The sequence below is a fragment of the Kribbella sp. ALI-6-A genome, from assembly GCF_001984195.1.
In the GTDB taxonomy this organism is placed as follows: domain Bacteria; phylum Actinomycetota; class Actinomycetes; order Propionibacteriales; family Kribbellaceae; genus Kribbella.
In genome coordinates this window covers 2,365,827-2,422,355 of record NZ_MTQN01000012.1, presented here as the reverse complement: position 1 = coordinate 2,422,355, position 56,529 = coordinate 2,365,827, and the positions used below count along the sequence as shown (strand labels likewise).

At 70.3% G+C, this 56,529-nt stretch carries 53 protein-coding genes (1 of these 53 cut by a window edge); 13 read left to right on the top strand and 40 right to left on the bottom strand.

What is annotated here, in order from left to right:
* The 3 genes in view from alr to BWI15_RS38160 are tightly spaced (at most 39 nt apart) and all read right to left on the bottom strand, a layout consistent with a single transcriptional unit that may run on beyond the window.
* Positions 1-968: the 5' portion of an alanine racemase gene (gene alr / locus BWI15_RS38170; RefSeq protein ID WP_083751223.1), read on the bottom strand. Its footprint begins 160 nt before the window's first position; 968 of the gene's 1,128 nt are visible here — the first part of the coding sequence; it begins with the start codon at positions 966-968; the stop codon falls past the left edge of the window.
* A 39-nt stretch (positions 969-1,007) separates the two neighbouring features.
* Positions 1,008-1,649 carry an HAD family hydrolase gene (locus BWI15_RS38165; protein ID WP_077019314.1) on the bottom strand — a complete coding sequence of 214 codons (642 nt, stop codon included), beginning with the start codon at positions 1,647-1,649 and terminating at the stop codon, positions 1,008-1,010.
* Between the two features lie 9 nt (positions 1,650-1,658).
* The gene (locus BWI15_RS38160; RefSeq protein WP_077019313.1) at positions 1,659-2,522 is read right to left on the bottom strand and encodes a LysR family transcriptional regulator; all 864 of its coding nucleotides are present in this window, start codon (positions 2,520-2,522) and stop codon (positions 1,659-1,661) included.
* Positions 2,523-2,599: 77 nt separating this feature from the next.
* Between BWI15_RS38160 and BWI15_RS38155 the strand changes: the two genes are divergently transcribed.
* Together BWI15_RS38155 and BWI15_RS38150 are read left to right on the top strand one after the other, a co-directional pair.
* Positions 2,600-3,646 carry an aminotransferase class V-fold PLP-dependent enzyme gene (locus BWI15_RS38155; protein ID WP_077019312.1) on the top strand — a complete coding sequence of 349 codons (1,047 nt, stop codon included), beginning with the start codon at positions 2,600-2,602 and terminating at the stop codon, positions 3,644-3,646.
* A 52-nt stretch (positions 3,647-3,698) separates the two neighbouring features.
* On the top strand, positions 3,699-4,460 hold the full coding sequence (locus BWI15_RS38150; RefSeq protein ID WP_077019311.1) for an META domain-containing protein: 762 nt from the start codon (positions 3,699-3,701) through the stop codon (positions 4,458-4,460).
* Here the strand turns inward: BWI15_RS38150 and BWI15_RS38145 are convergent.
* The 3 genes from BWI15_RS38145 to BWI15_RS38135 all read right to left on the bottom strand — a co-directional run bounded on the left by BWI15_RS38145 (position 4,444) and on the right by BWI15_RS38135 (position 9,325).
* Positions 4,444-7,431: a sugar-binding protein gene (locus BWI15_RS38145; RefSeq protein ID WP_077019310.1), complete on the bottom strand. Its 2,988-nt coding sequence runs from the start codon at positions 7,429-7,431 to the stop codon at positions 4,444-4,446. The genes BWI15_RS38150 and BWI15_RS38145 overlap by 17 nt on opposite strands.
* Before the next feature lie 89 nt (positions 7,432-7,520).
* Positions 7,521-8,948: an NAD(P)H-hydrate dehydratase gene (locus BWI15_RS38140; RefSeq protein ID WP_077019309.1), complete on the bottom strand. Its 1,428-nt coding sequence runs from the start codon at positions 8,946-8,948 to the stop codon at positions 7,521-7,523.
* A 26-nt stretch (positions 8,949-8,974) separates the two neighbouring features.
* The gene (locus tag BWI15_RS38135; RefSeq protein ID WP_077019308.1) at positions 8,975-9,325 is read right to left on the bottom strand and encodes a holo-ACP synthase; all 351 of its coding nucleotides are present in this window, start codon (positions 9,323-9,325) and stop codon (positions 8,975-8,977) included.
* A 93-nt stretch (positions 9,326-9,418) separates the two neighbouring features.
* Between BWI15_RS38135 and coaA the strand changes: the two genes are divergently transcribed.
* Positions 9,419-10,384, top strand: a complete 966-nt coding sequence (gene coaA / locus BWI15_RS38130) for a type I pantothenate kinase (protein WP_077019307.1) — start codon at positions 9,419-9,421, stop codon at positions 10,382-10,384.
* Here coaA and BWI15_RS38125 read toward each other — a convergent pair.
* From BWI15_RS38125 to BWI15_RS38100, 6 genes are all read right to left on the bottom strand, one after another.
* Positions 10,348-11,523 carry an MFS transporter gene (locus tag BWI15_RS38125; RefSeq protein ID WP_077019306.1) on the bottom strand — a complete coding sequence of 392 codons (1,176 nt, stop codon included), beginning with the start codon at positions 11,521-11,523 and terminating at the stop codon, positions 10,348-10,350. The genes coaA and BWI15_RS38125 overlap by 37 nt on opposite strands.
* 84 nt (positions 11,524-11,607) lie before the next feature.
* Positions 11,608-12,891 (bottom strand): aminotransferase-like domain-containing protein, encoded by a 1,284-nt coding sequence (locus tag BWI15_RS38120; RefSeq protein WP_077019305.1) that lies wholly within the window; start codon positions 12,889-12,891, stop codon positions 11,608-11,610.
* Entirely contained in the window at positions 12,884-13,942 is a 1,059-nt protein-coding gene (locus tag BWI15_RS38115) for an alpha-hydroxy acid oxidase (RefSeq protein ID WP_077019304.1), read from the bottom strand. The genes BWI15_RS38120 and BWI15_RS38115 overlap by 8 nt, the downstream gene beginning before the upstream one ends.
* Complete coding sequence (locus BWI15_RS38110; protein WP_077019303.1) at positions 13,935-14,855, bottom strand: alpha/beta hydrolase; 921 nt, start codon at positions 14,853-14,855, stop codon at positions 13,935-13,937. Before BWI15_RS38110 ends, BWI15_RS38115 begins: the two co-directional genes overlap by 8 nt.
* Positions 14,845-16,155, bottom strand: coding sequence for a cytochrome P450 (locus tag BWI15_RS38105; protein ID WP_077019302.1), 1,311 nt, complete (start codon positions 16,153-16,155; stop codon positions 14,845-14,847). Before BWI15_RS38105 ends, BWI15_RS38110 begins: the two co-directional genes overlap by 11 nt.
* A 7-nt stretch (positions 16,156-16,162) precedes the next feature.
* Entirely contained in the window at positions 16,163-17,497 is a 1,335-nt protein-coding gene (locus tag BWI15_RS38100; RefSeq protein ID WP_077019301.1) for an SGNH/GDSL hydrolase family protein, read from the bottom strand.
* 194 nt (positions 17,498-17,691) lie between these two features.
* On the opposite strand from BWI15_RS38100, the gene BWI15_RS38095 reads away from it, so the two are divergent.
* The 4 genes from BWI15_RS38095 to BWI15_RS38080 are packed head-to-tail and all read left to right on the top strand — an operon-like array spanning position 17,692 to position 22,191.
* Positions 17,692-19,245: a class I adenylate-forming enzyme family protein gene (locus BWI15_RS38095; RefSeq protein WP_077019300.1), complete on the top strand. Its 1,554-nt coding sequence runs from the start codon at positions 17,692-17,694 to the stop codon at positions 19,243-19,245.
* Positions 19,242-20,519 (top strand): MFS transporter, encoded by a 1,278-nt coding sequence (locus BWI15_RS38090; RefSeq protein WP_077019299.1) that lies wholly within the window; start codon positions 19,242-19,244, stop codon positions 20,517-20,519. The genes BWI15_RS38095 and BWI15_RS38090 overlap by 4 nt, the downstream gene beginning before the upstream one ends.
* Positions 20,516-21,220: an SGNH/GDSL hydrolase family protein gene (locus tag BWI15_RS38085; RefSeq protein ID WP_077019298.1), complete on the top strand. Its 705-nt coding sequence runs from the start codon at positions 20,516-20,518 to the stop codon at positions 21,218-21,220. The genes BWI15_RS38090 and BWI15_RS38085 overlap by 4 nt, the downstream gene beginning before the upstream one ends.
* Positions 21,217-22,191, top strand: coding sequence for a methyltransferase (locus BWI15_RS38080; protein WP_237771627.1), 975 nt, complete (start codon positions 21,217-21,219; stop codon positions 22,189-22,191). Before BWI15_RS38085 ends, BWI15_RS38080 begins: the two co-directional genes overlap by 4 nt.
* Before the next feature lie 8 nt (positions 22,192-22,199).
* On the opposite strand, the gene BWI15_RS38075 is transcribed toward BWI15_RS38080, so the two are convergent.
* From BWI15_RS38075 to BWI15_RS38015, 13 genes are read right to left on the bottom strand one after another with little or no spacing between them, the layout of a single operon-like run.
* Positions 22,200-23,567, bottom strand: coding sequence for a hypothetical protein (locus tag BWI15_RS38075; RefSeq protein ID WP_077019297.1), 1,368 nt, complete (start codon positions 23,565-23,567; stop codon positions 22,200-22,202).
* Positions 23,558-24,916 (bottom strand): hypothetical protein, encoded by a 1,359-nt coding sequence (locus BWI15_RS38070; protein ID WP_077019296.1) that lies wholly within the window; start codon positions 24,914-24,916, stop codon positions 23,558-23,560. Before BWI15_RS38070 ends, BWI15_RS38075 begins: the two co-directional genes overlap by 10 nt.
* Complete coding sequence (locus BWI15_RS38065; RefSeq protein ID WP_077019295.1) at positions 24,913-25,890, bottom strand: alpha-ketoacid dehydrogenase subunit beta; 978 nt, start codon at positions 25,888-25,890, stop codon at positions 24,913-24,915. The genes BWI15_RS38070 and BWI15_RS38065 overlap by 4 nt, the downstream gene beginning before the upstream one ends.
* Positions 25,890-26,840 (bottom strand): thiamine pyrophosphate-dependent dehydrogenase E1 component subunit alpha, encoded by a 951-nt coding sequence (locus BWI15_RS38060; RefSeq protein ID WP_077019294.1) that lies wholly within the window; start codon positions 26,838-26,840, stop codon positions 25,890-25,892. The genes BWI15_RS38065 and BWI15_RS38060 overlap by 1 nt, the downstream gene beginning before the upstream one ends.
* A 1-nt stretch (position 26,841) precedes the next feature.
* Positions 26,842-27,627, bottom strand: coding sequence for a DUF3050 domain-containing protein (locus BWI15_RS38055; RefSeq protein ID WP_077019293.1), 786 nt, complete (start codon positions 27,625-27,627; stop codon positions 26,842-26,844).
* Between the two features lie 12 nt (positions 27,628-27,639).
* A complete protein-coding gene (locus tag BWI15_RS38050; RefSeq protein WP_077019292.1) occupies positions 27,640-28,545 on the bottom strand; it encodes a phytanoyl-CoA dioxygenase family protein in 906 nt (301 codons plus the stop codon).
* Positions 28,542-29,615 carry a 4-hydroxyphenylpyruvate dioxygenase gene (hppD, locus tag BWI15_RS38045; RefSeq protein WP_077019291.1) on the bottom strand — a complete coding sequence of 358 codons (1,074 nt, stop codon included), beginning with the start codon at positions 29,613-29,615 and terminating at the stop codon, positions 28,542-28,544. The genes BWI15_RS38050 and hppD overlap by 4 nt, the downstream gene beginning before the upstream one ends.
* A gap of 9 nt (positions 29,616-29,624) precedes the next feature.
* Positions 29,625-30,887, bottom strand: a complete 1,263-nt coding sequence (locus BWI15_RS38040) for a beta-ketoacyl-[acyl-carrier-protein] synthase family protein (protein WP_077019290.1) — start codon at positions 30,885-30,887, stop codon at positions 29,625-29,627.
* A complete protein-coding gene (locus BWI15_RS38035) occupies positions 30,884-32,503 on the bottom strand; it encodes a class I adenylate-forming enzyme family protein (RefSeq protein WP_077019289.1) in 1,620 nt (539 codons plus the stop codon). Before BWI15_RS38035 ends, BWI15_RS38040 begins: the two co-directional genes overlap by 4 nt.
* A complete protein-coding gene (locus tag BWI15_RS38030; RefSeq protein WP_077019288.1) occupies positions 32,500-33,006 on the bottom strand; it encodes a beta-ketoacyl synthase chain length factor in 507 nt (168 codons plus the stop codon). Before BWI15_RS38030 ends, BWI15_RS38035 begins: the two co-directional genes overlap by 4 nt.
* Positions 33,003-34,037: a beta-ketoacyl synthase N-terminal-like domain-containing protein gene (locus tag BWI15_RS38025; protein ID WP_077019287.1), complete on the bottom strand. Its 1,035-nt coding sequence runs from the start codon at positions 34,035-34,037 to the stop codon at positions 33,003-33,005. The genes BWI15_RS38030 and BWI15_RS38025 overlap by 4 nt, the downstream gene beginning before the upstream one ends.
* Positions 34,030-34,269, bottom strand: a complete 240-nt coding sequence (locus BWI15_RS38020; protein ID WP_077019286.1) for an acyl carrier protein — start codon at positions 34,267-34,269, stop codon at positions 34,030-34,032. Before BWI15_RS38020 ends, BWI15_RS38025 begins: the two co-directional genes overlap by 8 nt.
* Positions 34,269-34,523: an acyl carrier protein gene (locus BWI15_RS38015; protein ID WP_077019285.1), complete on the bottom strand. Its 255-nt coding sequence runs from the start codon at positions 34,521-34,523 to the stop codon at positions 34,269-34,271. The genes BWI15_RS38020 and BWI15_RS38015 overlap by 1 nt, the downstream gene beginning before the upstream one ends.
* Positions 34,524-34,540: 17 nt before the next feature.
* Here BWI15_RS38015 and BWI15_RS38010 point away from each other — a divergent pair, with 17 nt between their 5' ends.
* Complete coding sequence (locus BWI15_RS38010; protein WP_083751221.1) at positions 34,541-35,221, top strand: 4'-phosphopantetheinyl transferase family protein; 681 nt, start codon at positions 34,541-34,543, stop codon at positions 35,219-35,221.
* Here the strand turns inward: BWI15_RS38010 and BWI15_RS38005 are convergent.
* The 10 genes from BWI15_RS38005 to BWI15_RS37960 form a co-directional block, all read right to left on the bottom strand.
* Positions 35,152-36,552: a class I adenylate-forming enzyme family protein gene (locus BWI15_RS38005; RefSeq protein ID WP_202817803.1), complete on the bottom strand. Its 1,401-nt coding sequence runs from the start codon at positions 36,550-36,552 to the stop codon at positions 35,152-35,154. The two genes, BWI15_RS38010 and BWI15_RS38005, sit on opposite strands and share 70 nt — an antisense overlap.
* Before the next feature lie 315 nt (positions 36,553-36,867).
* Positions 36,868-38,031, bottom strand: coding sequence for a GNAT family N-acetyltransferase (locus BWI15_RS38000; protein WP_077019282.1), 1,164 nt, complete (start codon positions 38,029-38,031; stop codon positions 36,868-36,870).
* A gap of 41 nt (positions 38,032-38,072) precedes the next feature.
* On the bottom strand, positions 38,073-38,966 hold the full coding sequence (locus BWI15_RS37995) for an N-acetylmuramic acid 6-phosphate etherase (protein ID WP_083751220.1): 894 nt from the start codon (positions 38,964-38,966) through the stop codon (positions 38,073-38,075).
* A 32-nt stretch (positions 38,967-38,998) separates the two neighbouring features.
* Positions 38,999-39,901 carry a MurR/RpiR family transcriptional regulator gene (locus BWI15_RS37990; RefSeq protein ID WP_077019280.1) on the bottom strand — a complete coding sequence of 301 codons (903 nt, stop codon included), beginning with the start codon at positions 39,899-39,901 and terminating at the stop codon, positions 38,999-39,001.
* 35 nt (positions 39,902-39,936) lie between these two features.
* Entirely contained in the window at positions 39,937-41,616 is a 1,680-nt protein-coding gene (locus BWI15_RS37985) for a serine hydrolase domain-containing protein (protein WP_237771626.1), read from the bottom strand.
* Between the two features lie 44 nt (positions 41,617-41,660).
* Positions 41,661-42,953, bottom strand: a complete 1,293-nt coding sequence (locus BWI15_RS37980) for an exo-beta-N-acetylmuramidase NamZ family protein (protein WP_077019278.1) — start codon at positions 42,951-42,953, stop codon at positions 41,661-41,663.
* Complete coding sequence (locus BWI15_RS37975; protein WP_077019277.1) at positions 42,950-43,831, bottom strand: endonuclease/exonuclease/phosphatase family protein; 882 nt, start codon at positions 43,829-43,831, stop codon at positions 42,950-42,952. The genes BWI15_RS37980 and BWI15_RS37975 overlap by 4 nt, the downstream gene beginning before the upstream one ends.
* Positions 43,825-45,624, bottom strand: a complete 1,800-nt coding sequence (locus BWI15_RS37970) for a glycoside hydrolase family 3 protein (protein WP_077019276.1) — start codon at positions 45,622-45,624, stop codon at positions 43,825-43,827. Before BWI15_RS37970 ends, BWI15_RS37975 begins: the two co-directional genes overlap by 7 nt.
* Positions 45,621-47,402, bottom strand: coding sequence for a glycoside hydrolase family 3 protein (locus tag BWI15_RS37965; RefSeq protein ID WP_237771625.1), 1,782 nt, complete (start codon positions 47,400-47,402; stop codon positions 45,621-45,623). The genes BWI15_RS37970 and BWI15_RS37965 overlap by 4 nt, the downstream gene beginning before the upstream one ends.
* Before the next feature lie 233 nt (positions 47,403-47,635).
* Complete coding sequence (locus tag BWI15_RS37960) at positions 47,636-48,550, bottom strand: LysR family transcriptional regulator (RefSeq protein WP_077019274.1); 915 nt, start codon at positions 48,548-48,550, stop codon at positions 47,636-47,638.
* Between the two features lie 92 nt (positions 48,551-48,642).
* Between BWI15_RS37960 and BWI15_RS37955 the strand changes: the two genes are divergently transcribed.
* Genes BWI15_RS37955 through BWI15_RS37945 form a run of 3 tightly spaced genes read left to right on the top strand, consistent with a single transcriptional unit; the run spans position 48,643 to position 50,880 of the window.
* The gene (locus BWI15_RS37955; RefSeq protein ID WP_077019273.1) at positions 48,643-49,356 is read left to right on the top strand and encodes an SDR family NAD(P)-dependent oxidoreductase; all 714 of its coding nucleotides are present in this window, start codon (positions 48,643-48,645) and stop codon (positions 49,354-49,356) included.
* A gap of 26 nt (positions 49,357-49,382) precedes the next feature.
* Positions 49,383-50,507, top strand: coding sequence for a YbfB/YjiJ family MFS transporter (locus tag BWI15_RS37950; protein ID WP_077019272.1), 1,125 nt, complete (start codon positions 49,383-49,385; stop codon positions 50,505-50,507).
* A 10-nt stretch (positions 50,508-50,517) separates the two neighbouring features.
* The gene (locus BWI15_RS37945; RefSeq protein ID WP_077019271.1) at positions 50,518-50,880 is read left to right on the top strand and encodes an SgcJ/EcaC family oxidoreductase; all 363 of its coding nucleotides are present in this window, start codon (positions 50,518-50,520) and stop codon (positions 50,878-50,880) included.
* A 243-nt stretch (positions 50,881-51,123) separates the two neighbouring features.
* Here BWI15_RS37945 and BWI15_RS37940 read toward each other — a convergent pair whose 3' ends face one another.
* The 5 genes from BWI15_RS37940 to rplM all read right to left on the bottom strand — a co-directional run bounded on the left by BWI15_RS37940 (position 51,124) and on the right by rplM (position 54,280).
* Complete coding sequence (locus tag BWI15_RS37940; RefSeq protein ID WP_077019270.1) at positions 51,124-51,303, bottom strand: hypothetical protein; 180 nt, start codon at positions 51,301-51,303, stop codon at positions 51,124-51,126.
* Positions 51,304-51,475: 172 nt separating this feature from the next.
* Positions 51,476-51,817, bottom strand: coding sequence for a glutaredoxin domain-containing protein (locus BWI15_RS37935; RefSeq protein WP_083751219.1), 342 nt, complete (start codon positions 51,815-51,817; stop codon positions 51,476-51,478).
* 107 nt (positions 51,818-51,924) lie between these two features.
* A complete protein-coding gene (gene glmM / locus BWI15_RS37930) occupies positions 51,925-53,271 on the bottom strand; it encodes a phosphoglucosamine mutase (RefSeq protein ID WP_077019268.1) in 1,347 nt (448 codons plus the stop codon).
* A gap of 7 nt (positions 53,272-53,278) precedes the next feature.
* Complete coding sequence (rpsI, locus tag BWI15_RS37925; protein ID WP_077019267.1) at positions 53,279-53,800, bottom strand: 30S ribosomal protein S9; 522 nt, start codon at positions 53,798-53,800, stop codon at positions 53,279-53,281.
* Between the two features lie 36 nt (positions 53,801-53,836).
* Entirely contained in the window at positions 53,837-54,280 is a 444-nt protein-coding gene (rplM, locus tag BWI15_RS37920; RefSeq protein ID WP_077019266.1) for a 50S ribosomal protein L13, read from the bottom strand.
* 280 nt (positions 54,281-54,560) lie between these two features.
* On the opposite strand from rplM, the gene BWI15_RS37915 reads away from it, so the two are divergent.
* Together BWI15_RS37915 and BWI15_RS37910 are read left to right on the top strand one after the other, a co-directional pair.
* Entirely contained in the window at positions 54,561-55,847 is a 1,287-nt protein-coding gene (locus tag BWI15_RS37915; protein ID WP_077019265.1) for a citrate synthase, read from the top strand.
* A 195-nt stretch (positions 55,848-56,042) separates the two neighbouring features.
* Entirely contained in the window at positions 56,043-56,504 is a 462-nt protein-coding gene (locus tag BWI15_RS37910) for a DoxX family protein (protein WP_077019264.1), read from the top strand.
* Positions 56,505-56,529 lie beyond the last annotated feature (25 nt).

Genomic DNA, 56,529 nt, shown 5'->3' with positions numbered 1-56,529 from the left:
TCGTCGTCCTCGAGGTTCACCACGCACTGATCCATGCAGATCCGGCCGACGACCGTACGCCGCTCGCCGCGCGCCTGGACCGGCCCGCCGTTCGAGGCGTGCCGGGGCAGACCGTCGCCGTACCCGATCGGGATCAGGCCGAGCGTCGACGGCCGCGGCGCCGTCCAGGTCAGTCCGTACGAGACGCCGGCCCCGGTCGGCACCCGCTTCACCATCGCCAGCCGCGCCTTCAGCGTCATCGCCGGGCGAAGGCCGAGCTCCGCCGCCGGAAGCGCGTGGCCGAACGGGGACAACCCGTACGTCGCGATGCCGGGCCGGACCAGGTCGAAGTGCGTCTCGGGCAGCGCGAGCGTGGCGGCCGAGTTCGCCAGGTGCTTGAAGCCGGGGTCGATGCCGAACGACTCGGCGACGTCGATGGCGGCGTTGAACGTCTCGACCTGCGCCTCGTTCGCCGGGCTTTTCGGCTCGTCGGCGCTGGCCAGGTGCGACCAGATGCCGGTGATCACCACGCGGCCGGTCTTCTGCTCCTCGAGCGCCGCGCGGATCAGCGTCGGCCACTCCTCCGGGACCGCGCCGCCGCGGCTCATCCCGGTGTCGATCTTCAGGTGCACGCGGGCCGGCCGCTCGGTGACGCCCGCCGCGATCTCGTCGATCTCCCAGGGCGCGCCGGCGGACAGGTCGATGTCGTTGGCGATCGCGTCGGCCAGCGGCTCGCCCGGCGTGGTCAGCCAGCAGAAGATCGGGCCGTTGTCGCCCGCCGCGCGCAGCTCCAGCGCCTCCTCCAGCACGGCCGCACCGATCCAGTCGGCACCGGCCTGCCGGGCCGCCCGCGCCACCGGCACCATGCCGTGGCCGTAGGCATCGGCCTTCACCACGGTCATCAGCTCGGCCGAGCTCAGCCGGGCACGCAGCGTGGCGACGTTGTGCCGGATCGCGGCGAGATCGACCACCGCCTCGGCACGTGTCATCGAGGTCTCCACAGACTCAGCCATAGCCCTACCAGTGTCTCAGGCAGCCTCGATGAGGGCCGGGAGGGCGGTCATCTGGTGGAAGATCGCGTCCGCCGAGGCCAGTTTCGCCGGGTCGGTCATCGCCGCGTAGCCGAACACCGTCATCCCGGCGGCGTTGGCCGCGGCGACCCCGAGCGGGCTGTCCTCGACCACGACGCAGTCGGCCGGCTTCACGCCGAGCGTGCTCGCGGCGTACAGGAACAGGTCGGGCGCGGGCTTGCCGTGCGCGACGTCCTCGGCGCTGAAGATCCGGCCCGCGAACCGGTCCCAGAACCCGACCGCGGTCAGCGCGGTGTGGATCCGCCGGTGCGTCCCCGAGGAGGCCAGACAGTACGGCGTACCGGTGGCCTCGAGGTGGTCGAGCACGGCCGCGACGCCCTCGATCGCCTGGAGATTCGCGAACCCGTCGAACAGGCGCTGGTGGTAGCGGTCCTCCAGGTCGGCCGGCAGCGGGCGCCCGAGCCGCGCCTCGGCCTTCTGCCGCATCGACACCATGCTGCCGCCCATGAAGTCGCGCACGGCCTCGTCGAACGTGTACGGCAACCCGGCCTCGGTGAGCAGCTCGGCCAGGATCGTGTTGGCCAGCCGCTCGGAGTCCACCAGTACGCCGTCGTTGTCGAAGATCACGAGCCCTCTCACGTTGGCACCTTACAAAAGCCGGAACTGCTCGACCGCAGCCGCCACCGCCGGGTGGCCGACCAGCTCGGTCCGCAGGATCACGCTCACCCGCCGGGTGGGTGCCGTCCGGATCGGGAGCACCCGGACCCTGGGATTCGGCGCGGCCGTCAACGCGAGCTGCGGCAGCAGGCTCACCGCCAACCCTTCGCCGACCAGTCGCTGGACCACCACGTAGTCGTCGGTCCGGTGCCGGATGTCGGGCGCGAATCCGGCTTCTGCGGTCGCAACCAGCAGATGCTGCTCGCACCGAGGACATCCGGCGATCCATCGTTCCTCAGCCAACTCCTCCAGCCCAACCCGCTTCCGCCCCGCCAGCCGATAGCCCTCGGCAACCACCGCCTTCAACTCCTCCTCGAACAGCACGACCTCCACCAGATCCTTGTCCGGTTGTGGAGTGTGCTCGAAGACCAGCGCCAGGTCGGCTTCTCCCGCGAGGACCTGCTGGCGGGCTTCGGGCGGCTCGGCTTCGGTCAGGCGGAGGTCGAGGCTTTCCGGAAGCGCGGCGAGCACGGGCGGGACCAGGACCGCGGCGGCGGACGGGAAGGCGACGAGGGTGAGCGAGCCGGAGCGCAGGTCGGCGAGGTCCCGCAGGTCCGACTCCGCGGCGGCCAAGCGGGCGGCGAGAGCGTCCGCGTGGGTCAGGAGCTTGGTGCCGGCTTCGGTGAGCGTGATACCTCGGGGTGAGCGGAGGACGAGTGGAAGCCCGACGTCCCGTTCGAGGCGCTGGACGTGCTGGCTGACGGCGGGCTGGGTCCAGCCGAGCGCGGACGCCGCCTGGGAGAGCGACCCCAGGCGCGCGACCTCGCGGAAGATCAGCAGCCGCCGGGGATCCATGGTTCAAAGCCTAGCTTGGGGCCGCTCCGAGCAGATCGGACTTCTCTTGGAGCTCGCGCAGCCGACACGATGAAGACGTGCTCACCATCGACGAAGCCCGTACCCAGTTCGACCCGACCGTCGTCTACCTCAACACCGCCACGCTCGGCCTCCCGCCGAAGCGCAGCCGCGAGGCCCTGCAGTCGGCCCTGACCGACTGGCAGAACGGCACCGCCGACCCCCAGCAGTACGACGAACCGCTCAACCGCACCCGCTCGGCGTACGGCGAACTGGTGAACGTCGACCCGACGCTCATCGCCTGCGGCAGCCAGGTTTCCGGCTTCGTCGGGCTGATCGCGCAGTCGCTGCCCGCCCGGTCCGAGGTGCTGGTCGCGGCAGGCGAGTTCACCAGCCTGACCTTCCCGTTCTTCGCGCTCGGGCACCGCGTCCGCGAGGTCCCGCTCGACCAGTTGGCCGACGAGGTGCGCCCGACGACCGACCTGGTCGCGGTCTCGGCCGTGCAGTCCGCCGACGGCCGGGTCGCCGACCTCGACGCCCTGCGCGCGACCGGCGTACGGGTGCTGCTCGACACGACCCAGGCGGCCGGGTGGCTGCCGGTCGACGCGTCGCAGTACGCGTTCACCGTCGCGGGCGGCTACAAGTGGATGCTCACCCCGCGCGGCACCGCCTTCCTCACCGTCCAGCCCGACCTGCTCGACGAGCTGTCCCCGATCAATGCCAACTGGTACGCCAGCGCGAAGCCCTGGGACAGCATCTACGGCTCACCGCTTCGCCTCGCCGCGGACGCCCGACGCTTCGATCTCTCGCCCGCCTGGCACTCCTGGATCGCCGCCGCCCCGGCGCTCGAACTGCTCCGCGACGTCGGCATCGACGCCCTGAACCGCCACAACACCACGCTGGCCACCACCTTTCGCGACGCCGTCGGCCTCGACCACCCGGCCCGCGCGTCCGCGATCGTCTCCGCCGTCGCCGACGACAAGGTCCCCCAGCTGATGGCCGACGCCGGCATCGTCGCCGCGGTCCGGGCCGGCCGCCTCAGGCTGTCGTTCCACCTGTCCACCAGTACGGCGGACGTCGCGCGCGCCGCAGAGGTCCTCGCCGGCCATCTCGGAAACCCGGCCTGACGAACTGCAACGCCGTCGGGCTCCCCGGCGTCCGTAGGGTGTGAGGACATCGATGCTGGTAGTGGCCGCGGGCCTGGTCGCCCTGGCCGGTTGCGGTGGTGAGCCGGGGGCAGGCGGCTCGAGCGAGCTGGGCGGCAAGACCTACCTGTCGACCGCCGTGACCGAAAACGGTGCGCCGAAGAAGCTGGCGCCGAACACCCGGATCCGGCTGGAGTTCAGGGACGACGGCACGCTGGCCGCCAACGCGGGCTGCAACTCGATCAGCGGCAAGGCGGCGACCAGCGACGGCAAACTGCAGGTCGACGACCTGGCTGTGACCGAGATGGGCTGCGACGCACCTCGCCACGCGCAGGACACCTGGCTGGTGGAGCTGCTGCAGAGCACCCCGGACTGGAAGGCCGAGACGGACAGGCTCACCATCACGTCGGGCGGCACGGTTCTTCAGTTGCAGGACCGCGAGACCGCGCAGCCCGATGTCGCGCTCGACGGGACGCAGTGGATTCTGGAGAGCGTCGTCCGCGGAGAGACCGTCTCGACGCCGGGCAACGGCGGCGTCCACCTGACGTTCAACGGCGAGCGGGTCACTGGATCGACCAGCTGCAACGAGCTGCAGGGCGTCGTCGCGCGGACCAGCGACAAGCTGACCTTCGGCGAGCTCGGGACCACCCGCCGCGCCTGCTCCGGGCCGGCGGCCGAGCTGGAGAAGACCGTCCTGGCCACGCTGAACGGCGAGGTCACCTACACCCTCGACGCCGACAAGCTGCAGCTCCGGACGCCCGCCGGCGACGGCCTCGACTTCAAGGCCGCCGACTGAGCTTCAGGTCGAAGGCCTGCACCTCGTCCTGCGGAGTTTCGTAGGAGAGCAGCAAGCGCCCGTTGTCCCGCAGCCGCGTCTGCTCGGCCGCGGTCAACGGCACCGACCAGCGCTGAACGCCACGCACCAACTCACGCGACGACCGCTTGACCACGTGGCCGCTCATGTCCGGCGCCCACGGCGGGATGCCGCCGTCGGTCACGGCACAGGCGCTGAGGCCGTAGTCCGGCGGCGGGTTGTCCGTGCAGCTGGTCTTCCAGACCGGGATCGCCGCCAGCTGACCCCTCGTGAGGAACAGCCGCGCCGTACCCGGGCCCTCGGCCAGCGTGACGATGTCCAGCGCGCCCGGCCGCAGTCCGGCGTACAGGATCTTGAGGTCGTCGGTGGGGACGCGACCGGAGATCGGCACGTGGTTGCGGGCCGACTGGGCGATCGTCTGCGGCGAGAGCGCGCCGTTCAGGTTCGGGTTCGAGACGTCGGGCGGCGCCGGGGTCGTCGGGCGGTCCGCGGGCGGGGTGTAGCCCGGGAGGGTCGCCTTGCCCCAGCGGTACGGGTCGGACTGGACCGAGCCGAGCGCGGACCAGCCGAGCCGGGTGCTCTGGTCGATGTGCCGCAGCGTGGTGGTGCCCGGCGCCGAGGTGTCGTCGTTGTCGTACGGCGTGATGTTCAGCCCGAGGTTCGCCGGGTCGACGGCGGCCGGGAGCGTGGCGAGCGGGATCTTCACCTCGAGGTCGTAGCCGGTGTAGGCGTGCGGCACGGTCGTCTCGTTGCTGCCGACCCAACGCGCGGTCGACGCGACCTGGACGCCCGGCGCGTTGCCGGTGTCGAGCGCGCCGCTGGAGTAGCCCTGGTGGTTGTCGGCGTCGCGCGACCAGCACGGCCCGTTGCCGTTCGCGGCGTCGTTGCTGAACGGGAAGATGCCGAGCTTGAACGTGTTCGCGGTGTCCATCAGCACCTGCGACGCCGTACCGCGCGGGTCGAGCAGGATCTCGACCGAGTCGGCCTGCCAGTGGCCGACGCACTCGACCGGCGTGACGGCGTACGACTGGTAGTCGTCGCGGACGTGCACGAAGAAGTAGAGCGCGTCACCGGACCAGCTGACCTTCGCCGTACTGCCGTCGCCGGTCGGCGAGACGCCGCAGTCGTCGATGCCGGTGCAGGTGGACGCGCCCTGCCAGATCCGGCCGAGGTCGAGCGTCGCGCCCGGGTACTCGGCGGGGTCGGCCTTGCCGTCGACGGTCGGCGCGGTGGTGGTTCGCGCGATCGCGGTGGTCGGTACGACGGACATCGTCAGCGTCTCGCTGCCGGAGCCGCCGGCGAACGTGGTCGTGATCGGGATCTCGACGTTCTGCGTCGCGGGCAGGGTCGTGTCGGTGTTGGTGAGCTTGAACGTGACGGTGGTGTCCGCGCCGGGCGCCAGGCCGGCGTACGGCTGGGTGGTCGCGTCGGCGGTGAAGTTCGGCGGGAGGGTCAGCGACACCGCGCCGCTCTGCGGCTCGGCCGACCAGTTGTGCACGACGACCGGTACGTCGAGGGTGCGGCCGACGCCGATCGACTGGATCGCTGGCGACCGGCCGAGGCGAGTGGCCTGCGGGGCGGTCTCCGCCAGCCATTCGTCGTACTCCTGCCAGTTGCCCCAGCGCTGGAACCGGCCTTCGGTGGCGGACACGATACGGACCACGTTGTCGGTGTAGCCGCTGGCCTTCGCGGTGGTGTAGCGGGCGGAGATCTTGGCGAGCTGGTTGACCGGCGCGGTCGCCGACGGCGTGACGGTGAAGGTGATCGCGGCCTCGGCCCGGCGTGGCACCGGCTGTGGGCGGTCGACCGACCAGCCGGGCGGCACGGTCAGCTTGACGTTGCCAGAGGCAAGTTTTCCGTGGGGGGCCTTCAGATGCACGGTGGCCCGGAACGGTTCGCCGGCGACGTTGGCGAACCGCGAGAAGGTCAGGTACTGCAGGGTTCCCGCGGGCAGACCGCCCGGGTCGGGCTCGGCCGCGCCGAACAGGATCGCGTCGTCGCGACCGGCCGCCGGGTTGGGCGATCCGTCCTCGAGCACGTTCGGCTGGAACGGCACGAACGCCTGCGTCATCGCGAACCGCGGACAGGCCGGGGCCGACGTGCCCTTGAACATCACCCGGCTCTGCGTCGGGTACGCCGCGCGCCCCTCGTCCGCGACCTGCTGCCAGATCTTCGCCGACCCCGCCGGCTGCCCCTGGACGTTGCCGGCCGGCCATCGGTACGGCGACTCGTACCCGGTCCACACGCCGGCGACCGTGTCGGGCCCGTTCGGACGAAAGCCGGTCGTGCAGTTCGCCGCTGCCGTCGTACCGCCGATGCCCGCGGTGCTGCCCCCGGAGAACACCTTCTTGACCTGCCAGGTGCTCAACGCGTTCTTGCCGCGAAGCTGCTCGGGGAACCTGGTCGGATCGGCGGCGGCGAGCACGCCCTCCCAGATCAGCCGGCCGGCCTGCTGGTGGTTGCCGTGGCCCGCGGCGAGCGTGGGAGTGAAGCCGATGTAGATCTCCGGCTGGGTCGTGCGGATCACCCGCGTCACCCGGCGCAGCGTCTCCTCCTCGTCCCAGAAGTACTGCGTCAGCGGGGCGCTCTGGTTGTAGAAGAAGTCGATCCGGTCGAGGTTGAAGATGTCCACGGTGCCCGAGCGGTAGTGCGCGACCCGGTCCTCGTTCTCCCGCCGCAGCCCGAGCTCCGGGCCCAGCTCGGTGCCGACCGCGTTCCCGCCGCCCTCACCGCGCGTCACCATGATCACGCCGCACTTCACGCCGTACCGCTGATGCCACACGCCGCACGGCCCGATGATGCTGGTGTCGTCGTCGGGGTGGGCCCACTCCCCCATCACGTCGATCTTGGTCGCCCGGTCGGCGACGTACGGCGTGGTTCGGGCTTGAGCTGTCGCGGGCAATCCCGCGAGGAGCAACGCGACAACGGCGAACAGAACACCAAGACGCTTCACGGGGACTCCCAGGGCGGTGGGGCACCAACACAGTCCGTCCTATCCGCCCGGGCTCAGCCCCGCAACAGGTGGACGGCGCGGCGCCTGCTCTACCTCACGTCTTCCAGGATCTGCCGAGTCGCCGCGGGCACAGCCCCGGCAATCGACATCGCCGTGATCGGCCCCGCCGACGACGCAAGCCGCGCAGCCGCCGCATGCAAGTACGCACCGACACTTCCCGCATCCAACGGATCCAGCCCCGCCGCGAGCAACGCCCCGCACAGACCAGCCAGTACGTCGCCGGAGCCAGCAGTGGCCAACCACGGCGTGGCATTGGTGTTGACCCGGATCCGCCCGTCGGGCGCGGCGACAACGGTGGTGGAGCCCTTGAGCAGCACAGTGACGTCGAACTGTTCGGCCGCCAGTCGCGCGTGCTTCAGCCGCTCGGCCTCGACCGTCGCCCGGTCCACGTGCAGCAAACGGCTCAACTCCCCGGCGTGCGGCGTGATCAGCACGTTCGCGTGGTCACCGGAGTCGTCGAGCGCCTTGATCCCGTCCGCGTCCAGGAGGACGGGCTCCTCGGAGTCGATCAGTTCACGCACCTTCGCGACGTCCAGCTCGGAGCCGAGCCCCGACCCGACGGCCCACGCCTGCACCCGCCCCTCGCCCACGACGATCTCCGGATGCGCCGTGCGCACCGCCTCCGCGACCGGGTCCGGCCCGACGTACCGCAGCATCCCGATCGGACCGGCCAGCGCCCCCGCGGTCGCGATCACCGCCGCGCCCGGGAACTGAGCCGAGCCCGCCATCAGCCCGAGCACCCCGCGCGAGTACTTGTCCGACTCCCCACGCGGCACCGGGTAGAGCGCCCGGACGTCGGACGCCTGCAGCACCTCGACCGCCGCGGGCGGCAGGTCGAGACCGATGTCGACCAGGTGCACCGGTCCGCACGCCGCGGCAGCCGGATCCACGAAGTGGCAGATCTTGTGCGTACCGAACGTCACGGTCAACGCCGCCCGCACGAACTCGGTCGGCGTCGACGCGCCGGTCTGCGCCGGCGTCTCGCCCGAGTCCACCTCGACCCCCGACGGGACGTCGACGGCGACCACCGGCACGCCGTGCTGCTCGGCCAGCCGGACCGCCGCCAGCGCCTCGGGCTTCAGACCCGGCCGCCCACCGATCCCCACGATCCCGTCGACGACGACGTCGGCCCCGGCGATCTCGCCGGACGCACCGACCCGGCCGCCGGCCCGCCGCAGCGCCTCGAGTCCGCCGGAGTGGACCTTGTCCGACAGCAGCACCGCGACCACGTGCGCGCCGCGCCGGGCCAGCTTCTCCCCGGCGTACAGGGCGTCGCCGCCGTTGTCACCGGAACCGACCAGCAGCACCACGCGGGCGCCGTACGCGCCTCCGATGAAGTTGCTAATGGCAACAGCCAGGCCGGTCGCGGCCCGCTGCATCAGCGTTCCCTCCGGCAACCGGGCCATCAACTCGGCCTCGGCCGCCCGGACCTGCTCGACGGTGTGCGCGCGACGCATGGCAAACCTCCCAGAAACGAACCGGCTCAGCCTTCGAGTACGACGACCGCCGACGCGATGCCCGCGTCGTGGCTCAGCGACAGGTGCAGACTCTGGACTCCCAGCTCGGACGCCTTGGCCGCGACGGTGCCGGTGATCTCCAGCCACGGGCGGCCACTGTCGTCACTGCGAACCTCCGCGTCGTGCCAGTGCATCCCGGCCGGGGCACCGAGCGCCTTGGCCAGCGCCTCCTTGGCCGCGAACCGGGCCGCGAGCGACGCCGGCGGCCGGACCGCCTCGGCCGGGGTGAAGACCCGATCCCGCAGTCCGGGGGTCCGCTCCAGCGTCTTCATGAACCGTTCGACGTCCACCACGTCGATGCCCACCCCGACGATCATGGGGTTCCTGATGTGACAACTACCACACCCGCAGAGTCAGCGCCGCACATGCCGGTCAGCGTAGCCCGCCCCGATGGGGGAACAATGGGCCCCATGCTGCAGCCGCCACGGGAGGTGACTCCCTACACCGAGCTGGACCGGGCCGCCTGGGCGCAACTGGCCGAGACGACCGAGTCACCGCTCACCGCCGAGGAGATCGAGCGGCTGCGCGGTCTCGGCGACGAGATCGACATCGACGAAGTGCGTGAGGTCTACCTGCCGCTGTCGCGGATCCTGTCGCTGTACGTCCGGCACGCCCGCGCGCTGCACGCCGACACCGAGGCGTTCCTCGGCAACAGCGCGCTCGGCCACGGCGCGACCCGGACGCCGTTCGTGATCGGCATCGGCGGCTCGGTTGCCGTCGGCAAATCGACCACCGCTCGGTTGCTGCGCGAACTGCTGGCGCGCTGGCCCGAGCACCCGCGGGTCGCCCTGGTCACCACCGACGGCTTTCTGTGGCCGAACGCCGAGCTCGAGCGCCGTGGCCTGATGCTGCGCAAGGGCTTCCCGGAGTCCTACGACCGCAAGGCGCTGCTGCGGTTCGTGGTCGAGGTGAAGTCCGGGATGGACAACGTCGAGGCCCCGGTCTACTCCCACCTGCACTACGACCGGCTCGAAGGCGTCCGGACCACGGTCGAGCAGCCCGACATCCTGCTGCTCGAAGGCCTGAACGTGCTGCAGCCCGCGCCCCGGCACGCCGACGGCAAGAGCGGCCTGGCGGTCAGCGACTTCTTCGACTTCTCCGTGTACGTCGACGCGGCCGCCGACGACATCCGCTCCTGGTACGTGCACCGCTTCCTCAAGCTGTGGGAGACGGCGTTCCGCAACCCGGAGTCCTACTTCGTCCGGTACGGCGAACTGAGCCGCGGCGAGGCGGTCGCCAAGGCGGAGTCGCTCTGGGACGGCATCAACGGCCCGAACCTGCGGGAGAACATCCTGCCCACCCGGTCCCGCGCCACGCTGGTGCTGCGCAAGGGCGCCGATCACGCGGTGCGCTGGGTCCGGCTGCGCAAGCTCTGAGTCGCCGCCGGCACGATCGCCAGCGCGAGCACGGCAGCGGTGAGCCCGAACGCCGTCGGGTAACCGACGCCCGCGACCACGAAGCCGAACAGGATCGCGCCCGCGCCCCAGCCGGCGTCGTACGCGAGGTTCCACAGCGCGCTGACCTGGCCGTAGCGGCTGCGCGGCGAGCGGTCGTACATGATCGCCAAGGTCAGGTTCTGCGCGGCGCCGAAGCCGATCCCGAAGCAGACGGCGCCCGCCAGCACCGCGGCCGGCGTACCGACGAAGACCAGGGACGCGGCGCCGATCGCGGCCAGCACCAGCGCGGGAGGCAGGAGCTTGGCGGGTCCGACGCGATCGCCCAAGCGGCCGGCGACCCAGCGTGCGGCGGGCGCCGTGACCGACTGGATGAGCAGGGCGACCGCCACCAGCGCATGGTTGCCCGAGGCCAGCGGCAGGAAGGTGACGCTGATGCCTGCAGCAACAGTCACGGCAGCGAAGACCAGCGACGGCATCACCAGACCGCTTCCCCGCAAGCCGCCCAGCACCTGTACGTGGTGCTCCTCGTCAGCGACCGCCGGCCGACCCGGCATCGTCGACAGAGCAGCTAGTCCCGCGAGGGAGCAGACGGCGGCCAGGACGAACAGAGTGCCGAAGCCGACTACGCCGGTCAGGTAGACGCCGAGCGGCAGGCCGAGCGCGGCCGGGAGGCCGACGACCACGCCGTACACGCCCAGAGCTTCGCCGCGCCGGGCCGCGGGGGTGATCTCGGCGACCAGGGCGACCGCGCCGACCACCATGATCGCCAGACCGGCGCCCCGGACCACGCAGACCGCGAGCACCAGCGGCATCGACGCCGAGAAGACCAGGGCGATGCTCGGCGCTCCCAGCAGAACCAGTCCCAGCGCGAGCGTCGCGCGGTAGCCGAACCGGCGCAGCATCGCCGGCACGACCAGCTCGACGGCGACCGCCGCGAACATCATCGTGCCGGTGGACAGGCCGGCGCCGATCCCGCCGGCGCCGTTCGCGGCCAGGTAGAGCGGTACGACCGAGGTCAGCAGGTACATGCTCAGGCCGGATCCGAAGGTGGCGATCAGCAGCCGGGCGAACTGCGGCGTGACGAGACGCTCGGGCCGGAGCGCGACGGGGGGGTTCACAAGCGAGGCTGGTCATGGCTCCACGCTAGGAACGAACCGGTCCGGCAGACAGATCCAGTTGGTACGCCGTGGAGAGGACCAATCTCAGAGCTGGTCGCGGATCAGCGCGGCCAGGCGGTCCAGCGCCGGCTCGATCTCGGCCGGCGTCACCGAGCTGCAGGACAGCCGGAGCGCGTGGATCGGGGTGTCACCGTCGTAGAAGTGGCTCATCGGCGTCCACAGCACGCCGTACTCCTGGGCCGACTTCGCCAGCAACGCGTCGTCGACCACGAACGGCACCGTCACCACCAGGAAGAACCCACCCGACGGCACGTTCCAGCTGACCTCGCCGCCGGGGAACCGGGCCGCCAGCCCCTCGGTCAGCGCGCGAAGGTTCTCGGCGTACGTCGCTCGCTCGCGCTCGTTGGCCGCGACCAGGCTGCAGTCGTGCTGCAGGAGTTTGCCGCCGATCATCGCCTGGCCGATCGCCGAGGTGTTCACGGTGAGCATGCTCTTGATCTTCGACAGTTCGTCGGCGAGCAGGCTGGTGGTCCCGTCGGGGTGCGCGACCACCTGGTCGGCGACGACGTACCCGACGCGTGCGCCGGGCAACGCGGTCTTGGCGAACGATCCGAGATAGATCACCCGCCGCTCGGTGTCGAGCGCCTTCAGCGTCGGCAGCCGCTCGATGCCTTCGGCCGGGAACAGTCCGTACGGGTTGTCCTCGAGCAGCAGCAGGTCCTGTTCGGCCGCGACGTCGAGCAGCCGTTGCCGCGTGTCCAGGTCGAGGCTGAGGCCGGACGGGTTCGCGAAGTCGGGCATCACGTAACAGGCGCGCGGGCGGAGGCCGTCGGCCCGGGCTGTCTTGATCACTGCGACCAGGTCGTCGAAATCGACTCCGCCGTTGCCACCGGCAACCGGCAGGACAGCAAGATCGAGCAGCCGGGCGGCGCCGGTGATCCCGACGTACGCCGGGGAGACGGCGAGCAGCACGTCGGCGGGAGTCGCGCGCAGGGCCCGGAGGGCGAGCACCATCGCCTCCTGGCAACCGACCGTGACGACCAGCGCTTCGGGGTCGACGGTGATGTCCTCGTCGGCGAGCAGGTTGCGCGCGACCAGTTGGTGCACGATGCCCTTCGTCCGCCCGTACTGGAAGATCGTCCGCCGGACCGCCGCCTCGTCGTACCCGAGTTCGTCACGCAGGTAGTCGCAGAACGTGTCCAGGTAGGAGTGCAGGTCCTCGACCGCGTAGAACTGTTCGGCGGGCCGGCCGGCCGCGAGGGAGATCGCGTTCGGGTAGTGCTGGGCGACCTCGTTGAGGAAGTTCATCGAGTTGAGCGCGCGATCGGTCAACGCGCCGTGCAGCTCGGTGAGGTCGAGGTCAGCCATCGGTTCTCCAGGTCAGTCCCTTGACGGCGGCGAGGTCCGCACAGCCCGCCAGCAGCATCGCGTCGGTCAGTTCTGTCCGCAGCAGGCCGAACGCTTCGTCGCATCGGTCCACAGCCAGTGCCCACAGCAACGGCCTGCCCACCAGTACGCCGGAAGCGCCGATCGCGACCGCCTTCAGAACGTCGGTCCCGCTGCGGATTCCACTGTCCAACAGCACTTCCAGGTCGTTGCCAATAGCGTCCAGCACCGCGGGCATCGCGTCGATCGACGCCACCGCGCCATCGAGCTGCCGCCCTCCGTGGTTGGACACCACCACTGCCGAGGCGCCCACGTCGGCAGCGTGCCGAGCGTCACGCGGGTCCAGAATCCCCTTCACCACCAGGGGAAGCTCGCACTTGCCGCGCAGCCACTCCAGATCCTTCCAGGACACTGCCGGCGAGAAGGCGGACGCCGTGTGCGCCGCCACCGCCGACAGCCCCGGTACGGCGGTGTGGGCCTGCGTCGTGGTCTCGAAGTTCGCCGCGGTGATCCCGTCCGGTAACGCGAAGGCGTTCCGCACGTCGCGCAACCGCCGCCCCATCACCGGCACGTCCACGGTCACCATCAGCGCGGAGCACCCGGCGTCGACCGCCCGCTCGACCAGCGACTCGACCACGCCTCGATCTCGCAACCAGTACAGCTGAAACCAGGTGTCTCCCGGGATCTTTTCCAGCGGGTAGCTGCTCAGGGTCGAGATCACGTACGGCACGCCCGCGCCGGCCGCTGCTTCCGCCAGCCGCAGTTCCCCGTCGGGATGCACCAGCCGCTGGTAGGCCATCGGAGCCACCGCCACTGGCATCGCCGAAGCCGTTCCCACCAAGCGGCACGCGGGATCGGCCGCTTCCACGCCGGCCATCACCCGAGGCACCACCCGCACCGAGTCCAGCGCGCGACGATTGCCCCGCAAGGTCAGCTCAGCACCGCTGCCGCCGGCAACGAAGTCGCGCACCGACTCGGCCAGCACGCACCCGGCGAGCCCTTCGTAGTCCGCGAGACAGACAGCTTCAGTCATTGCCGAAGATTCCCTGCAACCACGTCGCCGCTTCCTCGATCGCTCGCCCTCCGGCGTCCACCACCCCGGACATCGCGAAGAAGCCGTGGACCATCCCGTCGTAGCGGGTCAGGGTGGTGGGAACGCCCGCGGCGAACAACTTCTCGGCATAGAACTCGCCTTCGTCGCGGAGCGGATCGAACTCCGCGGTGATCACCAGCGCAGGCGGCAGACCCGCGTGGGACGACGCGAGCATCGGGGACGCGAGCGGATCGGCGCCCTGGGCGGGGTCGGTGAGGTAGTGGTTCCAGTACCAGTTCACCGACGTACGGTTGAACAGATACGGGTCGTCACCGGCTCGCATGCTGGCGGTGTCGGAGCCATAGAGCGTGTTCGGGTACACGAGCAGTTGCCCGGCCAGCCCGGGGCCGTTGTCCCGGGCAAGCAACGTGGTCGCCGCGGCGAGGTTGCCACCCGCGCTGTCGCCACCGACGACGATCCGCTCGGGATCGACAAAAGGGGCCTTCGCGATCCAGGAAGTTGCCCGGTGGCAGTCGTGCACCGCCGCGGGAAAGGGATGCTCGGGCGCGAGCCGGTACCCGACGGTGATCACCTGGCAGCCGGCCGCGTTGACGAGCCGGCGGCAGATGCCGTCCGCGGTGTCGATGCTGCCGAGCGTCCAGCCACCGCCGAAGAAGTAGACCAGCGTCGGCATCGGCCCGTCGCCCTCGGGCCGGTAGATCCGCAGCGGCAGGCCGAGGTCGTCGACGAAGACGTCCTCGACCGAGTGGACCGGCTCCACCTCCCCGCCGGCGGCCCGGATCGACGCCAGATCGGCGGCCCGGGCCTCGGCGAGCGTCTGGGTGTAGAGCTGCGGTACGTCGTCCGCCGCGCGCTGGGCACGCAGCGCTGCTACTTGCGGATCAAGGGGCATCGCACACCTCCACTGGCATCGACTCGAACCCACGCAGGAACTGTTGCGGATACCGCACCGGCGGACGGACCTTCCGCAACCCCGGAAACCGCTGCAGGAGCAGAGGAAACGCCAACTGCGCCTCCGCCCGAGCAAGCGAGGCTCCAAGGCAGAAGTGCGGTCCGACTCCGAAGCTCAACGGCCGCGAGTTCTCGCCGCCGGCGCCTGCGGCGCCGTCGGTGGGAGCCGCCCCCCACCGCATGTTCCCTCCAGCGCGGCGTTCCGCTGTGTGGGTGTAAGGATCGCGAGCGAAGCGGGCCGGGTCGAAGCGGTCCGGCTCGGGGAAGTTCGCCGGATCGCGGTTGGCGGCGCCGAGCATCACGAGGAACACCTCTTTCGGCGGGATCGTCGTGCCGGCGATCTCGAGCACATCGTCGGCGTACCGGGCGACGAACTGGACCGGTGACTCGTACCGGAGCACCTCCTCGACGAACTGTTCCGGTGGGCACGAGCGCAGTTCGGGACGGTCGAGCAGCAACCACATGCCGTTGCCCAGCAGATGGATCGTCGTCACGAAGCTGGCGTTGAACAGGACCAGCAGGTTGCAGACCAGTTCGTCGTCGGAGACGTCGTGCTCGGCGCTGACCAGCCGGCTGATCAGGTCGTCGGACGGCGACCGCCGGCGTTCGGCGATCAGCCGGTGGTAGTAGTCGCTCAGCTCCACCGTCGCGTCGTTCGCCCGGCGCAGCACCTCGTCGGTCTTGCCGGTCACGTCCAGGAACTCGACGATCCGCTCAACCCGCGGCCGGAACCACGCCAGGTCGTGCTCCGGGATCCCCAGCAACGCGGCAACCACGCTGCTGGGCAGCAAGTAGGCGAACTCGGTCATGAAGTCCGCCTCCCCGTCCGCGGCCAGCCGATCAGCCAGGCCGTCGATCAGTTGCCCGATCTGCCGGACCATCGCCGGCTGCAACTCCTGCACGCGGCGGGGCGTGAAGACCTGCTGGAGCAGCTGCCGCGCGCGGGTGTGCCGATCGCCGTTGCTGTACATCATCGAGTTGTGCAGCGCGGCCAGCACCGGATGCTCTCGCCACCCGGGACCGGCCTGCTCGTCGGCGAACACGTCGTCGGTGACCCGCACCCGCGGGTCGCGCAGGACCTGGTTCACCGCGTCGTACCCGGTGACCACCGCCGCGTAGGGGCTGCTGCCCCCGATGAGGGAGACCGGACCGTGTCTTCGCAGCTCGGCGTAGTACCGGTACGGGTCCTCGAGACCCGCTGCGCTGAACAGTCCTTGCAGCACCTGGGCGGCGGCGGTCATCAGCGACTCACCGGACCAGCTGCAGCGGGATCGAGTTCGCCATCGCCTGGTAGCCCGCGTCGTTCATGTGGATGTGGTCACCAGAGTCGTACTCGGCGCGCAGCTTCGTCGGCGCGGCCGGGTCACGGACCACCTTGTCGAAGTCGATCACCCCGTCGAAGCCGGGCGAGTTCCGCAGCCAGGCGTTCACCGCCTGCCGGTTCGCCTCCTTCTCCGCGGTCCAGCCGCCAGGCGTGGTGAAGCCCTCGTACGGCGTGATGGTCGCGGCCAGGCTGCGGATCCCGTGCTCCTTCAGCTGGGCGTTGATCTGCTGCAGCGCGGCGATGATCTGGTCCGCCGAGGCGTTGTCCATCCACAGGTCGTTGACGCCGAGGTGGGTGATCACCGTCTCCGGCCTGGTCTGCGCGAAGACGTCCTCGTTCAGCCGGGCCAGCGCGTTCAGGCCGATCTGCTGGAAGCCGGGCGCGCCCAGGATGGGGTCGCTGCCGTCGCTGTTGAGCCGGTTGCCCGCGATGCCGACGTTGAGCACGCCCGCGGTCCGGCGCCGGTCGTCGGCGGCCAGCCGCTCGGCCAGCTGGTCGGGCCAGCGGTTGTTCGCGTTCGCCGTACTGCCGACGCCGTCCGCGATCGAGTCACCCAGCACAACAACCGATCCGTCCGCGTCGTCGGTGCGCACGTCGACGCCGGACAGCAGCGTCCAGCAGCACGCGCGGGTGGTCGTGTACGCCGTACCGGTGGTCTCGTCGGTCAGGTTGCCCGGGCCGAAGTAGTTCTCCTGGAACGACTGCGCGTGCCACGACAACGGACCGGTGGCGGTCGGGTAGTAGACGCTGATCACCAGCGTGGCCAGGTCGGGGATCCGCAGGTCGATCGGGTCGCTGAGCAGCTCGCCGCCCCGGGTCATCGTGGCGGTGGTCTTGCCGCCGAAGGTCAGCGTGCGCTTCGAGGCCGGGTCGAGGTCGGACATCGCCGGCGTCGCGGTGTTCGCCTTCGCGGCGGTGGCGGCGCCGATCCGCACCGGCCGGTCGCCGTAGATGTTGGAGAACCGGATCCGGACCTTGTCGCCACCGACCGACGGGCGGACGACGTACCGGGCGCTCTGGTCGTTCAGGCCGGTGGCGGTGAAGCCGGCGCTCTCGGGCTTGGTGACACCGGTGGACCAGCTGCCGACCCACGTGGCCTTGCCCTCTTGGCCACCGGTCGACGCGCTCTGGACCTCGGCCGACGCGTTCTGCGACCCGGACGAGCTGCCGGCCTCGGAGCCGGTGAAGACCAGCGCCGAGCCGGCCAGCGAGACAGCCGCGGCGAGCGCGGCCGTTCGGACAGTACTGGGAATGCGCATGGAACAACCCCCCATTGGGTTGAAGCGCGCACGGATCGGAAATACCCGGCGCGAGTGGCGGTGACGGCAACCTAGTTCCGGAAACCTGACACGTCAACGGAGACTTTTAATCGCCCATTTGAATTCCGGCGAAACCTGGCCGCCGGGTAATTCGGCAAGTACAGTCCTGCCCGGATCGAGAAGGGTGGGGTGCCATGTCGGTCGATCTCGTGGTGGGCGAAAACCTGGAGCATTCCGATTCCTACGTGAAAACCGCGCTCGGCCTGTTCGCGGGCTACGGCGACGCGCCCGCGATCGTGGCCGGCGACCGGCGGCTCAGCTACGCCGAGCTCCGCGCGCAGGTGCTCGACCTGGCCGCGACGCTGCAGGAACGCGGCGTCGGGCCGGGCACCGGCGTGCTCGTGCTGGCCGGGAACACGCTGGAACTGCCCGCACTCCAGCTGGCCCTGCACCTGGTCGGCGCCCGCAGCATGTGGATCGCGCCGATCGCCGGCCGCCGGGAGATCGAGGCGTTCGCGCGGCTGTCCCAGCCGGACGTGTTCGTGTACGACGCGACGAGCAAGGCGGTGCTGGGCGAACGCCTGGCCGTCCAGCTCGGCGTACCGGTGCACTGCCTCGGTCCCGGTGGGCTCGGCCCGGACCTGCTGCGGCCGCCGTCCGGAACGTTCACCCCCGAGCACAGCGAGGTCGAGCCGGCCACCTGCCTGCAGACCAGCGGGACGACCGGCGAGCCGAAGCTGGTGCACCACCGGCAGGCGTTCTACGAGCAGATCCTGACGCTGGCCGCGGACTACCTGGCCGCCGGACTGCCGGTGCTGCGGCATCTCTCGCACTCGCCGATGGCGTTCGCCAGCGGGCAGATCACCAGCTTCTTCAACCTGTTCCAGGGCGGTGTGCTGTTCGTCGAGAACCAGTGGGACGCCGGTCGCGCGCTGGCCACGATCGAGCGCGAGCGGATCAACTCGACGTACGTGTCGCCGCCACTGCTCTACCAACTGCTGGACCATCCCGACCTGGCGACGACCGACGTGAGCAGCATGTTCATGCTCAACGTCGGCGCGGGACCGGCGGCGCCGTCGCGGCTGCGGCAGGCCATCGCGCGGTTCGGGCCGGTGCTGCGGATCGTCTACGGGCTGAGCGAGGTCATCGTCGTCACGGCCCAGCCGGGGCTCACCGAGGACCCGGAGCATCCGGAGCGGCTGCGCTCCTCCGGTACACCGTACGGGGATGTGCGGGTGGAGATCCGCGACGCCGACGGACAGCCGCTGCCGGCGGGTGAGACCGGGGAGATCTACGCGACCAGCAAGCTGCGCTTCGCGGGGTACTGGGGGCGTCCCGACCTGACCGAGCGGACCATCGTCGACGGGTGGGTCCGGACCGGTGACCTGGGCTACCTGGACTCCGACGGGTTTCTGTACGTGGTCGACCGGGTGCAGGACACGATCGTCACCGGCGCCAGCAACTGGAACGTCTACTGCCGCCCGATCGAGGACCTGCTGCAGGCGCAGCCGGGGGTCCGCGCGGCGGCGGTGATCGGCGTACCGGACGAGGAGTTCGGCGAGGTGCCGCACGCGTACGTCGTCCGGTACGCCGCAGCCGCGGTCGAGGCGGCGGAGCTGCAGGCCGTGGTGCGCGGCGAGTTCAACGACATGTGGGTGCCGCGCACGGTGGAGTTCCTGGACGAGCTGCCGCTGACGTCGGCCCACAAGGTCGACAAGGTCGCCCTGCGCGCTCGGCACGCGGGATGAGCACCGCCGCGCGGGCCGGAGGGCACCCGCTGCGCCCCTCGCCGCGCACCGCGCTGATCAGCCTGTTCACCGCGGACATCCTGTCCGCGCTGGGCACGCGGGTGTCGGCCGTCGCGATCCCGTGGCTGGTCCTGACCACGACCGGCAGCGCCGCGAAGATGGGCGTGATCGCGGCCGCCGAGATGCTGCCCTACGCGCTCACCGGCGTCCTGGCCGCACCCCTGGCCGACCGCTTCGGCCACCGGCGGACGTCGATCGTCGCCGACACCGGCAGCGCGCTCGCGCTGGTCGCGATCATCCTGATGCCTGGTACGTCGTTCCTGCAGCTCGCGCTGCTCGTCGCCGTCGGTGGGTCGCTGCGGGGCATCGGCGACCGGGTGAAGCACGTCATGCTGCGTCCGCTGGCCGAGCAGTGCGACGTGTCCATGCTCCGCATCACCTCCCTGTACGAGGGCCTCAGCCGAGCCGCCACGCTTGTCGGAGCCCCACTCGGCGGCCTGCTGATCGCGTGGCTGGGGACGAGCGGAGCCCTGTGGGCCGACGCGGTCTCGTTCGCCGCCTGCGCGCTGCTGGTCGCCACCCTGGTGCGGTTGCCCACTGAATCTCCCGCTGAGGACAAGCCGACCACTGAGCCGTACTGGACCGCTCTGCGCGGCGGTTTCAGCTTCCTCCGGGGAGACCAGGTGCTGATCGGCATGATGCTGATGACGTTCGCCATCAACGTGTTCGGGCAGGCCAGTGGGGCGGTGTTCACGCCGTTGTGGGTGGAGGAGGTCGTCGGCTCCCCCGTCGTGCTCGGGCTGCTGTTCGGCGGCTTCGCCGGTGGGGCGCTGCTCGGCAACGTGATCTTCACCGTGTACGCCGACCGCATCCCGCCGTACCGGGCGTTCGTGATCGGGGCGCTGATCGGCGGGGCTCCGCGGCTGCTCACGATGGGCCTGTCGGACACGGTCTGGCTGGTCGTCTCGGTCAGCTTCCTGTGCGGGATCGCCAACGCCTCGCTCAACCCGGTCATCGGCGCCACGCTCTTCGAGCGGGTTCCCCCCGCCCTGCAGACCCGCGTGTTCGGCGTGATCGGCGCCCTGACCTTCGCCGGCATCCCCGTCGGCAGCCTGCTCGGCGGCTGGAGCGTCTCCGCGCTCGGCCTGCGCCCGGCGCTGCTGCTGTCCGGCGGGCTCTTCCTGCTCGCCACGCTGATCCCGGTCGTCCAGATGTACCGCCGCCCGCACGACACCCCCCAGTTCGGCGCCCAGAAGACCCAGGAGCCCGCTTGATCGAGCAAGAAGACCCTTACTGCCTGCGCCCCGGCGAGAGTGCGCAACTGCTCGCGGGCCACCCCTGGCGCCGCTTCGTCGTGCTCGGTGACAGCGTGGCCGAGGGCCTCTGCGAGCCGCTCGAGGGCTACAGCGACCTCCAGTGGGCCGACCGCCTGGCCGCCGAGCTCACCGCGGCGGCACCCGACCTCGAGTACCTCAATCTCGGCGTCAGCGGTCTCCGCGCCCACGAGATCCGCGCGACGCAGCTGGCCCCCGCCCTGGCCTTTCAGCCGGACCTGGCGCTCGTGGTCGGCGGCGGCAACGACGCGTTCAGCGCCCGCTACGACCCGGACCGGGTCGACCGCGAGCTGGAGGCGATGATCACCGCGCTGCAGACCGCCGGCGCCGACGTGATCACGCTCGGCATGTTCGACGTCTCGGCCAGCCCGGCGATCCAGGGCTGGCTCCGGCCCGGCCTCCACCAGCGCATGCGGCTGCTGTCCGAGCGGACCCGCGCACTGGCCGAGCGGCACGGCACGATCCACGTGCATCTGACCACGCACCCGTTGTCCACCGACCCCGATATGTATTCCAGTGACGGCCGGCACGGAAATGCGCGCAGCGACGCCGTCGCGGCGGCGGAGACAATTCGCATTTTAGGCGCGCAAAAGCGCCGCGCGAACAATTACACCAATTCAGCTCAGGGAGGCCTTTCGTGACGACCCTCGGACTGCTCGAATTCTGGGCGATGACCGATCTGGTCACGCCGATGGCATTACGGACCGTCGCGACTCTGCGCATTGCCGACCATCTCGCGGAAGGACCGCTCGACCTGAAGGACCTGGCCGTCGTGGCCGACGCCGACGCCGACGCACTGGGCCGGGTGCTGCGCTACCTGGCGGCCCGCGGGATCTTCGAGGCGCTCGACGGCGACCGCTTCGCGCTGGGTGAGACGGCCCAGTGGCTGCTCGACGACGACCCGAGCGCCGCCCGCCGCTGGCTCGACCAGGAGGGGTACGGCGCGACGATGGACCGCGCGCACCTGGACCTGCTCGGCGTCGTACGGCGCGGCGGACCTCTGCAGGCGGCGAACAAGACCAGCCTCGACCCGGTCGCCGCCGCGTCGTACGACCAGCTGATGGCGGCCAACACCCGCAACGAGGCGGTGCTGCTGGTCCGCGCGATCGAGTGGAGCCGGTTCGAGCACCTGGTCGACGTCGGCGGCGGCACCGGAGTCCAGCTGGAGGCGATCCTCACGGCCACCCCGCAACTGCGGGGGACGCTGATCGAACTGCCGACGAGCGTCGACGCCGCTCGGCAGCGGTTCGAGCAGGCCGCGCTCACCGATCGCTGCGACGTCGTGGCCGGCAACGTGCTGGAGCTGGAGCTGCCGCAGGCCGACGCGTTCCTGCTCCGGATGCTGCTGCACTCGTTCGAGGACGACCAGGCGGTCGACGTGCTGACGCGGTGCCGCCGGGCCCTGCGCCCGGGCGGCTCGATCTTCGTCGCCGAAGCCGCCGACACCCATCAGGCGTCCTTCACCACGATGGACCTGATCGTCCTGGTGCTCGGCCACGGCCGCGAACGCACGCTCGCCCAGTACGACGAACTGGCGGCCGCGGCCGGCCTGCGCCGGACCGGCATCCACAACCCACCAGCCGGACCACGCGCGCTCGAGTACACCGCCTGACCACGGACTCATCCCAGGTCGACCAGCAGCGGGCCGGTCACGTGCACGGCCCGCTTCAGATTCAGCACCTCGCCGTGCTCGTGCGACCCGACCCGCAGGAAGCACCCGGCCGCCTGCCGCCCGAACGTGTACTGCCCGACCGAGTACGGCACCTCGGCCTGCAGCTGCTCGCCGGTCTCGACGTTGACGAAGTCCATCGTCAACCGGTCCGGCCGCACGTAGTCCTGCAGCAGGAACGACCCGTTGCCCGCGACAGCCTCGGCCAGCCCGGCCCGCCACTCGTCGGCCGGACACTCGTGCCCCACCAGTACGCCGGACCCGCCGTACTCGTCGGCCGGCTTGAGCACCAGCTCGGCCTGCCGCTCGATCGCCGGGTCGACCAGCTCGGGCGTCATCAACCGGCTCCACGGAACGTGCCGGCGTACCAGCTCCTGGTCGTCGGCGCTCAGCAGCTCGAGGTCGTCCCACAGCCAGGCCAGCAGCAGCTTGTTCGCCAGCAGCCAGCCGGCCGACGAGGTGAACAGCCGGGACTGGCCTGACTCGACCGCGGCCTTCAGCGCCGCCTGGCCCGGGTTCTGCGGCATGTCGGTGCAGACGAACAGCCGGAAGACCGAGTCGACCGGGCGGCCCTGGTTGACCAGGCGCCCGTCCGCGTCGGCCTCGAGCCAGTGCACCGGCGCCACATCGACGTCGAGCCCGAACGCCTTGCCACGCTCGATGAACGGATCCAGCAGCTTGAGGATCGCCGGGATGTTGTCGCTGCCCGGATAGTCGCCCTCGGTCCGCAGGACCAGCGTCAGCCGGCTGCCCGGCTCGAGCCCGAGCAGGTCGACGATCGCCTGGTACCGCTGGTCGACCGGCGACGGCGGCGCCTCGGCCTCGAGCAGCGAATCCAGGCCGTGGTTGCGCCACATCTCCGCGAACCGCGTCGACACCCCCTCGGTGTCCCAGACACAGCCGACCTCGCTGCCGATGTTGAACTCGACGAACTTCGGGATCCCGCCGCTGATCAGCACGTCGGGCCGCCCGGACTGGATCAGGTGCTCGCCGAGCGGCTCGTCCTCGTCCAGGTACTCGATCAGGCCGTCCGGCGTGCCGAGCAGCTTGCGCAGCTCGCCCGCGGTCGTGGCCCGGCGCAACGCGGTCTCCAGGATCAGTCCGAGCAGCCGGTCCATCACGCGGCCCAGTTCGTCGTACCGGGTGCGGTCGATCAGCACCGGGCGCAGCGGCCGCCAGGACCGGTTGAAGGTCAGGACGCGGTCGAACACCCGCTTCCAGTCCGCGTGGCCGGCCGCGATCACCTTCTCCCGCGAAGACTCCGGCACCTTCTCCCAGGCGTCGAACGGCTCGGCCCGCCAGTCGTAGATCAGGTCCATCGCTTCAGCTCCGTTTCGTCCACGAGCAGCAGGCCGCCGGTCAGCGCGCCCTGGGTGAGGTTCACGACACCGCCCGCGCCGGGCGGCGAGAAGCGGGTGAAAACGCCTGCGGGGATCCGGTCGAACAGGTACGTCGACACGCAGTACGAGACGTCGGCCTCGACCACGTCACCGGACGCGGGCTGGAGGAACTGCATGGTCAGCGGATCGGCCTCGATCAGCTCCTGGAGGATGTGCGGCCCGGTCGCCGCGTCGAGTGCGGCCGCCCAGTCCTCGGCCGAGGTGAGCGGTCCGATGAACACGCCGTGCCCGCCGTAGTCGTCGGTCGGCTTGAGCACGAGCCGTTCCCGGTCGTCGATCGCGCGCTGCCGCAACTCCGGCCCGTACACCCAGGTCCGCGGTACGTGCGCGCGGATCACCTCGGCGTCCTCGTCGGGCAGGCTGTCCAGGTCCTCCCACAGCCAGGCGAAGATCGTCTTGTTGCTGAGCAGCCAGACCGCGCTCGGCAGGTACATCCGGAACGTCCCGGCTTCGTGCGCTGCTCGGACCGCCGCCATCCCTGGACTGTCCTCGACGTACGGCGGGACGAACATCCGCCAGACCGCGTCGAGGGTGAGCTCACCCGCGAGCAGCCGCCCGTCGGCGTCCTGCTCGATCCACTCGACCGGGTAGACGACCAGGTCGACACCGAGCTCACGACCGCGGTCCGCGAAGGGCTTCAGCCGGTTGATCAGGTAGTTGGGCCGGTCCGCGCCCGGGTAGCCGCCGCCCGCGGTGAACAGCATCGCGGTCACCTTGCCCGGCCCGACATCGGCTCGGATGGCGTCGAACCGTGCGTCCACGGCCGACGGCGGAGCGGCGGCGCTCAGCTCACGGAACATCGACTCTCCGGCGTACACCTCCATCCACCGCTTGATCACACCGTCCGCGTCCAGGACGCCGCCGAGCGCGCTCTCCACGTTGCACTCGACCATCCGCGGGACACCGCGTTCGAGCAGCAGATCGGAGCGGATCGCGTTGATCAGCCGCCCGGTCAACGGCTCGCTGTCGTCGAGCAGTTCGATCCGCCCGTCCGGTACGCCGAGGACCCGGCGCAGCTCGCCCGCCGTACGGGCTCGGCGGCGGCAGCACTCCAGCACGAGGCGCGACACCTGCTGGGTCACCCGGTTCATCTCGTCGTACGCCGCGTGGGTGGCGACCGGGGGTCGCAGCGGGATCCAGTTCTGGTTCTGCAGCGCGACGTCCTCGTAGACGTGCTGCCAATGTTTGTGGCCATAGGCAAGCAACTTCGCACGCACCGGCTCCGGCAGCATCGGCCACAACTCCGCCGCCGATGGTCGTCCTGTCATCGCTTCCCCTCCAGTACGCCGTGGATCGCGGCCAGCAGATGGTCCCGCCCCGGCTGCACCGCGCGGTCGAGTGCCGGCGCGAACGGCAGGACGGCGCCGTCCGGCCGGGTCACGCGGCGCGGCGGCGCGTCCAGGTCGAAGCGTTCGGCCGCGACCGCGAGCACCTCGGCGCCGAACCCGCTGGTCCGGTTCGAGTCGTCGATCACCACCAGCCGCCGGGTCCGCGCGACCGACGCGGCGAGCCCGTCGACGTCCAGCGGATAGACCGTGCGCGGGTCGAAGACCTCCACCGAGATCCCCTGACCGGCGAGCTCATCCGCCGCCGCGAGGGCGTCCTGCACCAAGTGGCCCAGGGCAACGACCGTGACGTCGGCGCCCTCGCGAACGATCCGCCCGACGCCCAACGGCACCGGCTGCAAGGACGCGTAGTCCACGTCGTCCCGGATCCCCAGCGCCCCGGCCGGCGCGAACAGCACCACCGGATCGTTGTCCCGGATCGCCGACAGCAGCAACCCGTACGCGTCGGCCGGCGACGACGGGACCACGGTCTTCACCCCGACGTGCGCGAACAGGCTGTAGGGGTGGTCGGAGTGTTGCCCGGCCCAGCCGGTCCGCGATCCCGAGCCCGGTACGACGTACGTGACCGGGACCTGGCACTGCCCGCCGGTCATCAGCGAGAACTTGTGCGCCTGGTTGGCGATCTGCTCGAAGACCAGGAACAGCAGCGACGGGATCTGGAACTCGATCACCGGTCGCAGCCCGGCCAGCGCAGCGCCGGTCGCGAAGTTCGTGAACGCCTGCTCCGACAGCGGGGTGTCGAGCACCCGCTCCGGCCCGAACCGGTCGAACAGCCCGGCGGTCAGGTTCGAGGCGGCCACCCGGACGTCCTCGCCCAGCACGAACACCGACTCGTCGGCGGCCAACTCGTCACCGAGCGCCCGGTTGAGTGCCTTCAAGTACGAGAGTTTGGGCATCAGCGGTTCACCTCCGGCGACGCGTAGAGGAACTCGAGTGCGGCGGCCGGGTCGGGATGGGCGCCGCCCAGCGCAACCCCGGCCGCCGCGTCGAGCAGGGCCTCGATCTCGGCATCCACGGCCGCCCGTACGTCGGCAGCCAGCCGCTCGCCCTGGATCTCCACTGGGTCCCGCGACCGCCCAGTCGAGAGCTCTTCGGTACTGCGATAGTTCAGCCGCGCCCGGTGCTCGAACGTGTGGTGCGCGTCGAACCGGTACGTCGTGCACTCCAGGAAGGTCGGCCCTCGCCCGGACCGGGCCCGGGACACCGCGGCAGTGGTTGCCGCCAGCACCTTCTCCGGGTCCTGCCCGTCGACGGTGAACGCCGGCATGCCGAACGCCCGCGCCCGGCCGGTGATGCTGCCCGCGACCGCCGACCGTACCGGCATCGTGGTGGCGTAGCCGTTGTTCTCGCAGACGAACACCACCGGGACCCGCCAGAGCACGGCGAGATTGAACGCCTCCAGCAACATTCCCTCGTTCATCGCGCCGTCACCGAAGAAGCTGACGGCCACGACGTCCTTACCCTGCCGCTGGTAGGCCCACGCGGCGCCGGTCGCGATCGAACCGGCCGCGCCGACGATCGCGTTCGCGCCGAGAATGCCCAACCCGAAGTCCGCCGCGTGCATCGAGCCGCCACGGCCCCGGTTGAGCCCGTTCTCCCGGCCCATCAGCTCGGCCAGCATCCGGGCCGGGTCCACCCCTTTGGCCAGCACGTGCCCGTGGCCGCGATGGGTGCTGGTGATCACGTCGTCCGGCCGCAGCGCCGCGCACACTCCCGCCGCGATCGCCTCCTGCCCGACGTACGGGTGAATGCCGCCGACGATCTCCCCGGACCGGACGAAGTCCATCGCCCGCTCCTCGAAACGCCGGATCAACCGCACGGTCCGGTAGAGATGTTCGGCGGTCATCTCAGCCCTTGATCGCCGCGAGGATGGCGTCCCACAGCCGGGCGCGCGCGGCCAGTGCGGTGTTGATGGTGTCCGCGCACTGGTCCCACTTGACCTGGTCGTCGCCGCACAGGTCCGCGACCATCTGCATCGCCATCGGGGTGTGGAACTCGCCGTCCACCTCGATGTGCCGCTCGAGATAGTCGACGAACGTGTTCAGCTTCTTCGACCGCTCGTTCACCGCGACGACCTGGGTGAACATGTCCGGGATCAGGTCCTCGCGCCCGAACGCGAACGCGGCCGCCTGGCAGTGCACCGGCGCGTTCTCGATGATGTCCCAGGTGGTGCCGGCGAAGTCGATCGACGCCTCCGGTACGCCGGCCGCCCGCAGCGACTCGACCACCGAACCGCCGTCGCGCAGCAGCTCGATCAGCTGGTCGATCGCGGTCGTGTCCGCGCCGGCTTCCTTCATCCCGTTCACGTACAGCTCGAAGTGGCTGATGAACCCGTTGCCGAGCTCGTCGCTCTCCTCGACCATGACGATGTCGTTGATCAGCCGGCGACTGCCGGTGTGCGCGGTCGGGATCCACGGCACCGTGACGCAGGTCAGCTCGCGCTGCAGCGACTTCAGCAGCGACATGAAGTCCCACACCGCGAAGACGTGGTGCTCCATGAACGTGACCAGCGACTCGTGGGTGTCCAGGTTCGCGTACAGCGGGTGCTGCACGACCTTGTCGCGGGCCGCCGTGACGGCCTTCTCCAACTGCTCGATACCGGGATGGGTCTGACCCCAGTCGTAACGTGACATGACGTTCTCCTTCTAGCGATCGGCCCAGAGGGTGGGGCAGAACTCCGGGTCGGCGTAGTCGGGCCGCCCGTCGGCAGTACGCCGGACGACGGCGTCGTGGTTGTAGGCCGCGAGCGTGCCGTCCGACAGCGGGAACTCCCGGTAGGCGTTGCCGCCGTCCTGCAGGTGCAGGGAGATCGCGCGGCGCGGCTGGTCGCTGACGTTGGCGCCGGAGCCGTGGTAGGTCCGGCAGTGGTGGAAGTTCATGTGCCCGCGCGGGATCGTGATCGGCACCTTGACCACCTCGACGCCGTTGTACGACGCGTTCTCGGTCAGCATCTGCTCCAGCTGCGACCGGTCCCGCTCGGCGAAGTGCCGGACCACGGTGTCGTCGGAGCCGATCTCCCGCCAGCGGTGGCTGCCGTCGACCATCGTGATCGTGCCCATCTGAGGCGGGCAGTCGTGGAACGGGATGAACGCGGTCAGCATCCGGTCCGAGGACGACGACGACCAGTAGTGCTTGTCGAAGTGCCAGGGCACGATGTTCGACGGCTCCCCGGAGATCGGCGGCTTGTAGATCAGCGTGGACTGGAAGATCCGGATCTCGTCCACCTGCGCCAGCCGCGCCGCGACCGCGCCGATCAGCGGCTTGCGCAGGATCTTGGCCAGGCCGTCGTGCTCGTAGTGCACGTAGTCGTTGTGCCGCTGCACGTCGCCCTTGGACGGATCCCAGTACGCCAGCTTCGGCGGACGGACCGGGAGCGTCCGGTCGCGCTCGCCCGCGTAGTACCGCTCACTGGCGTTGACCAGCTCGTCGGTCTCGTCGTCGGTCAGCAGCTTCTTCGACAGGTACCAGCCGTGCTCGTTGTAGAAGGCAACGTCCTCGTCCGAAGGCAGCAGCTCGATCTCTTCCTCCGACAGCTTGAACTCCAGCGTCATGCCTCGACTCCTGCCAGCTCGCGCTCCTTCGCCTCGTACAGCGCCTTGATGTTGCCGCTGCCGAACGTCATCGCGCCGCGCCGCTCGATGATCTCCAGGAACAGCGTCCGGCGGACGTGCATCGACTCGGTGAAGATCTGCAGCAGCTGGCCCCAGTGGTCGCGGTCGACCAGGATGCCGAGCTCCTTCAGCTCCTCGATCGGCGTCTCCAGCTCGCCGACCCGCTCCGGCAGCGCCGCGTAGTACGCCGATGGCGTGCCGAGGAAGTTGACTCCGCGACCGGCCAGCGTGCCGACCGCCTCGACGATGTCGCTGGTGCGCAGGGCGATGTGCTGGACCCCCGCGCCGGCATGCCAGGTGAGGAAGTCGTCGATCTGGCCGGGCCGGCGGTTCGGATCCGGCTCGATCAGCGTGAACGTGACGTGCTTCGACGGGCTCTGCACGACCGTCGACTCCATGCCCTGTCCCGCGACCTCGATGTACTCGTCGAAGATCGGCAGGAAGCCGAACACGTGCTGGTAGAAGTCCACCGTCGGCTTCAGCTGCCCGGACGGCACGCAGATGGCCAGGTGGTCGATCTCGCTGAACAGCTTCTCGTCCGGTCCGCTCGACGGCTCACTGATCTGGAACGCCCCCGGCATGAACTCCCGCCGCGGCCCGTGCCGCTCGACCAGCCGGTGCACGACGTCACCGAAGCCCGCCACCTCCGCGACCACGACGGTGGTCTCCAGCTCGTCGGTGTACGTCGTCGGCTCGGCGACCGACTCGGCGCCCCGGCCGAGCAGCTCGGTGTAGGCGACCGCGGCGTTGTCGACCTCCAGGCCGACCACCGCGACGCCGTCCCCGTGCCGTTGCACGTACTCGGCCGCCGGGTGGTCCGAGGCCAGCCCGGAGGTGAGCACGATCTGGACCGCGCTCTCCCGCAGCAGCAACGACCGCTGTCCGGCCAGCCCGGTCTCCGGTCCCCCCTGACCGTGCACCTGCAGTCCGAAGGCGTGCGTCAGGTAGAACGCCGCCTGCTTCGCGTCACCGACGTACAACTCCACATGGTCGATCCCGTAGATCTCCATCCCATCCCCTCACTGGTTGTTCGCTGTGCTCGATCGGCTCGCCGTGCTCGCTCGCCCGAGCAGCAGGCTCACGTTCTGACCGCCGAACCCGAACGAGTTCGACAGCGCGTACTGCGGCCGCGCGTCGCGCGGTTCCTTCCGGACGTGATCCAGCGGGCAGGCCGGGTCCGGATCGTCGAGGTTGTACGTCGGCGGCAGCACCCCGCGGCTCACCGCGAGCGCACTCGCGGCGGCCTCGACCACCCCGGAGGTGCCGAGCAGGTGGCCGGTCAGCGCCTTCGTGGAGCTGACCGCCGGGACTGCGGCGCCGAAGGCCAGGGCGATCGCCGTGGATTCGGCGACGTCGCCGAGCTTGGTGCTGGTCCCGTGCGCGTTCACGTAGCCGACCTGGTCCGGCGTGACGTTGCCACTGGCCAACGCCTTGCGCATGCAGTCGGCCGCGCCGGTGCCGTCCGGCCGCGGCGCCGTCGGGTGGTGCGCATCGGCGGTGACGCCGTACCCCGCGAGGTCCGCGTAACCCGTCGCGCCACGCGCTTTCGCGTGCTCGGCGCTTTCCAGGACGAGCAGCCCGGCCCCTTCCGACAGGACGAAGCCGTTCCGGCGCAGGTCGAACGGCCGGCTCGCCTCGGTCGGGTCGTCCCAGCCCTTCGCCAGTGCCCGCGCGTTGCCGAAGGTCTCGGCGAACGTCGGGAACAGCGGAGCCTCGCTCGCACCGGCCAGGACGACGTCCGCCTCACCCGACCGGATCAGCCGCACCGCGTCGGCGATCGCCTGCGCGCCGGACGCGCAGGCCGTGCCGACCGAACTCGTGTAGCCCCGGAAGCCGAAGCGGATGGCCACGCGGGCGGCCGGCATGTTCGGGAGGATCCCGGTCAGCAGATAGGGACTGACCGCGGCCCGTCCACGCTCGGCGCGAGCCAGCACCTGGTTCTCCAGCGTGGCCATGCCGCCGACGCCGCCGATGATGACGCCGATCCGGTCCGGGGCCACGTTCTGCCCGACGACCAGGCCGGCATCGGCCAGGGCATCCTCGGCGGCAAGCTGCGCGAGGATCACCGTGCGGTCCATCACCTTGCCGTCGGGCCCCTTGGTGATCGCGCCGGAGTCGACCGGCGCCAGGAAGCCGGCCAGCTCGATCGAATGCGCGACCGGGTGCCCCTCCGGCGGCCGGCTGATCCCGGAGCGCCCGTGCAGCAAGGCGTCGAACACCTCGTCGGCACCCCGCCCGACAGGCGTCAGCAGGCCCATCCCGGTGATGGTGACCGCCTTCACGAGGTCACCAGCCGGTCCTCGCGCAGCGCGACCTTGCGGACCTTGCCGGTCACCGTCACCGGAACCTCGTCCTGGCCCACCACGCTGATCCGCCGGATCGTCGCCGCAACCTCCGCACCGACAGCCGCTCTGACTCGTTCCTCCAGGTCGGCGTCCGGCTCCTGGTTCAGCTCCAGCAGGACGTCCGTGACGAAGCCCTCGCCCTGCGGGATCACGATCACCGTGCAGTCCTGGACCTCCGGCACCGCGGCCAGGATCCGTTCCTCCGACAGCGACGTGTAGAGCTGCGGCCCGTCGAACCCGGCCACCGCGTCAGGAACCCGGTCGAGATGGAAGTAGTTCCCACTCGCATCCCGGTACGCGAGGTCGCCGGTCAGGAACCAGCCGTTCAGCCGGAACCGGTAGGTGTTCACCGAGTCGTTCCAGTAGCCCGGCGACACCGACGGCGAGCGGAAGCCGAGCATGCCCGGCGTACCGTCCGGCACCTCGTTGCCCGCAGCATCGAGTACGGCGGCCTCGGCGAACTGGTACGGCTTGCCGATGCAGCGCCCGTAGTGCGTGCTGTCCGGCGTGTGCGTGACGTGGAACCCGTTGTGCCCCATCTCGCTCGACCCGAGCCCGTCGATGAAGTGCGAGCCCGGTACCGTGACCCGGCCCTCGCGCGTCACGGTCTCCCGCGACCCGGCCGCGACCAGCTTGCGGATGTGCGGCTCGTGCGCGCAGTCCCCGGTGTTGAACCACAGCCGCACCGACTCCACGGCGTACCGGCTGAGGTCCTCGCGGGCCAGCCCGGCCCAGGTGACCGCGAACCCGTAGACACCGTGCGGTTTCCACCGCTCGATCGCGGCCAGCACGACCGGCGCGTCCTGGCTGGACAGCAGCAGCATCTCGGCGCGGTTGCCGAGCACCTGGTTGACCATCAGGATCGTCGCGGTGTGCGGGATCGGCAGCGCGTTCAGGATCCTGTCGGTGCCCTGCGCCTGCGGCATCGTCAGCAGGTGCTTGAGCGCGGCGTACAAGGTGGTGTGGGTGTGCAGCACCGCCTTCGGTACGCCCGTGGTGCCGCTGGTGTGGGTGATCACCACGGGGTCGTCGCGGTGGTGCTTGTAGTGCTCGGGCGCCTTCGCCGGATCGCCGGTGCCCACGTCCTTCGGCGTGCCCAGGATCGGGGCTCCGTGCAACGAACCGGGCTGGTCCGACTGGCCGTCGAGCAGCTCGCGATGTGTGCTGTCGGCCAGGATGGCGTCGACGCGCAGGCGACGGATGTACTCCGCGGCGATCGCGGGCGCCATCTTGCCGTTCAGCAGCGCGGGGATCGCACCGACCCGGGTCAGCGCGAGAAAGCTCAGCACGATGTCGGCGGCGTCGGTCGCCCAGATCGCGACCACGTCTCGCCGGCCGATTCCCCGCGCGTGCAGCCACGCCGTACGGGCCTGGACGCGGTCGTCGAGCTCGCCCAGCGTGAGCGGGTGCTCGGCCGGGAAGTGGTCGACGGCGGTGTCGAAGGTCAGGCCCGGCCCGGACAGGTCGGCGCCGAGCGCGATCACCGTGGCCAGGACGTTGCCGGTGCCGACGGACGGATCCGCGGCCAGCTGTGCGCGCAGGCTTGTTCTCACTGTTCTCCCCCACTCACCAACAGGGCGACTGCGGTGTCGCCGGTCCTTGCTTGTTCGACCAGGACGATGAGGACCTGGTCGGCCTCGCCGTCGGCCAGCAGCAGCGCCGCCTCGTCCAGGCCGGCGCGGTGCGGGTCCTCCTGCGGGCTGATGCAGACCACCGGCCCTCGCAGGCCGAACCGGGCGGCGACGTGGCCCGCGACCGAGTTCGGGACGGACTGGAAGAAGTGCAGCGGCCCGATTCGTTTGCCCTCAGCAACGGCCTCGCGAACGTGGGTGGCGCCGGCCAGGTCGCCGCTGCGGCTGACCAGGACCAGTCCGGTGCGTTCCCGCGCGGCGGTCTGCGCGAAGCAGCGCTCGGCGACCACGGCGACCAGCGGACTGAACGACGAGTCGACAAAGCCCGGCAGCGCGGGCGGACCTGCCACGGCGTCGTCACCCGGCTGCGGCCAGTGACTGACGGTGACCACGACAGGGTCCGGGAGTCCGAGCGTGAGCTTCATGCGGCACGCACCAGCAGCGCCGTGTTGGCGCCCCCGAAGGCGGCGTTCAGTGTCAGCCCGTACGCCGATCCGGCCTGCCGCGGCGCGTCCGCGATCACGTCGAGCGCGCAGTCGGGGTCCTTGCTGGCGAAGCCGGCGTTGACGGGCAGCTTGCCTTCCCGCAGCGCCTGGATGGTGAGGACCAGTTCGAGCAGCCCGGACGCCTCCAGCGCGTGACCGTGCACGGCCTTGGTCGAGCTGACCGGTACGTCGGTCGCGAACACCCGGTTGATCGCGGCCGCCTCGGAGCTGTCGCTGAAGGTGGTGCCGGTCGCGTTGGCGTTGATGTAGCCGACCACGTCGGGCGGTAGACCCGCCTTGCGCAGCGCGGACTCGATGGCGCGCGACAGTCCTCGGCCGTCGGGGTCCGGGCGGCACGGATGGTAGGCGTCGCCGGCTCGTCCCCAGCCTGCGATCTCGGCGATCCCCTGCCCCGCCTCCAGGACGACAGCCGCTACCCCGTCGCCCAGCAACAGGCCTCGGCGATCGCGGCTGAACGGCCTGACCACACCGTCGTCCGCCAGCGCGCGACCGGCGTCGAAGAGTGCGAACTGGTCCGACTCGACGAGGTAGCCGGCGGCAACAATCACCCGGTCGACGGCGCCGCGGCTGATCAGCGTCGCGGCGTCGGCGACCGCCGTACTGGCTGAGACGCAGGCGGAGGTGTAGATCCGGTGTGCTCTGGTCGCCAGCCTGCGTGCCTCGGACCGGCCGTGCACCGCGAGTAAGAGAGGTGCCGTCGCCCGTTGTCCCGGTGTCAGGCGGGCGTCCGCGCAGGCGCTGCCGATTGCGTCGAGCAACTCTTCCTCGAGCGAGCCCACGCCGGTTGCGGTTGCCGCCACTGTCACTCGCCGCTGGCTGGTGTCGAAGCGCCGGACCTCCGTGAAGGCCGCCGTACCGGTCAATGCCGCAGCCAACTGAGCCTCCGCCCCACGCCCCAACGCACTCATCACCGAGATGCCAGTGACCGCGACCGGCCGCCGCTCAGACATGGCTGGCCAGTACTTCCGCGAGGACGGTGACGGCGTCGTCGATGGTGTGGATGCGCTCGAGTTGCTCGTCGCCGAGCTCGATGGCGTAGCGCTGCTCGACCTGGTGGACCAGCCAGGCCAGTTCCATCGAGTCGATCCGCTCGCTGCCGGGCGGGCGTTCGCCGAGACCGGACAGCCAGTCGACGATCTCGGCTCGCCCCGGCGGCGGAGCGGACACGTGCGGCTGAGTCATCAGACCTGCTGCGCGGCGCGGCCGGCCACCTCGGAGGTGAACTCGCCGACGGTCATCAACGCCAGCTGCTCGGACTCGTCGTCGGAGAACCGCACCCCGAACCGGTCCTCCACCCGCACCGACAGATCCGCCAGCGCCAGCGACTCCAGATCCACCCCTGCCGGCCCGAGCGTCGTCGCGTCGTCGATGCCCTCGACGTCGTAGTTCATGTCGGCCAGCTGCGCGAGCACGAACTCGCGGACCTCGTCCTTCATCGCGTTACCTTCTCCCTGTGAATGAACCCGCGGGCCCCACTCCGGAACCCGTGCACGTCTGGGTGAGCACCACCGACGAGAACCCCCGCGAGGCCGCCCACCACCTGCTGCGGCAGCTCGCCACGTCCCTCGGCCACCCCGCCCCGCTGACCCACACCCCCACCGGCCGCCCGGTCGTCGACGGCCTGCACGTGAGCCTCACCCACACCACCGGCGCCGTCGCTGTGGCCGCCACTCACGCAGGGCCTGTCGGAGTCGACGCCGAACTCCGCCGCGACTTTCCGGTCGGTGCGATGGCTGCTCGCTGGTTTCCGCCCGCCGAGGCTGGTCGGGTCGACTCCCCCGAGAAGTTCCTGCAGCTGTGGACCGCGAAGGAAGCCGTCGGCAAGGCCCTCGGCCAGGGCCTGAGAAACCAGGGCCTTCGCCGGGAGATGCCCGCCGCCCTGACCGACGGAAGCGTGAGCGAGCTGGTCGCCGAAGGCGACCGCGGTCCAGGCGGGAGCGACCTGCCTGTCCATGCCCACGTAGTTCCGTCCGAGCCCGAGGTCGCTGTGGTTCACGTTGTCGTTCGGCTCGATCTGGTGCTGGCGTTGGCGTTTCCCAGGGGCGTCACCGAGGTGGTGCTCCATCAGGGCACCGCCTTGCGCAGTACGGTCAGATCCCGGACCAGCTTCCCCGTGGTTGTCCGCGGCAACTGAGCCACGATCCGCAGCGCCCGCGGCCGCTTGTACGACGCCAGCAGCTGGGCCAGTTCGGCTTCCAGGGACGGGATCTCGCGGGGCTGGTTGAGCTGGACGTACCCGGTGATCGCTCCGTCGTGTACGACGACCGCCGCCTCGACTCCACGGAGCGTGCCCAGCGTGTACTCGACCTCGGTCAGGTCGACCTTCAGGCCGCCGACCGAGACCTGGGAGTCGAGCCGGCCGCGGATGGAGACAAGACCTGTTGCCGGGTCGACCACGCCGGCGTCCTTGGTGCGCAGCCAGCCGTCCGACCACCGGGCGGGATCCGACAGCCCCAGGTACGGCGACTCGACCCGGCGGACCTGCAGCTCGCCGTCGACCGCGCGGACCTCGATGCCGGGAGCGGGCCGGACCTGCGGGCGGTGGGCGCCGAACAGATCGGTGCCGATCACGCCGACCTCGGTCATCCCGTACATGTTGCCCAGCGGTACGCCGTACTTGTGCTCGAACGCCGACGACACCGACGCCCCGACCAGCTCCCCGCCGGTCGTCATCCGCTTGAACTGCGGCAGCGACGGCGGATCCTCCACCGACGCCAGCAGCCCGATGTGGAACGGCACCCCGAGCACCGTCGCCGGCTTCGTCCCACTCGCGATCGCCTGCAGGATCGCGTCGCCGGTCAGTCGCGCCGGCGGCACCAGCTCGACACCCGCGTGCAACCCGTAGAGCAGCCCGCCGACGAGCCCGAGCACGTGCACCATCGACGGCAGCAGGATGATCCGCTCGCCCGGCTGCGGCACCCCGTCGATCTCGGTGTAGCGCAGTACCTCCTCGACCAGGTCCTCCGCGGTCCGGCCGATCACCTTCGACGGCCCGGTCGACCCCGAGCTGAGCTGGACGACGGCGTGCGCCGTCCCGGCCGGATGGCCCGAGTAGCTCGCGACATCGGTGTCGACGTCGACGAACGTGCGCAGCCCGGACGCCACCGGCCGTTGCGGCGACACGACGACCTGCGGCACCAGCCGCTCGATCGCCCGCCGGACCTCGTAGTCGGTCAGCCGGTGGTCGAGCAGGATCGCCTGCCCACCGCTGCGCCACACGGCCAGCAAATGCGTCACAAAAGCCAACGACGGCGGTAAACGCAATGCCGCGGCACCACCGGCGCGTAAACCCGACTCGGCCAGTTCGGCCTGCCGGTCCCGCACCAGTCTGCGCAGCATTCCGCGGTCCACCGGAGCCGGCAGCGAAAAGCACACGTCACCGGCCGGCCCGGCCAGCAGTACATCGTCGACCCATTGGGCACCCACGGTGGTTCCGGGCACCACGACAGCACCGTCCATGGTCATCAGGGCTCCGATTCGCCTTGAAAAGAAAGGATTCGAAGCACCAGCACCCCCACCAAGGCCTGGCGATGACGCGACGATACGACACGGAACGCAGCGTGCGCTACGGACCCACAGTGATGGTCCAACTACCCTTCGCGATACGATTCCGAACGCATTTCCGAACCCTTCAGAAAAGCCGCACGAACCAAACATTCGATCGCGCATCAAACCGGCGTACGAGCCGCCACAGGTTAGGAAAAGCACCACTGCGGGTCCCCCCGAAGGGGAACCCGCAGCGCGTCAAATCTCCGTTTGATCCTGCTGTTCATCAAAATTTCAGTCCCGCCGCTGCCACTCCTCGACGCGTTCGACCGGGCGGTAACCGAGGTGGGCGTTGACGGCGTTCATCGCCGTGTTCTGTTCGCCGTTCCAGGTGTGCACGACCATCGGGCCGTCGTGCACGCGCTGGAGTTCGAGGTGGTTGCGGGCCTTCAGGGCCAAGCCGAGCCGGTGCCCGCGGTGGGCCGGGGCCACGAGTGTGCCCGACTGGAAGACCTTGCCGGGGTCGTCGTCGCCGACGTGCAGCTCCGTGTGGCCGGCCAGGGTGCCGTCGGGTGCGATCGCGACGGTGGTCCACGAGTGTCGCCGGCGGGCGCGGTTCTGCGCCTCGACCTCGCGGATGCGCGGCGCGTCCCACCGTTCGGCCTCGACCTCCAGCTCGCCTTGGGGCGCCTCCAGCACGAAGGTGCTCATCAGCGCCCCGAACTCGTCGATCATGTCGTCGGGGCAGCGATCCCGCCAGGTCCGCAGCTCGTACCCCGCGTGGCGCTCGGCGGCCTTCGCGGCCAGCTGCTCCAGCACCGCGGGGTCGAGTGGTAGCTCCAGCACCCGGTGCATCTCGAAGTTGGCCGCCGAGAAGCCCAGCGCCGTCGCGAACGCCTGCCCAGCCGTCGGCTCGCCCGCCTCTGCCCCCTGTGCGTTTGGTGGGTCAACCTCCGAAGTGGCCCGTTGGCCCACCGGAATTTCGTGGGCCAACGGTTCACTTGCCGGGTTAACCCGCGAAATCGCGCCGGCGGCGCGGGTGGGCGCCGAGGAGGCCGAGGGAGCGGAGGAGGCGGGGAGGGTCGGAACGTCGACCTGGGCGACGAGAGCGGTCCGGCCGTGCTGCCGGGCGCGATCCTCCAGCAGGCGGCCCAGCGTCCGGCCGTGACCACGCCGCCGCGCTTCCCGCAGTACGCCGATCGTGGCGTTCAGCCGAAAGGCGTTGTCGAGCAGCGGCAGCTGTACGAACAGCGTGCCGACGATCTCCCCGGCATCGTCGCGCAGGGCCCAGATCTCCTTGGCCCAGTAAGCACTGTCCTGCACCAGCCCGACCCGCAGCTCGTCGCGGCTCCACAGCACCGCGTAGGGCCGGTCGTCGTTCACAGCCACGCTGAACGCGTCGTACCAGGCGTTGTAGGCAGACGTATCGTGCGGGTCCACTCGCTCCGGTGTGCTCACCGACTCACTGTAGGGACCCCTGCGCCGGACACTCCAACCGTTTAGGCCGGCGCCCCGAGCTTGCCGAGCGCCACCGCGACCCGGCCGTCGGCCTCGGCCAGCGCCTCCCGGGCGGCGGAGACCGGGCTTCCGGTCAGCAGGTGCACGAGCGCCGGCTTGAGCTCGCCGTCGGCGTCGGCCAGCGCGGCCGCGCACGCGTCGGCGTCCGCCCCGGTCGCCTCGGCCAGGATCCGCAGCATCCGGCCGCGCAGTTTGTTGTTGGTGGCAACCATGTCGACCATCAGGTTCGACCAGGTCCGGCCGAGCTTGATCATCAGCGTGGTGGAGAACGCGTTCAGGATCATCTTCTGCGCGGTCCCGGCCTTGAGCCGCGTCGACCCGGCGATCGCCTCCGGCCCGGTGTCGGCCGCGATCAGCACGTCGGCCAGCGGCGCCAGCGGGGCGTTCGGGTTCGAGGTGATCAGCGCCGTCGTCGCGCCCACCGACCGTGCGTGCCGCAGCGCCCCCGCCACGTACGGTGTACTGCCGGACGCCGCGAGGCCGATCACCACGTCCAGCCCGGTGACCTCGGCGGCGTCGGCCGCGCCGCCCTCCTCGGAGTCCTCGACGTTCTCGACCGCGCGCAGCAGGGCCGGCATGCCACCGGCGTGATGTGCGACGACCAGGTCGTCGGGCGCGTGGAACGTCGGCAGCAGCTCGGCGGCGTCCAGCACCGCGAGCCGTCCGGACGTTCCGGCACCGAAGTAGTGCACCCGCCCGCCGGCCCGCACCGCCGCGACCGCGGCGTCCACGACCTTGGCCAGGGCCGGGATGACCGCCCCCACGGCGTCCGCGACGCGCGCGTCCTCCGCGTTCATCATCCGCAGGATCTCGGGGGTCCCCACGGCGTCGATCGCCAGCGTCCGGGGATTGCGCTGTTCCGTGGGAGTGATCACAGCATCGATGTTAGTTTTCTACTGAAGGTTTTTCAATTCTGTTGATCGTTGACGGAACTCTTCACCCGGTGCCCGCGGACCGCGGTCGCGGTCTCCTCGAGCGCCTTGCGGGCGTCCGGCAGCACCGACTGGGCCACCCCGATGAACAGGCAGTCGATCACCATCAGCTGCGCGATCCGGCTCGACATCGCCCCCGACCGGTACGTCGTCTCGCGGGCGGCCGTGGTGAGCACCAGATCGGCGGCCTGCGCCAGCGGCGAGCGCGGGAAGTTGGTCACCGCGACCGTGGTGGCGCCGTGCCGCTTGGCCTCCTCCAGCGCCTCGATCACCTCGACCGTGGTGCCGGTGTGCGAGATCCCGATCGCGACGTCGCCGTCGTTCAGCAGCGCCGCGCTGGTCAGCATCACGTGCACGTCCGACCAGGCGAACGCGACCCGGCGGATCCGGTGCAGCTTCTGCTGCAGGTCGAGCGCGACGAACGCGCTCGCCGCCGCGCCGTACAGATCGACCCGCGGCGCCTTGGCGACCGCGGCCACGACCTTGCTCAGCGCCTCGACGTCGAGCTGCTGGGCGGTCTCGCGGACCGCCCGCTCGTCGGCGAAGGCGACCTTGCCGACCACGTCGTCGAGCGAGTCACCGGGTTCGATGTCGCCGCCGACCTCGGGCCTGACCATCTCCTGCGCCGACTGGGCGGCCAGCTGCAGGCGCAGCTGCGGATAGCCCGGGACGCCGATCTGCTTGCAGAACCGGATGACCGTGGTCTCCGAGGTGGAGGCCACCTCGGCCAGTTCGGAGATCGTCATCGCCGCCACGCCGGCCGGGTCCGCGAGCACCGCGTTCGCCACCCGCTGCTCGGCCGGGGCCAGCGCGGGCATCACCGCGCGGACCCGGACCAGCAGCGGCCCCGTGGGTTCTGGAGAGGTCGTGGAAGTCATGACGCCACGGTACGGCGAACGAGCACCGGACGGGGTCACCGACGCGAAAGTCTCCAACCTGTTGCGGTAAATGCCTCCGGATGACGTTCTCCGTCGAACAGCAACTGGTGACCGTCGGTGATCCGGACCCCGTCGACATAGACGCCGCGACCCTGGTACAGCGCGTCCGAGGTGTAGCGCCAGCGCAGCGTCTGGTCACCGCCTGCGAGGTCCGCCGACACCTGGTGCCAGTGCCGATCGCCGGAACCGCTGACCGACCCGTCGGTGTCGACCACCGCTCCCCGATCGGAAACGGTGAACGGCACCTTGGACCACGTGGTGCCGTCGGTCGAGCTCTCCAGGTACAGCCGGTCGGTGTTCTCGGTGTCGACGAACAGGTCGAAGGCCAGCTTCGCCCCCGTGGCCGGTACGGCGACCGGCAGCGCGAGCGTCGTCGTACTGGCGTCGGTCGTGCCGGAGAACCAGGCGTCCTTGCCGTGCCGCGGCGCGACGCCGAGCGACAGCGCGAGCCCCTGGGCGACCGCGCGCCGGGCCGGGTTGTTGCTGCCCCAGTTGCGGCTCGGGTGCACCCGGTTGGTCAGCAGGATCGCGAACGAGCGGGAGTCGAAGTCGATCACCAGCGACGTCCCGGTGTAGCCGGTGTGGCCGGCCGTGCGGGGACCGGACAGGCCACCCATGTACCAGCGCTGGTTCAGCTCGAAGCCCAGACCGTGGTCGTTGCCCGGGAAGCCCTGGTTGAAGTTCGTGATCATCGCGGTGACGGAGCTTTCCTTCAGGATCCGGGCGTGCCGGTAGCTGCCGCCGTTCAGGAAGGCCTGCGCCAGGACGGCCAGGTCGTCGGCGGTGCTGAACACGCCCGCGTGCCCGGCGACGCCGTCGAGCGACCACGCGTTCTCGTCGTGCACCGAACCCCACACCATGCCGCGCGGCGGCGAGGCCTGGAACTCCGTGGCGGCGATCCGCGGCTTCTTCTTCGGGTCCGGGTTGTAGCCGGTGTCCTTCATCTGCAGCGGCTTGGTGATGCCGTCGGCGACCAGCTTGTCCAGCGTCTTGCCGGAGACCCGGTGCGCGACCTCGCCCAGGGCGATCAGGTTCAGATCGCTGTAGAGGTAGGTCGTCCCGGGTGCGCTGGTGGGCTTGGCTGTCAGCGCCATCTGCATCCGCGAGGCCGGGTCGGGCTGCGCGCTCCACAGCGGCAGCCACGACGGCAGGCCGGTGGTGTGGGTCAGCGCCTGGCGAACCGTGATCGCCTGCTTACCGTTGGCCGCGAACTCCGGCACGTACTGCGCGATCGGCGCGTCCAGGGCGACCCTGCCCTTCTCCACCTGCTGCAGCACGACGATCGAGGTGAACAGCTTCGACACCGACGCCATGTCGAAGATCGTGTCGGTGCGCATCGGGATCTGCTGGTCGGCCGGCAGCTCGGTGCCCGCGCCGTCGGCGTACTTGACGGCCATGCCGGTCGCCTCGCGGGTGACCACCTTGCCGTCGTGGCCGAGCAGCGTGACGGCACCGGCGTACAGGGGCTTGGCGGTGCCGTTCGGCTTGGTCCAGCCCGCGACCTGGGCGAGCGCCGCGTCGATCGGCGCGGGGTCGAGACCCGCCTTGACCGGCGTCGCGTCGCGCAGCAGCGTGCCCTTCGGGGCGTAGCCCTCGTACGGGCGGTCGAAACGGCCGAGGGATCGGTTGCTGTCAGCAACTGCAGGGGTAGCCATGGTGAGGATCAGGGTAGCGACCGCCGCGGTCGCTGCCGCACGCCTCATCGGTTGGTGCCCTTGTAGAGCAGGTACTGGGCCCGGCGCTCGGTCCACGCGGCAACCTCCGGCTGCCAGGCCGCGACGATCTGCTCGGCCGACGCGCCGGCGGTGAACATCGTCCGGAACCGGTCCGAGCCGGTCAGCAGGTCGATCCACCGGCCGGGCGGGTTCTCCGCGCGCCAGGCGAACTCCGGGTACAACCGCTTGGCCTCGATCATCATGTGCGTGGCGGCCAGGATCGGTTCGACCCGCTGAGGGTCGGTGATGTGTACCTGGACGCCGCCGCACAGCTTGTTGGCGTTCTTGCTGATCAACGGGTTGAAGTAGGCCTCGCGGAACTCGATGCCCGGGATGTTCTTGGTCCGCAGCGCCTCGGCCCAGCGGTAGTCGACGTACGGCGCGCCGATCAGCTCGAACGGCCGGGTGGTGCCGCGGCCCTCGGACATGTTGGTCGCCTCGAACAGACAGGTGCCGGGGTACAGCAAAGCAGTGTCGGGCGTCGGCATGTTCGGGCTCGGCAGCACCCAGGGCAGGCCGGTCTCGGCGAACAGCTGGTCGCGCTTCCAGCCCTCGACCTCGATCACCTGGAGGTCCTGCACCACCGGTCCGCCGGTGTCGAGCGCCAGGTACTCGGCGTTGAAGAGCCGGGCGAGCTCTCCGACCGTCATGCCGTGCTGCTGGATGATCTCCTCCTTGCCCACGCCGGAGGTGTAGCCGGGCCGCATCATCGTGCCGTCGGCAGCGCCACCGATCGGGTTCGGCCGGTCCAGCACGACGAACTTGAGGCCGTTCTTGGCGGCCGCCACCATCGCCTCGTACATCGACCAGATGTAGGTGTAGAACCGGACGCCGACGTCCTGGATGTCGAAGACCACCGTCTCCACGCCGGCCTTGGTGTAGATGGCCTGCAGCTTGGCCGCGTTCGCGCCGTAGGCGTCGTAGACCATGATCCCGGTCCGCGGGTCGACGTGGTCGCCCTCGGCGTCGCCGGCCTGCGCGCTGCCGCGGAACCCGTGCTCGGGGCCGAACACCGCGACCACGTTGACCTTGCCGGAGGCGTGCATGGTGTCGACGATGTGGCTGAGGTCGTTCAAGATGCCGGTCGGGTTGCTGTACACCCCGACCTTCTGGCCGGCCAGCGCGGCCCAGCCGGAGTCGGCCAGCACCTGCGCGCCGGTCTTCACCTTGCGCTTCTTGGCCGGGTCCGGCGTGGCCTGGGCCGCGGTGGCCCCGAGCAGCGGCGCGGCGCCGACGGCACCCGCGCCGGCCAGAAAACTACGACGTCCTACGGTCATGAGTGGACCTCCGATCCACGGGCGAGCGTCAGGTCGGCCACGACGGGCCGGTGATCACTCGCGGCAAGAAGTGCGGGGGAAGCCGGAACCTCGGCGCGGAGCACTCCGACGCCGTCCGACACGGTGATGTAGTCGATGCGTTTGACCGGCGTGGCCGCCGGATAGGTCAACGGGTTGCCCGTGGTGACCGGCGCCGCGGTCCAGGCGTCGGTCAGGGTGGGCCAGAGCCGGGCCAGCTCGGGCGCCTGCGGCTCGGCGTTGAAGTCGCCGACCAGGACCTGGTTGGCGCCGGCCGGGTCGGCGGCGAGGATCTTCAAGGTCTCGTCCACCTCGGTTCGCCGCAGCGAGGGGTCGGCCCGGTAGTCCAGGTGGGTCACGTAGAAGTGCAACCGCGCGCCCTTGGCCTGGATCACCGCCTCCAGGAAGCCCGGCATCGGCATCGGGCCGGCGTCGGGATCCTGCGTCGACAGGCGGGTCAGGTCATGGTTGTGTACGTCGAGGATCGGCGCCTTCGACAGCACCGCCAGCCCGTACTGCCGGCGAGGCTCGCCCGGCCGCAGCGGGTCGAAGTCGTAGATCGGGGCGAAGCCGGCCCGCATCCCGAGCCGGCCGGCGAGCTCGCTCACCAGGTCACGCCACTGCGAGCGGTCGCTCCAGTGCACGTCGACCTCCTGCAGGCCGATCACGTCGGCATCCAGCGCGCGCAGCGTGGTCTCGGTGCGATCCAGGTCGAACACGTTGTCGTGCCCGGCGCCGGCGTGGATGTTGTACGTCGCCACCCGCAGCGGCACCGCCGGCGCGTTGCCATCGGCAACGGCCGGGGTGACGCCGGCGAGCAGGGTCAGGGCGGCGACCAGGACCAGGAACCGCTTCACCATGTCAGTCCGTGCCCGAAGGGATAGAGAACGGTCGAGGGATCGCCGGCCACCGGGACGTCGACCGGCAGCTTGCCGGCCGGCTTGATCTCGCCGTACAGCACCTTGGCCAGCGACTCCATCGAGACGTCGGCGTACGAGTAGGTGGCCAGGTACGTCGGCGCGGCGGTGAAGTACGCGATGTCGTACGGGTCGCGCACGGCGACCACGATCACCGGCTTGCCGGTCGCGAGCAGCTCCTTGACCAGCTTCTGCTGCTTGCCCTGCTTGTCGGTCACCGCCGTGTCCCAGGCCTTCATGGTCAGGACGACGGTCAGGTCGTTGGCGCGTGCCGCCGCGACCGCACCGGCGATCGCGGTGTCCGACGGGGTCGCGCCGGTCTGCCGCACGGTTGTCGTGGCGCCGCGCGCGGTCAACCGGTTGGCCAGTGTCTGGGTGGTGGCCACGCCGTACCCGGTCACCAGCACCTTGCGCGAGCCGGCGCTCAGTGGCAGCAGGTTCGCCTCGTTCTTCACCACCGTCGTGGTCCGGTCGGCGATGCGTTGCGCGGCCGCGTAGTGCTCGGGCGTTCCGACCACCGACGACACCGCCGCGAGGTTCACCAGCGGCTCGTCCACGACACCGTTGAGGTGCTTCAGCCGCAGCACCCGGTAGACGCTCTGGTCGAGCCGCTGCTCGGTGATCCGGCCGGACCGGACCGCCGCCAGGACGGCGTTGTAGGCGACGTCCATCGCCGGCGACATCAGCAACTGGTCACAGCCGGCCTCGATCGCGCGCACCGCCACCTCGGCGTCGCCGTACTTCTGCCGGACGCCGGCCATGGCGAGCGAGTCGGTGATCACCACGCCGTCGTACCCGAGCTGCTCGCGCAGGATGCCGGTCAGGATCGGCTTGCTCAGCGTGGCGGGTTCGCCGGACGGGTCCAGCGACGGAACCACGATGTGCGCGGTCATGATCGAGTCGATGCCCGCCTTGATCGCGGCCTCGAACGGCGGCGCGTCGATCGTGGTCCACTCCTGCAGGGTGTGGTCGATCGTCGGCAGCGCGGTGTGGCTGTCGTCATGGGTGTCACCGTGGCCCGGGAAGTGCTTGGCGCACGACGCGATCCCGCCGCCGCTCTCCAGCCCGGTCACCTGGGCCGCGGTCAGGTCGGCGACCAGCGTGGGGTCGGACGAGAACGAGCGCACCCCGATCACCGGGTTGAGCGCGTTCACGTTGACGTCGGCGACCGGCGCGTAGGCCTGGTTGACACCCACCGCGCGCAGCTCCGCCCCGGCGATCGCCGCGGCCTCCCGGGCGTCGGCCGTGCTGCGGCCGGCCCCGAGCGCCATCGCGCCGGGGAACTGCGTGGCCGGCGGACCCACCCGGAACACGACACCGTGCTCCTGGTCGGTGCTGATCAGCAGCGGGACCGAAACCTTCTCGCCGACGGCGAGCGAGGCCTGCTGCAGCCCGTTCGACAGGGCGGCGATCTGCGGCGGGTTGGCGACCGAGTCGGTCCAGGCGAAGTAGATGACGCCGCCCAGCTTGTACTTGGCCACGACCTCCGCCGGCGTCGCGACGCCGTACGCGGTGACGTTGCGCTGGTCGGCGGTGGTCGCGGTGGCGCCGTACGCGTAGGTGACGAACAGCTGGCCGACCTTCTCCTCCAGCGTCATCCGCGCCAGTGTGGCGGTGGCCCAGCCGTGTGCGCGGCCAGGGTTCGAGGCTGCGGCGACACCGGGCCGGAGCCCGGCCGCACCGGCGACAGCCGCTGCAGCCAGGCCCAGGACGGTACGCCGGGTCGGACGGCTCACCAGGACAGCCCGTGGCCGAACGGGTACAGCGGCGTCGCCGGCTGACCGGCCACCGGGATGTCGACCGGCAGCTTGCCGGTCGGCGCGATCTCGCCGTACAGGACCTTGGCCAGCGACTCCATCGAGACGGCCTGGTAGCCGTAGGTCGCCACGTAGGTCGGCGCCTGGTCGAAGTACGCGATGTCGTACGGGTCGCGGACGGCGACGACGATCACGGTCTTGCCGGTGGCGAGCAGGTCCTTGACCAGCTTCTGCTGCTTGGCCAGCTTGTCGGTGACCTTCGTGTCCCACGCCTTCTGGGTCAGGACGACGGTGACGTCGTTCGCCTTCGCCTTCGCCACCGCGTCGGCGATCGCCGCGTCGGTCGGTGCGGCGCCGGTCTGCGCGACCGTCGTGGTGGCGCCACGCTTGGTGAGGCTGGCGCCCAGCGCCTGGGTGGTGTTGACGCCCCAGCCGGTGACGAGCACCTTGCGGGCCTGGTTGCTCAGCGGCAGCGTGCCGGTGTCGTTCTTGACCAGGGTGATGCTCTTGTCGACGATCTGCTGCGCGGTGGCCAGGTGCTCCGGCGTACCGACCGTGGTGGCGACCGCGGCCGGGTCGACGAACGGCTTGCGCAGGACATCGCTCTTGTGCTTCAGCTTCAGGATCCGGAACAGGCTCTCGTCGATCCGGTCCTCACTGATCCGGCCGGACTTCACCGCGTCCACAACGGCCTGGAACTGCACGTCCGGTGCCGGCGGCAGCAGCAGCTGGTCGACGCCGGCCTCGATCGCGCGGACCGCCACCTCGGCGTCGCCGTACTTGGCCCGGACCGCGGCCATCTCCAGCGCGTCGGTGATGATCAGGCCCTTGAAGCCGAGCTCGTTGCGCAGCACGCCGGTCATGATCGGCTTGCTCAGCGTCGCCGGGTCACCGGACGGGTCCAGCGACGGGATCACGATGTGCGCGGTCATGATCGAGTCGATGCCGGCCTTGATCGCGGCCTTGAACGGCGGCGCGTCGATCGTGTTCCACTCCTCGCGGGTGTGGTTGATCGTCGGCAGCGCCGTGTGGCTGTCGTCGACGGTGTCACCGTGCCCCGGGAAGTGCTTCGCGGTGGCGATGATGCCGGCGTCCTTCTGGTAGCCCTTCACCTGCGCGACCGTCAGGTCCGAGACCAGCTGCGGGTCCGACGAGAACGAACGGACCCCGATCACCGGGTTGAGCGCGTTCACGTTGACGTCGGCGACCGGGGCGTAGTCCTGCCGGATGCCCATCGCCTTCAGCTCGCGCCCGGTGATCCCGGCCGCGGTCCGGGCGTCCGCGGTACTGCGGGCCGCGCCGTGCGCCATGTTGCCGCCGAACTGGGTGGCGGGCGGACCGATCCGAACCACCACGCCCTGCTCCTGGTCGGTGGCGATCGTCATCGGCACGTGCCGGCCGGTCTTGAGCGCGGCCGACTGCAGCTGGTTGGAGTACGACGCCAGCTGGGTCGGGTTCTGCACGTTGTCGCGGGCGTTGAAGTAGATCCAGCCGCCCGGCTTGTACTTCGCGACCACCTCGGCGGGCGTCCCCACCCCGTACAACCGGGTGTTGCGGGCGTCGGGGGTGTTCGCGTCCGGCCCGTAGGCGAACAGGACGAACATCTGCCCGATCTTCTCCTCCAGCGACATGGAGTGGAGCACCCGGCCGAGCTGGGCGTCCGTCACCGATGGAGCACCGAGTCCTTCCGATTCGGGTGGTGGCGCGCTGACGGCGGCCGTGGGCGCGAGCGCGGCCACGGTCGCGGCGGCGGTCACAGAGGCAAAAGTGGCGATGGCAGAGCGGCGCAACGCGGACATGACCGACCCCTCAGGTAATTGAATTACATCCGTCCCCCTGAACGCGAAAGTTACCCACGTCACCGAGGTGGGTCAAGAGGAAAGGACTTTTCATCCTGCCCGGGCCGTGATCACGCGGCAACACACCGCACCCAACGCCCGCTTGAACTTCGGGCGTCAGCGGAACGGATCCGCGGCCGGCCGCGCGCTCGTCATCGCCGGAACGGATCGGCGGCCGGAAGCCAGATGCCGTCGTCGTCCAAGCCGTGGCGTTCGCCGTCCAGGACGAGGGCCTCGATCGCGGCCAGGACCGGGGCGCGGGTCTCGTCCCGGCGCGACACCAGCGCCCAGGTCCAGCACGGCGACGGGTCGACGACCGCCAGTTGGGTCAGATCGGGCGGCAGCGGGATGCCCGTGCGCTTCGGCGAGCTGATCACCGGACGGCGCAGCCGGCGGACGTGCTCGAAGAACGCCGGACCGGTGATGCCCTCGTCGTTGATCCGCTCGATCCCGGCGCCGGTGGCGGCCGCGAACTCCTCGGCATAGGCGTTCCACGACGACCAGGCCGAGCTGTTGGCGTCCACCAGCAGGATGGCGTCCTTGGCCCTGACGGGTTTGGTGCCGCGGGTGACGCTCAGCGCGAACAGGCGGTCGGCGCCGATCAGCCGGGCCTGGAGCCCCTGCTCGGCGAGGTCCTCGGTGCGGATCCAGCAGATCGCCAGGTCGATGCTGCCGTCGGCGACCCGGCTCGCCTGGGTGTGCGACGGCATCACCCACGGATCGACGATCAGGTGCGCGACGCCCGTCGTCCGGGTGACGAGGTCCTTCGGGTGCCAGCTCACATATCCGAGCCGCACGCAGTCCGCGCCCTCCAGACCGGCCGCCGTACGGCGTAAGGCGTCGGCCTGCTCGAGCAGCGCCCGGGTCTTGGGCAGCAGCGCCTCGCCGGCCGGCGTGAGCGTCACCGACCGCCGGTCGCGCTCGAACAGCTGAACGCCGAGATCGCGTTCCAGCGCCTTGATCTGTTGCGACAGCGACGGGCCGGCGATCAGCAGGCGCGCGGCGGCCCGGCCGAAGTTGAGCTCCTCGGCGACCGCGACGAAGTACCGGAGCTGGCGCAGTTCCACGCCCCGATCGTACGGGGGGTCGGAGCCGCAGCCTCCCAGCAGAGAGGAACTCGGTCGTTCTGAATCGCCCGCGCGCGAGCAACGCTCAAGACATGGACACCAACACACAAAAGGTAGTTGTCATCACGGGCGCCTCGCAGGGCATCGGCGAAGGGCTCGTGACGGCGTACCGCAAGCTCGGCTACGCCGTGGTCGCCAACTCGCGCTCCATCACCCCGTCCGGCGATCCGCTGGTGCTGACCGTGCCCGGCGACATCTCCGCCGTCGGCGTCGGCAGCCGGGTGATCGAGGCCGCGCTGGCCGAGTTCGGGCGGGTCGACACCCTGGTCAACAACGCGGGCATTTTCGTCGCCAAGCCGTTCACCGAGTACACCGACGAGGACTTCGACCGGGTCACCGAGGTGAACCTGCGCGGGTTCTTCGAAATCACCCAGCATGCCGTGAAGGCGATGCTGGCCGGCGGCGGCGGTCACGTCGTCAACATCTCGACGTCGCTGGTCGACCACGCCAACACCTCCGTACCGTCCGCGCTGGCCTCGCTGACCAAGGGCGGACTGAACGCCGTCACCAAGTCGCTCGCGATCGAGTACGCCGCGCGCGGCGTCCGCGTCAACACCGTTGCCCTGGGCATCATCGAGACCCCGATGCACCCGGCCGAGACGCACGAGGCACTGGCCGGCCTGCACCCGGTCGGCCGGATCGGCACGGTCGAGGAGGTCGCCGACGCGGTGCTCTACCTGGAGAACGCGCAGTTCACCACCGGCGAGGTCCTGCACGTCGACGGCGGCCAGAGCGCGGGCCACTGAGCTTGCTGGGAGAGGAGGAGGAAGGGATGAGCGCCTTCCCGACCTCTGCGCCGGCGACGGGCGTGCCGCCGTGGCGGATCGCCGCGCGCGGCGCGGCGACGCTGGCGGCGGGGATGGGGATCGGCCGCTTCGTGTACACCCCGATCCTCCCGCTGATGGGCCTGTCCCCGCGACTCGGCGCGGGGCTGGCCACGGCGAACTACCTCGGCTACCTGGTCGGCGCGGTCGCGGCGATCGCCGTACCGGGGCTGGTTCGTTCGCGGGCGACCTTGCGGCTGTCCCTCCTCCTCCTCGTCGCCACGCTCGCCTTGATGCCGATAGCAACGAACGCCACCGGGTGGTCGGCGCTCCGGCTGATCGCGGGCGTCGCCAGCGCGATGATCTTCGTCTCCGCGTCGACGACGATGCTCACCGATCTCCCGCCGCATGCCGTCGGCTGGGCGATCGGTGGCGTCGGCGCCGGGATCGCGCTGTCCGGCGCCGCCGTACTGGCGATTCGCGCGACGGGCACCTGGCAGCAGGCCTGGTGGAGCGCGGCCGCCCTCACGGCCGCGCTGACCGCCTTCGCCTGGCCACTGCACACCAGTGGTTCGTCGGCCCGGTCCGAGCAGGTCCGGCCCGATCCCACCGCGCGACGTTCCTTCGCCTTCCTGCTGGTGAGCTACTCGCTCGAAGGCGTCGGCTACATCATCGCCGGTACGTTCCTCGTCGCCGCGATCGAACAGACGGCACCGGGCTGGGCCGGGACCGGCGCGTGGATCCTCGTCGGCCTGGCGGCTCTGCCGTCGTCCGCCTTCTGGGCCTGGCTCAGCCACACGTGGTCGCGCCGGTCGCTGCTGGTCGTCGCCCTGCTCGTCCAGGCCGTCGGAATCGCCTTGCCGGCCGTCGCGGGCGGCGTCGTACCGGCGCTGATCTCGGCGACGCTGTTCGGCGCGACGTTCCTCGGCGTCAACACCACTGTGCTCTCGATCGGCGCCCACCTGCGGATCGCCCGCTCGGTCGCGATCCTCACCACCGGCTACAGCGTCGGCCAGGTCCTCGGCCCGCTCGCCGTCAACCCGTTCCTCCACCACGGCTACCACACCCCGCTCCTGCTGGGCGCCGCGCTGGTAACCGTCGCAGCCACCACAGCCACCGCTTCTCACCGCTAGGAGACTCACCATGTCCACCACCACCGAGATCCTCACCACCGTCGCCGACCAGTGGCGCGACGCCGTCGACGCCCACGACCCCGAGCGCGTCGCGTCGAACTTCACCGACGACGCGATCTTCCAGGGCCTGCACCCGTACACCGTCGGCCCGCAGGGCGTCGCGACCTACTACGCCGCCCAGCCCCTCGGCATGACCGCGACATACAAGATCCTCGAATCCAAGCAGCTGACCGACGACCTGATCCTCGGCTACCTCACCGTCGACTTCGCCTTCACCGACCGCCCCACCAAAACGGTCAACCTCAGCCTGCTGCTCAAGAAGACCGCGGACGCCTGGCTGATCAACCACTACCAGGTGTCGCTGCTCCCCTGACCGTGCGGATCGGGGCAGGTCACTGATCTGGCTACCACGCACCCGCGCATGTGCAAGGCTTGAACCAGCTCCCCAGGTGCTGCTTGGAGAGAAGTGAAGCTGGGCTCCCCGCCGGAACGACGGGCCCCAGCTTTCGCGCTTTCCGGCCACAGTGCACCACGACATCGGACACGTGCCTTTGTCACGTGCGCTGTCGAGCAATGCCAGGTCCCGTCCGTCTTGCACCTCACGACGCGAGTCCAATCAAACCTCCCGCACGCCGAGATCGTCCAACTCGTAGAGCAACCGCTCCAGGCAGCACCGCCGCGCCCGCTCCTGCTTGGTCCTGGTCATCGGCGTACCAACGACCACAATCGCCGCGATGTCGAGCTTGCCGACGACGGCGGCGATCCGGTCCCGTCGCTTGACGATTCCGTCACCCAATGCAGGCGTACGCCGGAACGCATCGAGAACGCGCGGACGCGTGCCGAAGTTCTTCGCAGGCGGTGACGGGGATCCTGCAACCTTCGGCGCGCCTTCGTGGGCGCCATGCCGAGGGACTCTCGGGGCAGACCGTCGGGACCGTGAGGCGCTGACCCGCTGCCCTGACCGCGGTTCAGCGGAGGTGGTTCAGGACCCAGGTCGGGTTGGGGTTGACCTGGTGTTCGTCGGGGGTGACGACCGTGGGGACGGTTTCGTTGCCGTCGGCGAGAGACCGGACGACGGCGGCGGCTTCGGGGTCGGACCAGATGTTGACCCAGTGCGCCTTGCGGGCGTGGCGGCCGAGTTTGCGGCGGAGGGTGAGGCAGAAGCTGCAGCCGGGGCGCCAGTAGATGATCGGGCGGCCGTCGGCGGTGGCGCGGCGCTGGGCCTCGGCGGCTGTGGTCGAGCGGGGGAAGGCCAGCGGGGACATGATCGCGGCGAGGATTCCGAAGCCGGCGATCGCGGCGACGGCCATCACCGGGCGACCGGTGGCGAACCCGTCGGCGGCGACGAGCGCCGCGACGACGACGAACGCCCCGGCGAAACTCCAGGTACGGAGTACGCCGGGGCGTGCGTTCGTGCTCAGAGCTTCAGTGCGCCCGCGACGACGTCGGCCAGCGCGTGGGCGACCTCGTGGGCGGTGTCGGAGGACTCGGCCTCGACCATCACCCGGACCAGCGGTTCGGTCCCGGACGGGCGGAGCAGGACGCGGCCGGTGTCGCCGAGACGCCGGGTCGCTTCGGTGACGGCGGACTGGACCGTCGGGTCGGTGCCGGCGCGGGTCTTGTCGACGTTCGGGACGTTGACCAGGACCTGCGGCAGGCGCGTCATCACGCCGGCCAGATCGCGCAGCGACTTGCCGGTCTGGGCGACCCGGGCCAGCAACATGACGGCGGTCAGCGTGCCGTCGCCGGTGGTGGCGTGGTCGGACAGGATCACGTGCCCGGACTGCTCACCGCCGAGCTTGTGGCCGCCGGCCTTCATCGCCTCCAGCACGTACCGGTCGCCGACCTTGGTCTGCTCGACCGCGATCCGCTCCCGGACCATCGCCTGGACGAAGCCGAGGTTGCTCATCACGGTCGCCACGACCGTGTCGTTGAGCAGCCGCCCGCTGTCGCGCATCGCCAGCGCCAGAACGGCGAGGATCTGGTCCCCGTCGATCAGCTCGCCGCCGGCGTCGACCGCCAGGCAGCGGTCGGCGTCGCCGTCCAGCGCGATACCGAGGTCCGCGCCGTGGCCGATCACCTCGCGCCGCAGCCCCTCCATGTGCGTGGAGCCGCAGTCGAGGTTGATGTTCAGGCCGTCCGGGCTCGCGGCGTACGTGACGACCTCGGCGCCGAGCCGGCGCAGCGCCTCCGGTGCCGTCAGGGACGCGGCACCGTTCGCGCAGTCGATCACGACCTTGAGGCCGTCGAACCGGTTGGGCGCGGACCGGACCAGGTGCGCCACGTAGGTCTCGAAGCCCTGACCGTCGTCGAGCACCCGCCCGACGGCCTTGCCGGTCGGGCGCTGCCACTGCTCGCCCATCCGGGCCTCGATGGCGTCCTCGATCTTGTCGTCGAGCTTGATCCCGCCCCGGGCCAGGAACTTGATGCCGTTGTCGGGCATCGGGTTGTGGCTGGCCGACAGCATCACGCCGAGATCGGCACCGGTCGAACCGGTCAGGTACGCGACCGCCGGGGTCGGCAGCACGCCGAGCCTGACCACGTCGACGCCAGCGCTGGCCAGACCGGCCACCACGGCGGCTTCCAGGAACTCACCACTGGCACGCGGATCCCGGCCCACAACGGCGCGTGGCCGGTGCCCTTCGAAGGCACCGGCCTCGCCGAGTACATGAGCGGCGGCGACCGAAAGGTCGAGCGCCAGCTCCGCGGTCAGGTCCACGTTCGCCAGTCCACGGACACCGTCCGTGCCGAACAAACGCGCCATCAGGAAATCAGCGCTTGCTGTACTGCGGAGCCTTACGGGCCTTCTTGAGACCGGCCTTCTTGCGCTCCTTGATCCGCGCGTCGCGGCTGAGCAGACCGGCCTTCTTCAGACCCGGACGGTTCGCCTCCTCGTCCGCGGCGTTCAGGCAGCGGGCGATGCCGAGCTGCAGCGCACCGGCCTGGCCGGTGATGCCGCCGCCGTTGATGCGGGCGATCACGTCGTAGGAACCCTCGAGACCGGCGACCACGAACGGCTCGTTCACGTGCTGCTGGTGAACCTTGTTCGGGAAGTAGACGTCGAGCGGCTTGCCGTTGACGGTGATGTTGCCGGTGCCGGGGATCAGGCGGACGCGCGCGACGGCCTCCTTGCGGCGACCGGTCGCGCCGGCCGGGTTGATCACCGCGACGCGGCCGGACTCGGCGCGCTGCTCCGGGCTCGGGTTCGTCTCGGAGGTGTACGCGACCGGGCCCTCGGTGTCGATGGGGACCTCAAGGTCGTTCTCGGTCTCGGTGGTGGTGACGTCGCTCACGCTGGAAATCCTCGTTTACCTGGCTCGTCGATCGCTCTACTGGGCGATCTGGGTGATCTCGAAAGGCTTCGGCTGCTGGGCCGTGTGCGGGTGCTCCGGACCGGCGTACACCTTCAGCTTGCTGAGCAGCTTCCGGCTGAGACGGTTCTTCGGCAGCATCCCCCAGACAGCCTTCTCGACGGCCTTGCGGGGGTCCTTGTCGAGGATCTCGCCGATCGGCGTGGCTGTCAGGCCACCCGGGTGTCCCGAGTGGCGGTAGGCCAGCTTGTCCGTCCGCTTGGAGCCGGACAGGGCGACCTTGGACGCGTTCACGACGACGACGAAGTCGCCGCCGTCGATGTGCGGGGCGAAGGTCGGCTTGTGCTTGCCCCGCAGAAGAGTTGCGATCTGGACGGCGAGCCGACCGAGCGTGACGTCGGTGGCGTCGATCACGTGCCACTCACGGGTGACGTCAGCAGGCTTCGGGCTGTACGTGCGCACGGTCGTTGACCTTCGTTTCTCAGAGGTTGACAAAAATGAAGCGTCGGCGAGCGGTGTCACCGAGGACCGGTGCAACCAGGAACGCACAACAGCAGCCCAGAATACCGGCGGGGACACGTCGGGGTCAAAGTGAGCGCAACAGGCCCGGGGACCCCGGGTTGGAACCGAACTCCGACCGCACTAGTTTAGCGGTGAAGATTGAAGTCCGAACCGCGTCCCGCCGGCTGACGATCACCCTCACTGGCTCCGGCGATGACGCCAGCTTCCGAAGAGGGCACCCGTGACCGAACAGTCGCTCACCGTCCGGGACAACCGGACCGGCAAGGACTACGACCTTGCCATCACCGACGGCACCATCCGTGCCGCAGATCTCAAGCAGATCAGCGCTACCGACGGAGACGGTGGCCTGGCCACCTACGACCCCGGCTTCGTCAACACCGCCTCGACCCGCTCCTCGGTCACCTTCATCGACGGGGACAAGGGCATCCTGGAGTACCGCGGCTACCCGATCGAGCAGCTCGCCGAGCAGTCGAACTACCTCGAGGTCGCCTACCTGCTGGTCAACGGCAAGCTGCCGAACAAGGCCGAGTACGAGGCCTGGTCGCACGACGTGACGTATCACACGTTCGTGCACGAGAACCTGAAGACCTTCATGCAGGGCTTCCGGTACGACGCGCACCCGATGGGCATGCTGCTGGCCTCGGTCGGCGCGCTGTCGACGTTCTACCCCGAGTCGCGCGACATCTTCAACGAGGAGTCGCGGGCGCTGCAGATCCGCCGGCTGATCGCCAAGATGCCGACGCTGGGCGCGTTCGCATACCGGCACGCGCAGGGCAAGCCCTACGTCTACCCCGACAACGAGCTCAGCTACGCGGCGAACTTCCTGTCGATGCTGTTCAAGATGAGCGAGCCCAAGTACGCCGCCGACGACCGCCTGGTGCGCGCGCTGGAGATCCTGTTCATCCTGCACGCCGACCACGAGCAGAACGCCTCCACCAACGCGGTGCGCGCGATCGGCTCGACCCAGGTCGACCCGTACAGCGCGGTCACCGGCGGCATCGCCGCCCTCTACGGCCCGCTGCACGGTGGCGCCAACGAGGCGGTGCTGAAGATGCTGCGCCGGATCGGCACCGTCGACAACGTGCCGTCGTTCATCGAGGGCGTGAAGAACGGCGAAGAGCGGCTGATGGGCTTCGGCCACCGGGTCTACAAGAACTACGACCCGCGGGCCAAGATCATCAAGAAGGCCGCCGACGACGTGTTCGAGGTGACCGGGATCAACCCGTTGCTGAAGATCGCCGTCGAGCTGGAGAAGATCGCGCTGGAGGACGAGTACTTCGTCTCCCGCAAGCTCTACCCCAACGTCGACTTCTACTCCGGCCTGATCTACGAGGCGCTGCAGTTCCCGCCGGAGATGTTCACCGTGCTGTTCGCCATCCCGCGCACGTCGGGCTGGCTGGCGCAGTGGCTGGAGAGCCTCGGCGACAGCGACCAGAAGATCGCCCGCCCGAAGCAGATCTACACCGGTGCCCGCGGCATCGACTACGTCCCGATGGGCGAGCGCTGAGCTTCGCCTGACCAAGGCCCCCACGCGATCGCGTGGGGGCCTTTGCCGTCCCCACGGCCTGCTCCCTGAGGGTTCAGGGTGACCCTGATCCGTACGCCGCCCGGCGTACGGCGGATGCCGCCGCCGGGCCGACGCGGCCGCGGGGTGGATTTCGCGACGCTGTCATGGACATCGACCATGACAGGAGACACCACCATGAACACCCTGCTGGACAAGGGAAACCGGCTGACCGACTGGCTCGGGCAGCGCAGCGTCGACATCCTGAGGATCAGCCTCGGCCTGATCTTTCTCGGCTTCGGCCTGCTGAAGTTCTTCCCCGGTGCGAGTCCGGCCGAGGCGCTGGTGATGCGCACGCTCGACACCTTGACTCTGGGTGTCGTGGAAGGCCGCAACGCCGTCCTGCTGACCGCGCTGATGGAGTGCTTCATCGGGCTCACGCTGATCACCGGCAGGTTCCTGCGCACCGGTCTGCTGGTGCTCGGGATGGCGCTGGTCGGCATCATGTCGCCGCTGGTGCTGTTCTTCGGCGACCTCTTTCCGGGCGCGCCGACCCTGGAGGCGCAGTACGTGCTGAAGGACGTCGTACTGGCGGCCGCCGGACTGGTGATCGCCGCCAAGGCACTCACCGTCGCGCCCCTGAAAGGCTTACAGGGTTGAGCAATTGGGACGGCCCCGGCCCGGC

Excerpts from the sequence above, each read along its gene's own strand:
- BWI15_RS38160 (WP_077019313.1), bottom strand. The coding sequence starts at position 2,522 with ATGGATCCCCGGCGGCTGCTGATCTTCCGCGAGGTCGCGCGCCTGGGG.
- BWI15_RS38150 (WP_077019311.1), top strand. The coding sequence starts at position 3,699 with ATGCTGGTAGTGGCCGCGGGCCTGGTCGCCCTGGCCGGTTGCGGTGGT.
- BWI15_RS38140 (WP_077019309.1), bottom strand. The coding sequence starts at position 8,948 with ATGCGTCGCGCGCACACCGTCGAGCAGGTCCGGGCGGCCGAGGCCGAG.
- BWI15_RS38135 (WP_077019308.1), bottom strand. The coding sequence starts at position 9,325 with ATGATCGTCGGGGTGGGCATCGACGTGGTGGACGTCGAACGGTTCATG.
- coaA (WP_077019307.1), top strand. The coding sequence starts at position 9,419 with ATGCTGCAGCCGCCACGGGAGGTGACTCCCTACACCGAGCTGGACCGG.
- BWI15_RS38120 (WP_077019305.1), bottom strand. The coding sequence starts at position 12,891 with ATGGCTGACCTCGACCTCACCGAGCTGCACGGCGCGTTGACCGATCGC.
- BWI15_RS38115 (WP_077019304.1), bottom strand. The coding sequence starts at position 13,942 with ATGACTGAAGCTGTCTGTCTCGCGGACTACGAAGGGCTCGCCGGGTGC.
- BWI15_RS38110 (WP_077019303.1), bottom strand. The coding sequence starts at position 14,855 with ATGCCCCTTGATCCGCAAGTAGCAGCGCTGCGTGCCCAGCGCGCGGCG.
- BWI15_RS38105 (WP_077019302.1), bottom strand. The coding sequence starts at position 16,155 with ATGACCGCCGCCGCCCAGGTGCTGCAAGGACTGTTCAGCGCAGCGGGT.
- BWI15_RS38100 (WP_077019301.1), bottom strand. The coding sequence starts at position 17,497 with ATGCGCATTCCCAGTACTGTCCGAACGGCCGCGCTCGCCGCGGCTGTC.
- BWI15_RS38095 (WP_077019300.1), top strand. The coding sequence starts at position 17,692 with ATGTCGGTCGATCTCGTGGTGGGCGAAAACCTGGAGCATTCCGATTCC.
- BWI15_RS38090 (WP_077019299.1), top strand. The coding sequence starts at position 19,242 with ATGAGCACCGCCGCGCGGGCCGGAGGGCACCCGCTGCGCCCCTCGCCG.
- BWI15_RS38075 (WP_077019297.1), bottom strand. The coding sequence starts at position 23,567 with ATGGACCTGATCTACGACTGGCGGGCCGAGCCGTTCGACGCCTGGGAG.
- BWI15_RS38070 (WP_077019296.1), bottom strand. The coding sequence starts at position 24,916 with ATGACAGGACGACCATCGGCGGCGGAGTTGTGGCCGATGCTGCCGGAG.
- BWI15_RS38065 (WP_077019295.1), bottom strand. The coding sequence starts at position 25,890 with ATGCCCAAACTCTCGTACTTGAAGGCACTCAACCGGGCGCTCGGTGAC.
- BWI15_RS38060 (WP_077019294.1), bottom strand. The coding sequence starts at position 26,840 with ATGACCGCCGAACATCTCTACCGGACCGTGCGGTTGATCCGGCGTTTC.
- BWI15_RS38055 (WP_077019293.1), bottom strand. The coding sequence starts at position 27,627 with ATGTCACGTTACGACTGGGGTCAGACCCATCCCGGTATCGAGCAGTTG.
- BWI15_RS38050 (WP_077019292.1), bottom strand. The coding sequence starts at position 28,545 with ATGACGCTGGAGTTCAAGCTGTCGGAGGAAGAGATCGAGCTGCTGCCT.
- hppD (WP_077019291.1), bottom strand. The coding sequence starts at position 29,615 with ATGGAGATCTACGGGATCGACCATGTGGAGTTGTACGTCGGTGACGCG.
- BWI15_RS38030 (WP_077019288.1), bottom strand. The coding sequence starts at position 33,006 with ATGAAGCTCACGCTCGGACTCCCGGACCCTGTCGTGGTCACCGTCAGT.
- BWI15_RS38025 (WP_077019287.1), bottom strand. The coding sequence starts at position 34,037 with ATGTCTGAGCGGCGGCCGGTCGCGGTCACTGGCATCTCGGTGATGAGT.
- BWI15_RS38020 (WP_077019286.1), bottom strand. The coding sequence starts at position 34,269 with ATGACTCAGCCGCACGTGTCCGCTCCGCCGCCGGGGCGAGCCGAGATC.
- BWI15_RS38015 (WP_077019285.1), bottom strand. The coding sequence starts at position 34,523 with ATGAAGGACGAGGTCCGCGAGTTCGTGCTCGCGCAGCTGGCCGACATG.
- BWI15_RS38005 (WP_202817803.1), bottom strand. The coding sequence starts at position 36,552 with ATGACCATGGACGGTGCTGTCGTGGTGCCCGGAACCACCGTGGGTGCC.
- BWI15_RS37990 (WP_077019280.1), bottom strand. The coding sequence starts at position 39,901 with ATGACTTCCACGACCTCTCCAGAACCCACGGGGCCGCTGCTGGTCCGG.
- BWI15_RS37985 (WP_237771626.1), bottom strand. The coding sequence starts at position 41,616 with ATGGCTACCCCTGCAGTTGCTGACAGCAACCGATCCCTCGGCCGTTTC.
- BWI15_RS37980 (WP_077019278.1), bottom strand. The coding sequence starts at position 42,953 with ATGACCGTAGGACGTCGTAGTTTTCTGGCCGGCGCGGGTGCCGTCGGC.
- BWI15_RS37975 (WP_077019277.1), bottom strand. The coding sequence starts at position 43,831 with ATGGTGAAGCGGTTCCTGGTCCTGGTCGCCGCCCTGACCCTGCTCGCC.
- BWI15_RS37955 (WP_077019273.1), top strand. The coding sequence starts at position 48,643 with ATGGACACCAACACACAAAAGGTAGTTGTCATCACGGGCGCCTCGCAG.
- BWI15_RS37950 (WP_077019272.1), top strand. The coding sequence starts at position 49,383 with ATGAGCGCCTTCCCGACCTCTGCGCCGGCGACGGGCGTGCCGCCGTGG.
- BWI15_RS37945 (WP_077019271.1), top strand. The coding sequence starts at position 50,518 with ATGTCCACCACCACCGAGATCCTCACCACCGTCGCCGACCAGTGGCGC.
- BWI15_RS37935 (WP_083751219.1), bottom strand. The coding sequence starts at position 51,817 with ATGGCCGTCGCCGCGATCGCCGGCTTCGGAATCCTCGCCGCGATCATG.
- glmM (WP_077019268.1), bottom strand. The coding sequence starts at position 53,271 with ATGGCGCGTTTGTTCGGCACGGACGGTGTCCGTGGACTGGCGAACGTG.
- BWI15_RS37910 (WP_077019264.1), top strand. The coding sequence starts at position 56,043 with ATGAACACCCTGCTGGACAAGGGAAACCGGCTGACCGACTGGCTCGGG.